Annotated in this window: 41 protein-coding genes, 1 rRNA gene and 1 riboswitch (1 of these 43 running past the window's edge); of the genes, 19 read left to right on the top strand and 23 right to left on the bottom strand. The window is 71.7% G+C overall.

What is annotated here, in order from left to right:
- Positions 1-1338, bottom strand: partial view of a DUF5682 family protein gene (locus ACIRF8_RS21415; protein ID WP_404217004.1) — the 5' portion only. 891 nt of this gene lie to the left of the window's left edge; 1338 of the gene's 2229 nt are visible here — the first part of the coding sequence; it begins with the start codon at positions 1336-1338; its stop codon lies off the left edge, out of view.
- Positions 1335-2456 carry an AAA family ATPase gene (locus ACIRF8_RS21410; protein ID WP_404217003.1) on the bottom strand — a complete coding sequence of 374 codons (1122 nt, stop codon included), beginning with the start codon at positions 2454-2456 and terminating at the stop codon, positions 1335-1337. The genes ACIRF8_RS21415 and ACIRF8_RS21410 overlap by 4 nt, the downstream gene beginning before the upstream one ends.
- Before the next feature lie 178 nt (positions 2457-2634).
- Here ACIRF8_RS21410 and ACIRF8_RS21405 point away from each other — a divergent pair, with 178 nt between their 5' ends.
- Positions 2635-4011 (top strand): SWIM zinc finger family protein, encoded by a 1377-nt coding sequence (locus ACIRF8_RS21405; RefSeq protein ID WP_404217002.1) that lies wholly within the window; start codon positions 2635-2637, stop codon positions 4009-4011.
- 487 nt (positions 4012-4498) lie between these two features.
- Positions 4499-6118: a DUF5691 domain-containing protein gene (locus tag ACIRF8_RS21400; protein WP_404217001.1), complete on the top strand. Its 1620-nt coding sequence runs from the start codon at positions 4499-4501 to the stop codon at positions 6116-6118.
- A 19-nt stretch (positions 6119-6137) separates the two neighbouring features.
- Here ACIRF8_RS21400 and ACIRF8_RS21395 read toward each other — a convergent pair whose 3' ends face one another.
- Positions 6138-6554 (bottom strand): cobalamin B12-binding domain-containing protein, encoded by a 417-nt coding sequence (locus tag ACIRF8_RS21395; RefSeq protein ID WP_404217000.1) that lies wholly within the window; start codon positions 6552-6554, stop codon positions 6138-6140.
- A 468-nt stretch (positions 6555-7022) separates the two neighbouring features.
- On the opposite strand from ACIRF8_RS21395, the gene ACIRF8_RS21390 reads away from it, so the two are divergent.
- Positions 7023-8075 (top strand): lipase family alpha/beta hydrolase, encoded by a 1053-nt coding sequence (locus tag ACIRF8_RS21390; protein WP_404216999.1) that lies wholly within the window; start codon positions 7023-7025, stop codon positions 8073-8075.
- Between the two features lie 231 nt (positions 8076-8306).
- Entirely contained in the window at positions 8307-9836 is a 1530-nt protein-coding gene (locus tag ACIRF8_RS21385) for a M23 family metallopeptidase (RefSeq protein ID WP_404216998.1), read from the top strand.
- 59 nt (positions 9837-9895) lie between these two features.
- Here the strand turns inward: ACIRF8_RS21385 and pcrA are convergent, their stop codons facing one another.
- Positions 9896-12385, bottom strand: coding sequence for a DNA helicase PcrA (gene pcrA / locus ACIRF8_RS21380; protein WP_404216997.1), 2490 nt, complete (start codon positions 12383-12385; stop codon positions 9896-9898).
- 185 nt (positions 12386-12570) lie between these two features.
- A riboswitch (cyclic di-AMP (ydaO/yuaA leader) is annotated at positions 12571-12725 on the top strand.
- 8 nt (positions 12726-12733) lie between these two features.
- Between pcrA and ACIRF8_RS21375 the strand changes: the two genes are divergently transcribed.
- Positions 12734-13963, top strand: coding sequence for an NlpC/P60 family protein (locus ACIRF8_RS21375; RefSeq protein ID WP_404216996.1), 1230 nt, complete (start codon positions 12734-12736; stop codon positions 13961-13963).
- A 42-nt stretch (positions 13964-14005) separates the two neighbouring features.
- Here ACIRF8_RS21375 and ACIRF8_RS21370 read toward each other — a convergent pair whose 3' ends face one another.
- A complete protein-coding gene (locus ACIRF8_RS21370) occupies positions 14006-14359 on the bottom strand; it encodes a hypothetical protein (RefSeq protein WP_404216995.1) in 354 nt (117 codons plus the stop codon).
- A gap of 323 nt (positions 14360-14682) precedes the next feature.
- Between ACIRF8_RS21370 and ACIRF8_RS21365 the strand changes: the two genes are divergently transcribed.
- On the top strand, positions 14683-15780 hold the full coding sequence (locus ACIRF8_RS21365; protein ID WP_404216994.1) for an NlpC/P60 family protein: 1098 nt from the start codon (positions 14683-14685) through the stop codon (positions 15778-15780).
- Positions 15781-15805: 25 nt separating this feature from the next.
- Here the strand turns inward: ACIRF8_RS21365 and ACIRF8_RS21360 are convergent, their stop codons facing one another.
- Complete coding sequence (locus ACIRF8_RS21360; RefSeq protein ID WP_404216993.1) at positions 15806-16696, bottom strand: RNA polymerase sigma-70 factor; 891 nt, start codon at positions 16694-16696, stop codon at positions 15806-15808.
- A gap of 246 nt (positions 16697-16942) precedes the next feature.
- Between ACIRF8_RS21360 and ACIRF8_RS21355 the strand changes: the two genes are divergently transcribed.
- Positions 16943-17437: a carboxymuconolactone decarboxylase family protein gene (locus tag ACIRF8_RS21355; protein WP_404216992.1), complete on the top strand. Its 495-nt coding sequence runs from the start codon at positions 16943-16945 to the stop codon at positions 17435-17437.
- A gap of 694 nt (positions 17438-18131) precedes the next feature.
- On the opposite strand, the gene ACIRF8_RS21350 is transcribed toward ACIRF8_RS21355, so the two are convergent.
- On the bottom strand, positions 18132-18755 hold the full coding sequence (locus ACIRF8_RS21350) for a TetR/AcrR family transcriptional regulator (RefSeq protein WP_404216991.1): 624 nt from the start codon (positions 18753-18755) through the stop codon (positions 18132-18134).
- Between the two features lie 152 nt (positions 18756-18907).
- Here ACIRF8_RS21350 and ACIRF8_RS21345 point away from each other — a divergent pair, with 152 nt between their 5' ends.
- The 4 genes from ACIRF8_RS21345 to ACIRF8_RS21330 all read left to right on the top strand — a co-directional run bounded on the left by ACIRF8_RS21345 (position 18908) and on the right by ACIRF8_RS21330 (position 24659).
- A complete protein-coding gene (locus tag ACIRF8_RS21345; RefSeq protein ID WP_404216990.1) occupies positions 18908-19831 on the top strand; it encodes an ABC transporter permease in 924 nt (307 codons plus the stop codon).
- Complete coding sequence (locus ACIRF8_RS21340; RefSeq protein ID WP_404216989.1) at positions 19824-20639, top strand: ABC transporter ATP-binding protein; 816 nt, start codon at positions 19824-19826, stop codon at positions 20637-20639. Before ACIRF8_RS21345 ends, ACIRF8_RS21340 begins: the two co-directional genes overlap by 8 nt.
- Before the next feature lie 100 nt (positions 20640-20739).
- Complete coding sequence (locus ACIRF8_RS21335; protein WP_404216988.1) at positions 20740-23001, top strand: CDP-glycerol glycerophosphotransferase family protein; 2262 nt, start codon at positions 20740-20742, stop codon at positions 22999-23001.
- Positions 22998-24659, top strand: a complete 1662-nt coding sequence (locus ACIRF8_RS21330) for a glycosyltransferase family 2 protein (protein ID WP_404216987.1) — start codon at positions 22998-23000, stop codon at positions 24657-24659. Before ACIRF8_RS21335 ends, ACIRF8_RS21330 begins: the two co-directional genes overlap by 4 nt.
- Before the next feature lie 4 nt (positions 24660-24663).
- Here the strand turns inward: ACIRF8_RS21330 and ACIRF8_RS21325 are convergent, their stop codons facing one another.
- The 7 genes from ACIRF8_RS21325 to ACIRF8_RS21295 form a co-directional block, all read right to left on the bottom strand.
- Positions 24664-26139, bottom strand: a complete 1476-nt coding sequence (locus ACIRF8_RS21325; protein WP_404216986.1) for a hypothetical protein — start codon at positions 26137-26139, stop codon at positions 24664-24666.
- Positions 26123-26578: a GtrA family protein gene (locus ACIRF8_RS21320; RefSeq protein WP_404216985.1), complete on the bottom strand. Its 456-nt coding sequence runs from the start codon at positions 26576-26578 to the stop codon at positions 26123-26125. Before ACIRF8_RS21320 ends, ACIRF8_RS21325 begins: the two co-directional genes overlap by 17 nt.
- Entirely contained in the window at positions 26575-27390 is an 816-nt protein-coding gene (locus ACIRF8_RS21315) for a polyprenol monophosphomannose synthase (protein WP_404216984.1), read from the bottom strand. Before ACIRF8_RS21315 ends, ACIRF8_RS21320 begins: the two co-directional genes overlap by 4 nt.
- A 163-nt stretch (positions 27391-27553) precedes the next feature.
- Positions 27554-32524 (bottom strand): NAD-glutamate dehydrogenase, encoded by a 4971-nt coding sequence (locus tag ACIRF8_RS21310; protein WP_404216983.1) that lies wholly within the window; start codon positions 32522-32524, stop codon positions 27554-27556.
- A gap of 927 nt (positions 32525-33451) precedes the next feature.
- On the bottom strand, positions 33452-35758 hold the full coding sequence (locus ACIRF8_RS21305; RefSeq protein ID WP_404216982.1) for an ATP-binding protein: 2307 nt from the start codon (positions 35756-35758) through the stop codon (positions 33452-33454).
- Between the two features lie 148 nt (positions 35759-35906).
- Positions 35907-36581 (bottom strand): HAD family hydrolase, encoded by a 675-nt coding sequence (locus tag ACIRF8_RS21300; protein ID WP_404216981.1) that lies wholly within the window; start codon positions 36579-36581, stop codon positions 35907-35909.
- 121 nt (positions 36582-36702) lie between these two features.
- On the bottom strand, positions 36703-37218 hold the full coding sequence (locus ACIRF8_RS21295; RefSeq protein WP_404216980.1) for a DUF6912 family protein: 516 nt from the start codon (positions 37216-37218) through the stop codon (positions 36703-36705).
- 320 nt (positions 37219-37538) lie between these two features.
- On the opposite strand from ACIRF8_RS21295, the gene ACIRF8_RS21290 reads away from it, so the two are divergent.
- Positions 37539-37964, top strand: coding sequence for an Rv3235 family protein (locus tag ACIRF8_RS21290; protein ID WP_404216979.1), 426 nt, complete (start codon positions 37539-37541; stop codon positions 37962-37964).
- Positions 37965-38022: 58 nt separating this feature from the next.
- On the opposite strand, the gene secA is transcribed toward ACIRF8_RS21290, so the two are convergent.
- Positions 38023-40833, bottom strand: a complete 2811-nt coding sequence (gene secA, locus ACIRF8_RS21285) for a preprotein translocase subunit SecA (RefSeq protein ID WP_404216978.1) — start codon at positions 40831-40833, stop codon at positions 38023-38025.
- Between the two features lie 197 nt (positions 40834-41030).
- Between secA and ACIRF8_RS21280 the strand changes: the two genes are divergently transcribed.
- Together ACIRF8_RS21280 and ACIRF8_RS21275 are read left to right on the top strand one after the other, a co-directional pair.
- On the top strand, positions 41031-41603 hold the full coding sequence (locus ACIRF8_RS21280) for a GNAT family N-acetyltransferase (RefSeq protein ID WP_404216977.1): 573 nt from the start codon (positions 41031-41033) through the stop codon (positions 41601-41603).
- A 129-nt stretch (positions 41604-41732) separates the two neighbouring features.
- Positions 41733-42920: a winged helix-turn-helix domain-containing protein gene (locus ACIRF8_RS21275; RefSeq protein WP_404216976.1), complete on the top strand. Its 1188-nt coding sequence runs from the start codon at positions 41733-41735 to the stop codon at positions 42918-42920.
- Here ACIRF8_RS21275 and ACIRF8_RS21270 read toward each other — a convergent pair.
- The 7 genes from ACIRF8_RS21270 to mtnA all read right to left on the bottom strand — a co-directional run bounded on the left by ACIRF8_RS21270 (position 42917) and on the right by mtnA (position 51733).
- Entirely contained in the window at positions 42917-43669 is a 753-nt protein-coding gene (locus ACIRF8_RS21270; protein ID WP_404216975.1) for a response regulator, read from the bottom strand. The genes ACIRF8_RS21275 and ACIRF8_RS21270 overlap by 4 nt on opposite strands.
- Before the next feature lie 230 nt (positions 43670-43899).
- Positions 43900-44601, bottom strand: coding sequence for a ribosome hibernation-promoting factor, HPF/YfiA family (gene hpf, locus ACIRF8_RS21265; protein ID WP_404216974.1), 702 nt, complete (start codon positions 44599-44601; stop codon positions 43900-43902).
- A gap of 346 nt (positions 44602-44947) precedes the next feature.
- Positions 44948-45757, bottom strand: coding sequence for a ComF family protein (locus tag ACIRF8_RS21260; protein ID WP_404216973.1), 810 nt, complete (start codon positions 45755-45757; stop codon positions 44948-44950).
- A gap of 123 nt (positions 45758-45880) precedes the next feature.
- Complete coding sequence (locus tag ACIRF8_RS21255) at positions 45881-47641, bottom strand: LpqB family beta-propeller domain-containing protein (RefSeq protein ID WP_404217506.1); 1761 nt, start codon at positions 47639-47641, stop codon at positions 45881-45883.
- 85 nt (positions 47642-47726) lie between these two features.
- Positions 47727-49850 carry an MtrAB system histidine kinase MtrB gene (gene mtrB / locus ACIRF8_RS21250; protein ID WP_404216972.1) on the bottom strand — a complete coding sequence of 708 codons (2124 nt, stop codon included), beginning with the start codon at positions 49848-49850 and terminating at the stop codon, positions 47727-47729.
- A 1-nt stretch (position 49851) separates the two neighbouring features.
- Complete coding sequence (gene mtrA / locus ACIRF8_RS21245) at positions 49852-50541, bottom strand: two-component system response regulator MtrA (RefSeq protein ID WP_199836122.1); 690 nt, start codon at positions 50539-50541, stop codon at positions 49852-49854.
- 4 nt (positions 50542-50545) lie between these two features.
- Positions 50546-51733 carry an S-methyl-5-thioribose-1-phosphate isomerase gene (gene mtnA, locus ACIRF8_RS21240; RefSeq protein ID WP_404216971.1) on the bottom strand — a complete coding sequence of 396 codons (1188 nt, stop codon included), beginning with the start codon at positions 51731-51733 and terminating at the stop codon, positions 50546-50548.
- A 140-nt stretch (positions 51734-51873) separates the two neighbouring features.
- Between mtnA and ACIRF8_RS21235 the strand changes: the two genes are divergently transcribed.
- From ACIRF8_RS21235 to ACIRF8_RS21215, 5 genes are read left to right on the top strand one after another with little or no spacing between them, the layout of a single operon-like run.
- Positions 51874-53181 (top strand): glycerophosphoryl diester phosphodiesterase membrane domain-containing protein, encoded by a 1308-nt coding sequence (locus ACIRF8_RS21235; RefSeq protein ID WP_404216970.1) that lies wholly within the window; start codon positions 51874-51876, stop codon positions 53179-53181.
- Positions 53182-53185: 4 nt separating this feature from the next.
- Positions 53186-53878, top strand: a complete 693-nt coding sequence (locus ACIRF8_RS21230; protein ID WP_404216969.1) for a DUF4129 domain-containing protein — start codon at positions 53186-53188, stop codon at positions 53876-53878.
- Positions 53875-55158: a DUF4350 domain-containing protein gene (locus ACIRF8_RS21225; protein WP_404216968.1), complete on the top strand. Its 1284-nt coding sequence runs from the start codon at positions 53875-53877 to the stop codon at positions 55156-55158. Before ACIRF8_RS21230 ends, ACIRF8_RS21225 begins: the two co-directional genes overlap by 4 nt.
- Positions 55158-56147 carry an AAA family ATPase gene (locus ACIRF8_RS21220; RefSeq protein WP_404216967.1) on the top strand — a complete coding sequence of 330 codons (990 nt, stop codon included), beginning with the start codon at positions 55158-55160 and terminating at the stop codon, positions 56145-56147. The genes ACIRF8_RS21225 and ACIRF8_RS21220 overlap by 1 nt, the downstream gene beginning before the upstream one ends.
- Before the next feature lie 22 nt (positions 56148-56169).
- On the top strand, positions 56170-57480 hold the full coding sequence (locus ACIRF8_RS21215) for a DUF58 domain-containing protein (protein WP_404216966.1): 1311 nt from the start codon (positions 56170-56172) through the stop codon (positions 57478-57480).
- Between the two features lie 97 nt (positions 57481-57577).
- On the opposite strand, the gene rrf is transcribed toward ACIRF8_RS21215, so the two are convergent.
- Positions 57578-57671: ribosomal RNA gene (rrf, locus tag ACIRF8_RS21210) — 5S ribosomal RNA — on the bottom strand; the annotation flags it as partial.

Raw genomic sequence — 57671 nt, 5'->3', positions numbered from 1 at the left:
GAGCACGGTCGTCCCCCAGACACCGGCCTCGGCGACCCGCACCGAGAGCTCCGGCTCCCAGCGCAGGCGCCAGGTCTCGCGGAAGGTGCCGGTGGAGCCGCGGGCCGACCGGGCGGGCTCGCCCCAGGCGACGCCGAGCAGTCGCAGCCGGTGCAGGAGGCGGCTGCGCGCGACGTCGGTGTCGCCGCGCAGGTCGAGGTCCAACTCGCGCTCGGCGGCGACCGGTTTGAGGCGCAGGGTGCGCTGGAGCCGGGTGAGGTCGCGCTGCAACGGGACGGCGGGCGCCGCCTCGGGGACCTCCCCCAGGACATCGCCGACCACGAGTTTGTCGTGGATGAGCGAGAGGGGGACGTCCGATCCCTCGCACAGGACGGCTCGTACGGCGTCGGTGGTCTCGGTCAACCCTGCCAGGGGCCGTCCGCGCAGCACGGCGAGGCTCCGCGCGAGCCGCACCGCTTCGATGACGTGGGCGGAGGACACGATCCTGTCCTCGTCGCGGAGCAGTCCGGCGACCTTGGTCAGCCAGCGCTCCACGGGCCGGTCGGAAACGCTGAACAGGTGCCGGTACCAGCCGGGCGACTCGATCCCCGCCCCGTAGCCGCCGGCGCGGGCGAGCCGGCGGTGGGTCCACGGCACCCAGGTCATGTCGACCTTCGCCTTCGGCAGCCCCTTGAGCAGGGCGCGGTCGGCGGCGACCGTGGCCTTCTGCCGCAGCGCGGGCACATGCCAGGCCCCGCAGACCACGGCGACATCATCGCCGAACTCCTTCTGCGCGGCGCGCACCTGAAGCCGCATGTACGCCTCGCGCACCAGGTCGCGGCCGTGTCCGCCGTCCCCGTACGACTCCCGCAGCGCGCCCATGGCCTCGCCGAGCGCGGCGAAGGCGTCGCCCTCGCGGTGCTCGACGACGTCTTCCCACCACCGCTCGGCGTCGTCGTACCCGGCGGTCTCGGCGAGCGCGCGCAGAGGGTCGACGCGTACGTCCTCCGCGCTCTCCGGTGCTTCCTCGGCGTCCCGCATCGCCAGGCTGTGCGCGGCGGGCAGATCGATGAAGCGGACCCGCGCGCCGTGCTCCAGGGCCCAGCGGAGGGCGACCCACTCGGGCGAGAACTCGGCGAACGGCCAGAACGCGGACCTCCCCGGCTCGTCCACGACGTGCGCGAGCAGCGCGACCGGGGGCCGCATGTCCTCCTCTGCGGCGAGCGGCACCAGCGCGTCGGCCTCCGGGGGCCCCTCGATGAGTACGACCGGAGGCCGGGCGGCGTCCAATGCGCGGCGCACGGCCCGCGCGGAGCCGGGCCCGTGGTGACGGACGCCGAGCAGCAGGGGCCCTGTCATGCGCTCACCTCGCGGCAGGCCCGGTAGAAGTCCTTCCACCCGTCCCGCTCGCGGACCACGGCCTCCAGGTACTCCTGCCAGATGACCCGGTCGGCCGCCGGATCGCGCACCACGGCCCCCTGGATCCCGGCGGCGATGTCGGAGGGCCGCAGCACCCCGTCCCCGAAGTGGGCCGACAGCGCGAGCCCGTTGGTGACGACGGAGATCGCCTCGGCCGTGGACAGGGTCCCGCTGGGTGACTTCACCTTCGTCCGGCCGTCGCTGGTCACGCCGTCGCGCAGCTCGCGGAAGACGGTGACGACCCGCCGGATCTCGTCGATGCCGTCAGGAGTGCTCGGCAACTCCAGGGAGCGGCCCATCTGTTCGACCCGGCGCGAGACGATGTCGACCTCCGCCTCCACACTCGCGGGCAGCGGCAGCACCACGGTGTTGAACCGGCGCCGCAGCGCGCTCGACAGCTCGTTGACCCCGCGGTCCCGGTCGTTGGCCGTGGAGATCAGGTTGAACCCGCGGACGGCCTGCACCTCCTGGCCCAACTCCGGTATGGGCAGCGTCTTCTCGGACAGGATCGTGATGAGCGTGTCCTGTACGTCGGCCGGGATACGCGTCAGCTCCTCGACCCGCGCCGTCATGCCCTCCGCCATCGCCCGCATGACTGGGCTGGGGACGAGGGCGTCCCGGCTGGGCCCGTGGGCCAGGAGCTGCGCGTAGTTCCACCCGTACCGGATGGCTTCCTCCGGTGTACCGGCGGTGCCCTGCACGAGGAGGGTGGAGTCTCCGCTGACGGCGGCCGCGAGATGCTCGGACACCCAGGTCTTGGCGGTCCCCGGCACGCCGAGCAGCAGCAGCGCACGGTCGGTGGCCAGCGTCGTCACGGCCACCTCGACGATGCGGCGCGGCCCCACGTACTTCGGCGTGATCACCGTCCCGTCGGGCAGGGTGCCGCCGAGCAGATAGGTGGCGACGGCCCAGGGCGAAAGGCGCCAGCGGGCCGGCCGCGGCCGGTCGTCCTGGGCGGCCAGCGCCACGAGTTCCTCCGCGAACGCGTCTTCGGCGTGCGCCCTCAGCACCTCGCCGCCGGCCTGCTCCCCGGCCCGGTCCTCGACGGAAACGGTCATGGTTGCCCCCTCGGTCTCGCCCAGCACGAACCATCCCGACGAAGCCGTGACAGCCTCGTCGCGCTGATGGGTTCCACCGTGCACCACGCCACTGACAATCGACCCCCTCCCCCACCATCACCGCAGGTCAGGCGGGTCTCGACCCGGATTGTCAGTGCCGGGACCTACCGTCGGGGACATGACTCAGCAGGGGGTGCGCTGGACGACGGACCAGGTGCTGGCACTGGCGCCTGACGCCTCGTCACGCAAGGCGGGAAGCAAGCTGGGGGCGGCGGGCCCCTGGTCGGAGGCCGGGAGTTCGGACGAGGGGGCGGTGTGGGGACTGTGCAAGGGCAGCGGCAGCAAGCCGTACCAGACGATCGTGGACACCGGCGGCGGGCCAGGTGGGACGGGCCCGGCCTACAAGTGCAGTTGCCCGAGCCGCAAGTTCCCGTGCAAGCACGCACTGGGCCTGCTTCTGCTCTGGGCGGGCGAGGACACGGCGGTACCGGCCGGTCAGGAGCCACCCGACTGGGCCGGGCCATGGCTGGAGACCCGCAGGAAACGGGCCGAACCGAAGCAGGCGGCGGCAGCCGGTCCGGACGCCACCGGCAGCACCCAGGCAGACCCGGAGGCGGCCCGGCGCAGAGCCGAGCGGCGCGCGCAGCGGATCACGGCGGGCGCCACCGAGTTGGAGCAGCGCCTGTCCGATCTGCTCCGGGGCGGGCTGGCCCAGGCGGAGCAGGCGGGCTACGGCATGTGGGAGGAGACGGCGGCCCGCATGGTGGACGCGCAGGCGCCCGGGCTCGCGTCCCGGGTCCGCGAGTTGGGGTCGATCCCGGCCTCCGGACCCGGCTGGCCGGCGCGGCTGCTTGAGGAGTGCGCGCTCCTGCACCTCCTCGTCAAGGGGTGGCTGCACCGCGCGACACTCCCCGAGGACCTGGCGACCACGGTCCGCGCCCGCACGGGCCTGCCCACTCCCCCGACGGCACCACCGCTGAGGGACAACTGGCTGGTCCTGTCCCAGTACGACACGGCGGACGGGCACCTCACCACGCGCCGCATATGGCTCCACGGCACGGAGTCGGACCGCACGGCCCTGCTCCTCTCCTTCGGCGCGGCGGGCCGGGCCCCGTCCCTGACGTTCCCACCCGGTCTCATCCTGGACGCGGAGATCACCCCTCACCCCGGAGCGGCGACCCTCCGGGCGGACCTGGGCACCCCATACGCACCCCCCGTCCCACCCCTTCGTCACCCCACCGGAGTCGACGTGACCACAGCCCTCACCACCTATGGACACGCACTGACCGCAGACCCCTGGCTGGAGGCGTGGCCGGTGACGCTGTCCGACGTCATACCGACCCGGACCACCGACGACACGGCCTGGCAACTGGCGGACGCCGACGGCAAATCGGCCCTCCCCCTCACCCCGCAGGCGACGACGTCCCCCGGCCTGTGGCGCCTGGCCGCCCTCTCGGGCGGCGCCCCGGTGACGGTGTTCGGCGAATGCGGCCACACAGGCTTCCACCCCCTGTCGGCATGGACCCCGACATCGAACCTCATCCCCCTACGCTGACCGCACGGCGCAGAAGGGAACGCGGGGCGCCCCGCCTCACCCCACCGAACCGGCACCCGCGAGCCGACGCGAGGGGACGTGCCGGGGTGCCCCCGCAGGACACCACAGGCACCCAGCACCGGCCGACCCGCCTCCGGCGTTCAGCGGACCAAGCACCCGATCCGGCCGAGGAGGCACCCCGGCACGGCCCCGCCCCACGACGAGACAGGCGGCGCCGACAGCCCGGACAACCGCCGCACGGCACAACCGGCGGCGCCCCCAACCCGGACAACCGCCGACACGACACAACCGGCAGCGCGCCCAACCCCGACAACCGCCCCACCGCACAACCGGCAGCGCGCCCGTCACCGACAACCGCCGACACGACACAACCGGCAGCACACCCAGCCCGGACAACCGCCCCACCGCACAACCGGCAGCGCCCCCAGCCCCGACAACCGCCCCACCGCACGCCGGACACCACCGACACGACACGGAGGACGCCCGCATGCCCAGCACCCGTAACAACCCCGGCACCCGTACCAACCCCGGCACCCCGGCCACCCCGACCCCACCCTGGGACGACCTGGTGACGACCGCCCTCCTCGGCACGGAGCGCCGCACCTCCATCACCCCGGACGCCCTCCTGGACGAGGCAGCCGTACAGACCGTACGACGCCGCGCGGGCCTACGCCCCGCCCCGGCCGCCACCCCACCCACCCCCGCGCCGACAGACCCGCGCCCACCCCTCCCACCCCCGGCCCGCAACCGCCTGTCCATGCTCCTCACCGACCGCCCCGGCACCGCTACGGGCACACGCAGGGGCACCGCCCCCGACCTTCTGGAACTGCTCCCCCAGTGGCTGGCCACAGCCAACGACCACGGATACGCGCCCCCGCCCGAGCTCCTGCCGGCCCTGCTCGACGCGGCCCGCGGCCGTACGGACCTGCGGCCCGGTGCCCTCACGTTCGCGGGGCCCAGGGCGTTGTGGCTGGCGCGTCTCAACCCGGACTGGAAGTTCGCCCTGCGGGCGACCCCCGGCGCGGGCACGGCCCTGCCCGCGCCGGAGGACACGGAACAGGTGCGGCTCCTGTGGCAGGAGGGCCTGTTCGCGGAGCGGGTCGCGCTGCTCGCCGCGGTCAGGGCGCACGACCCGGAGGAGGCCAGAACGCTTCTGGAGGAGACGTGGACCACGGAGCGAGCCGAGGATCGGCTCATGTTTCTGGACTCGCTGCGGAGGGGGCTGACAGACGCGGACGAGCCGTTTCTGGAGAGGGCGCTGACGGACCGCAGCCGCAATGTGCGGGCGACGGCGGCGGAGTTGCTGTCCGCGCTGCCGCACTCGGCGCTCGCCGGACGCATGGCGGACCGCGCGTTGTCCTGCGTGGCGTTCGACCGGACGACGGGAAGCGTGGTGGTGGAGGCCCCGCACGAGTGTGACGCGGCGATGGAGCGGGACGGGGTGGTGGCCAAGCCCCCCGCGGGCCGCGGCGAACGGTCCTGGTGGCTTGGTCAGTTGGTCGAGGCGGCGCCCTTGGACCGCTGGCGGGGGAGGTTCGGTGACCGGACGCCGGAGGAGATCGTGGCGTTGGCGGTGGCGGACGACTGGCGGGGCGAGTTGCACGCGGCGTGGTGCAGAGCCGCGGTGCGTCAGCGCGACATCGCCTGGTCGCGGGCGCTGCTCGGGACGCCGACGGCACCGGACGCGGCGGGCCCGGGGGCGGTCTCGCTGGCGGAGCGGTCGAAACTGCTCGCGGCGCTGCCCGCGGGGGATCGGGCGGAGTGGGTGGCGGGGTTCATCACGGCGCACGGGTTGTCCGAGGCGTTCCAGTTGCTCGGGGTGTGCGCCACGCCCTGGGCCCCGCCCCTGGGCCGGGCTGTCGTGGACGCGCTGAACATCGCGCGGGACGCGGGAAGTTACCCGTGGAGTTTCAGCGGGGTGATGGGACTTGCGGAGCGCTGCCTGGACCCTGAGGAAGCCGTACGCCTGGAAGGTCTCACGGCCGCTGTGGAGGAGACGGAGGACACGGCGCCCGGGGCCGGGGGCTACTGGGCGGAGGCGTTCCAACGGCTGGTGGGCACGCTGCGCCTCCGCCGGGCGATGCGCGAGGAACTCAGAGGCTCATGACCAGCACGCCCCGGGCCACTCACGCCTCGGCAGGCTGCCTGACGTTCGCGCGGACCCAGTCCACGATGGAGGCGGTGGTCGCGCCCGGCGTGAAGATCTCTGCGACGCCCTGCTCCTTGAGCGGCGGGATGTCGGCCTCGGGGATGATGCCGCCTCCAAAGACCTGGATGTCCGCGGCGTCACGTTCCCGCAGGAGTTCGATGACGCGCGCGAAGAGCGTGTTGTGCGCGCCGGACAGGATGGAGAGACCGATCGCGTCGGCGTCCTCCTGGATGGCGGTGTCCACGATCTGCTCGGGCGTCTGATGCAGGCCCGTGTAGATGACCTCCATACCGGCGTCGCGCAGCGCCCGCGCGATCACCTTGGCCCCGCGATCGTGGCCGTCAAGTCCCGGCTTCGCGACGACCACGCGGATCGGACCGGCTGCCACACCCATCAGTGCCTCCATGAAGTGACTCTGACCCCCGGGGCCTTGGTACCCGCGTCCCGGGTTCCGGATCCCCACCCCGGGGATCCGAAGTGAACGAACGTTATCCACAGCATCCCGCAACCCGCCGTTTCACGGTGCGCGGCGAGGGGGAAATCACACAGTGGGACATGTTCGCTGCGCGCCGCAACCGCTTCAGCCGGCCTTTCGGCCGCACTTGAGGCAGGCGCGAGGAGAGCCGCTACGGGGATGCCGGGCCACCGGTGCACCGCGCCGTCGGCCACCGGCATGGTGGCACGGCACGGACAGCGCGGCACGGCAGGGCACACAGGGCGTATCCCGGCACGGTGGACGCGGCCGTCGCATGGGCGGCCGGGACGACGCGCCGGGCCTGCCATGGGCCTCCTTCGCCCGGCTCCCCATGAGTGCACACGGGGGACAGAGGGTCTTCTCGGTGTGCCGACGGGAGGTTGACCGATGAAGGTCACGAGGACCCTGCCCTTTCGCCCGCTCCGCCACCTGCTGCCCGCCAGACTGGCCGGCCTGTCGGTCGCGCTCCTGAAGGCGACCGCGCTCGAACTGGCGATCCTGGCGGGGCACCTGCTCCTGTATCCCTCGGGCGTCCTCCCGGAGCGACGGCATCCGGCGGCGCTCCCGGCGCTGGGGACGCGGGACGCGACCCTCACTCCGGCAGAACTCGAAAACCCGGAAACCCCGCCGAACAGCACCACCGAAAGCACCACCGAAAGCATGACCGACAGCACCACCGACAGCACGACCGACGGCACCACCCCACCAGGCATGGCCGCCATGTCCGCAGACCAGGCGGGTCTGAAGGGCATGTCCGCCCTGGCGGACGCCCCGCGGCTGCCCACCCCCGCCAAGCCGCCGGTGCTGCTGCTGCACGGCTTCATCGACAACCGCTCGATCTTCGTGCTGCTGCGCCGCTCCCTGCTCCAGCACGGCAGGCAGCAGATCGAGTCGCTCAACTACTCGCCGCTGACCTGCGACATACGGACCGCGGCGGCTCTGCTGGCTCGGCACGTCGAGGAGTTGTGCGAGCGCACGGGCCAGGAGCGTACGGACATCGTGGGCCACAGCCTGGGAGGGCTGATCGCGCGCTATTACGTGCAGTGCCTGGGCGGCGACCAGCGGGTGCGCACGCTCGTCACGCTCGGTACACCGCACGCCGGTACCCGGGTCGCCCCGCTCGCGGACGCGCATCCGATCGTGCGGCAGATGCGCCCGGGCTCCTCGGTCATCGAGGAGTTGAAGAGGCCCGCGCCCGGCTGTCGTACGCGTTTCGTGAGCTTCTGGAGCGATCTCGACCAGTTGATGGTGCCGTTGGAGACGGCGTCCGTCGATCACCCGGATCTTCTCGTCCACAACGTGCGGGTGACGGGCGTCGGACACCTCGCCCTGCCGGTGCACCCGGCCGTCGCGACCGGTATCCGTCAGGCTCTCGACGCCGACCCGGCGAGGGAGGGAGCACGCGCCGCCGCCTCCGCCGGTGGTCTGACGGTGGCGTGATCACAGCACGTCACCGTCGGGCAGGACGGTCGGGAAGGCTGGAAAGACCGGGAAGGGTCGAACACGTCTCGAACTCAGAGCCAAGGCTCCGTTCGCGGTTCACCGAAAGGCGGCTGATTGCCCGGTTACGCGGGGCATGAAACCTGCGGAAGATTGTCGCGCCCTCGTACTGCCGGGTACAGTCGCCGCACTGCTCTGGCAGCCCCTGTTGTCGAGGCGAAAGAGAAGTTGGTGAACGACCGACATCCGTCGGGGACCGCGCACTACGCGGCCTACGACGGTCACTCCACGACCAGCTTCACCGCCGACCCCCTCTTCGGCGACCTCCCGGGCGACGAGGCCCCGTACACCCAGGGTTCCCCCGAAACGGGTTCTTACAACACCGGTTCCTACGACACGGGCTCCTTCGACACCGGTTCCTACGACACCGGTTCCTACGACACCGGCCAGTGGCCCGCCTCCGGGTACCTCCCGCAGCAGTACCCCACCCCGACCCCGTACGACCCGGCGGGCAGCTACGACACGGGCACGTACGACACGACCGCCATGTGGGCGGCGGGCGGCACGGACCACGAGCAGCACACGGGACAGTGGCCCACACACGCCAACGCCAACGCCAACGCCAACGCCACCCAAAGCTTCGAGACCCAGGCCTTCGAGCCCCAGGCCTTCGAGGCGCCGGTCTTCGGGACGACGGCGTACGACACGGGCGCGTACGACGCCACGGCATGGAACTCCGTCGGGACCGACGGGCACGGCGAGTCTCACGAGTTCGATGAGTCCCACGAGCCTCACGAGCCCCACAGGTCCGACGACACCGCCGTGCACGCCTACGTGTCCGACGACACAGCCGTGCACGCCTATGTGCCGGACCAGTACACCCCCGCCGCGTACCCCCAGGCGCACGAAGAGCCCGAGCCGCACCCGGACCCGGAAGCCGGGCCGGACGAGACGGACGGGCCGGGAACGGCGTCCGCGCAGCCGGAGTTCAGCCCGCGCGGCGCGTCCCGCGGCGGCCGTTCCCGGCGTCGTACCCCTGTCAGGCGCTCCGCGTTGCTGACCGTGGCCGTGCCGTCGGTATGTGTCGTGGGGGTCGCCGGGATCGCGGCGGCGTCTGTGGGCGGTGTCGGCGGCGGTGAGGACGACGGCAAGGACACGCAGGCCATGTCGGCGCCGGACGTGACCGCGGTGAAACCGTCCGTGGCCAACAACAAGCTGGACACGCAGCTCAAAGATCTTTCCGCGGACGCGGGCGACTTCGCCGACCGGGCGAGCCGTACGCAGGAGCGGATCGACCTGAAGGCGAAGCAGGAGGCCGACCGCAAGAGGGCCGCCCAGGAGGCCGCGCGCAAGGAGGCGCTGCGGCCCAAGTTCGCGCTGCCGGTGAAGCAGCACGGGCTGAGCGCCTACTTCGGGCAGGCCGGTATCAACTGGATGTCCGTGCACAGCGGCATCGACTTCCCCGTCTCGTACGGGACGCCGGTGATGGCGGCGACGGACGGGACCGTGCGCACGCAGTGGAACAGCGCGTACGGCAACATGGCGATAGTCACCGCGAAGGACGGTACGGAGACGTGGTACTGCCACCTCTCCTCGCACACCGTGATGAGCGGGCCCGTGAAGGCCGGTGACGTGATCGCGCACTCGGGCAACTCGGGGAACTCGACCGGGCCGCACCTGCACTTCGAGGTACGACCCGGTGGCGGCTCGGCGATCGACCCGTTGCCGTGGCTGCGCAGCCACGGCCTCAGCCCGACGTAGCCCCGCCCCTACGTAGGCCCCGCCCCGACAGCGGCGGGCCCGGACGGGCTCGGTCGTCCTTAAAGCTTCTCCACCGGCGCGTACCGCAGCAGGAGCCGCTTCGGCTTGGGGTCGCCGAAGTCGATCGTCGCCTCCGCGTTCCCGCCCGAGCCGCCCACGCCGACGACGGTGCCGAGCCCGAACTGGTCGTGCGTGACGCGGTCGCCGACGGCCAGGGACACCACCGGCTTCTCGTTGGCACGGCGCGTGGCGAACGCCGGGGTCGTGCGGGAGCGGGACGACGACAGCGACGCGGCGATACCGCCGCCGATGCCCTTCGCCGAGGGCGCGGGCGCGGAGCCGCCCTTGCGCTTCCACTCCAGATGCGCGTCCGGGATCTCCTCCAGGAAGCGGGACGGCGGGTTGTACGAGGGCTGGCCCCAGGCACTGCGCATGGACGAGCGCGTCAGGTACAGCCGTTCCCGCGCGCGCGTGATGCCGACGTAGGCGAGGCGGCGCTCCTCCTCCAGTTCCTTGGTCTGTCCCAGGGACCGCATGTGCGGGAAGACGCCGTCCTCCATGCCGGTCAGGAAGACCACGGGGAATTCGAGGCCCTTGGCGGTGTGCAGGGTCATCAGGGTGATGACGCCGCTGCCGTCGTCCTCCTCGTCGGGGATCTGGTCGGAGTCGGCGACGAGCGCGACCCGCTCCAGGAAGGCCGACAGGTCGGCGCCGCCCGCTTCGGCCTCGCCCTGGTTCTCGTCGGCGCCCTGGGCCGACTCCTGCTCGAACTCCAGGGCGACGGCGGCGAGTTCCTGGAGGTTCTCGATGCGGGTCTCGTCCTGCGGGTCGGTGGAGGACTGAAGTTCGGCGAGGTACCCGGTGCGTTCGAGGACGGCCTCCAGGACGGTGGCCGGTCCGGCGCCCGACTCGACGATGGTCCGCAGGTCCTCCATGAGGGTGTTGAACCGCTTCACCGCGTTCGTGGAGCGGGCCGCCATGCCGTACGCCTCGTCGACGCGGCGCAGCGCCTGCGGGAAGGAGATCTTCTCGCGCTGGGCGAGGGCGTCGATCATGGCTTCGGCGCGGTCGCCGATGCCGCGCTTGGGCACGTTCAGGATGCGGCGCAGGGGGACGGAGTCCTCCGGGTTCGACAGGACCCGGAGGTAGGCGAGGACGTCCCTGACCTCCTTGCGCTCGTAGAAGCGGACGCCGCCGACGACCTTGTAGGGCAGACCGACGCGGATGAAGATCTCTTCGAAGACACGGGACTGCGCGTTCGTCCGGTAGAAGACGGCGACGTCACCCGCCTTCGCCTCGCCGGCGTCGGTGAGGCGGTCGATCTCCTCGGCGACGAACTGGGCCTCGTCGTGCTCGGTGTCCGCGACGTAGCCGGTGATCTGGGAGCCCGCGCCCGCGTTCGTCCACAGGTTCTTGGGGCGGCGCGACTCGTTGCGCTCGATGACCGCGTTGGCCGCGCTGAGGATCGTCTGCGTGGAGCGGTAGTTCTGCTCCAGGAGGATCGTCGTCGCGTCCGTGTAGTCCTCCTCGAACTGGAGGATGTTACGGATGGTGGCGCCGCGGAACGCGTAGATGGACTGGTCGGCGTCGCCGACGACGCACAGCTCGGCCGGGTCGGCGTCGTGGCCCTCCGCGTCCTTGGCCGGTCCGACGAGCTCGCGCACCAGCGCGTACTGCGCGTGGTTGGTGTCCTGGTACTCGTCGACGAGGACGTGCCGGAAGCGGCGGCGGTAGTGCTCGGCGACGTCGGGGAAGGCGCGCAGCAGGTTGACCGTCGTCATGATCAGGTCGTCGAAGTCGAGGGCGTTGGCCTCGCGCAGCCGCGACTGGTACATCGCGTAGGCCTGCGCGACGGACTTCTCGAAGCCGTCGGCGGCCGTCTTGGCGAAGTCCTCCTCGTCGATCAGTTCGTTCTTCAGATTCGAGATCTTGGCGCTGAAGGACTTCGGCGGGAACTTCTTCGGGTCGAGCTCCAGGTCGCGGCAGACCAGGGCCATGAGCCGCTTGCTGTCGGCGGCGTCGTAGATCGAGAACGACGACGTGAAGCCGAGCTTCTTGGACTCCCGGCGCAGGATGCGCACGCACGCGCTGTGGAAGGTGGAGACCCACATCGCGTTCGCCCGCGGGCCGACGAGGGCCTCGACGCGCTCCTTCATCTCGCCCGCGGCCTTGTTCGTGAAGGTGATCGCGAGGATCTGGCCGGGGTGCACGCCGCGCTCGGCGAGGAGATAGGCGATGCGGTGGGTGAGGACGCGGGTCTTGCCGGAACCGGCGCCCGCGACGATGAGCAGGGGGGAGCCTCCGTGCACGACGGCCGCCCGCTGGTTCTCGTTCAGCCCGTCGAGGAGGGCCGCCGGGTCCAGGGCAGGGCGCGGCGCCCCGTCGCGGTAGTACGCGTCCCTGGCCGGGGGCACGTCGAACTTCCCGCCGAACAGGTCGTCCGGGATCGGCTCCGGAGCCGGTTCCTCGTGCTCGCCGTCGGGCGGCGGGGGCTCCTCCGTCCGGTTCTGGAGGTCCGCCAGGAAGCTGTCGTCAAAGAGGCTGCTCATCGCCTTACGAGTCTAGGGCGCCCCACTGACACCCCGCCCCCACCTTCGCGACACCGCACGGCACTGTCGCCAAGGTCACGAAAATGTATCGGGCATATCGAACATCAACCTTCACAGCGGCAACACGAGTGGCTACGGTGCTGCGCGGGCGGTCCGTCCCCCCGACCGCGAGCACCGCGGCGAACGGACAGCCCCCGCCGAGTCCCGTACGCCGTGAGGCAGGGAACCGGGGACCCAACCGATCTTGGGGTGAATCGGCCCGACGACCCGTCGGCCGTAGGGCAGCCTTCCGTATGCCCGAACCCGTCAGCTAACCCGGTAGGCGGAGCACGGAAGGAGTCGCCTCCCTTGGCGTCGCACCGCAAGCCGCGCAGCCGCTCCCGTATGACGGGCGGCCTTCGCACCACTCCCGCGGTCGGGATCACGACCGCCGCCCTCACGTCGGTCGCCCTCCTGTCGCAGACGGCCCAGGCCGCGCCCGCGCAGCCGACCAGGCCGAGCCTGGAGGAGGTGCAGAAGAAGGTCGACAGTCTGTACCGGCAGGCCGAGGTCGCCACGCAGAAGTACAACTCCGCCAAGGAGCAGACCGACAGCAAGAAGAAGCAGGTCGACCGGCTTCTCGACGACATCGCGCGGCGCACCGAGAAGATGAACACGGCCCGCCAGGAGCTGGGCCGGTTCGCCGCCGAGCAGTACCGCACGGGCGGGATGAGCGACACGGCGACGATGTTCCTCGCGGACGACCCAGAGGACTACTTCGCGCAGGACCGGCTGCTGAGCCGGATGACGGCGAGCCAGAAGAAGGCGGTCGACGACTACCAGGAGCAGCAGCGCGCGACCGCGAAGAAGCGCAGCCTGGCCCAGGAGAACCTTCAGCAGCTCACCTCCTCCCAGACCGAGCTGAAGACCTCCAAGCACGACGTGCAGACGAAGCTGTCCGACGCGCGTGAGCTGCTGTCCGAGCTGACCGCCGAGGAGAAGCAGCGGCTCGCGGCGATCGAGAAGAAGAAGGAGCAGGCGGCCCGCAAGAAGGCCGCCGACCTCGCCGAGCGGCAGAAGGCCGAGGAGGACCGGAAGCGGAAGGCGGCCGAGGAGGCGGCCCGGCAGGGGGACGGCTCCGGTTCGGGGGCAGGGTCCGGCTCGGGTGCCGGTGCGGGATCCGGCTCGGGGACGGGTTCAGGGACGGGTTCCGGTTCGTCCGGTACCTCCTCCGGCTACGCCGCCAAGGCCGCGAAGGCGCTCGCGTTCGCCAAGGCACAGGAGGGCAAGCCGTACGTGTGGGGCGCCACGGGCCCCGGCTCCTACGACTGCTCGGGGCTCACCCAGGCGGCGTGGAAGGCGGCCGGCATCACGCTGCCGCGCACCACGTGGGACCAGGTCGAGTTCGGCACGACCGTCCCGCTCTCCGCCATCCAACCCGGTGACCTGGTCTTCTTCTACGACGACATCAGCCATGTCGGCCTCTACCTCGGCGACGGCATGATGATCCACGCGCCGAAGCCGGGGGCGTACGTCCGCGAGGAGTCCATCTACTACGACGGCACGGGCTCGATCCACAGCGTGGTGCGGCCCGCCTGAGAACCCGCCCGAGAGCCCGCCTCAGGTCGTCTCAGGTCGTCTCTAGGTCCAGAGGACGGCGATGAAGATGTTGGCCATGGTCAGGGCGCCGACGGCCGCGAACAGGCCCTTCTCCGCCTTCTCCTCGTCGCGCTTCACGTAGACGATCCCGAGGATGACGATCAGGATCGCGAGCTTCACGCCGATCTTGATGTTGTTCACGGTGCCGCCGTCGGCCTGGTTGAGGCCGACCAGGGCGACGCCGGTCACCAGCATGGTCAGGGCACCGTGCAGCATCGCCTTGTTGAAGCGGGCGGTGCCCTGCCCCATCGCCGACATCTGGGTGAGGAAACCGCCCAGCAGCGAGGCGATGCCGATGATGTGGAGGCCCACGAAGAGATGGATGAGTACGTCCATGGTTCCGGAGCCTAATGGGGTGTCTCTCGCCGTTCGACGGCGGGCATCCCCGATCAGCGGATCGCCACTCTCCGTCATGACTGGCAACAAACGGACCAGTTGCGAACAATCCGTCACTAACCCGTTACGCCGAGGTTTAGCGTCCTTGCTCAGGTGACCGGCTCCCCACCGCCGTCCGGACCAGGGACGGCAGTCGGCCACCACCGCCGAGAAAGGTCCGGCGGCGACCCGCTCCCCCTGTGCGGGCCGCCGCCGGACGCGCGACCGGCGGGCGTACGCGGCAGGACGCGTACGGCAGGACGACCGGAAGGAGTTGGCACTTCGTGCCGGCAGCGCATCGCAAGCCCAAGCGGCGTTCGCTCAGTGGCAGTACGGTCCGCACCGCGGCCACCCTCGCCCTCGCCTCCGCGGCGACGGCCACCGCCTTCGACGGCGGCACCGCGCAGGCGGAGCCCGACCTCACCCCCGCCCAGGTGAAGGCGAAGGTCGACCGGCTCTACCAGGAGGCGGAGGTCGCCACCGAGAAGTACAACGGCGCGAAGGAGAAGGCAGGCGAGGCCCGCGCGAAGGTGAACACGCTCCGGGACGAGGCGACCCGCAGGACCGAGTCCCTCAACGAGCGGCGGCAGCAGCTCGGTTCGGTCGCCGCCGCGCAGTACCGCACGGGCGGCATCGACCCGTCCGTCCGGCTCCTCCTCTCCTCCGCACCCGACCGCTACCTCGCCGAGGCGGCCCTCGCCGACCGCGTCGGCACCCGGCAGGCCGTCACGATCGCGGGCGTCCGCAAGGAGCTGCGCGAGATCGACCAGCTCCGCACGCGGGCCGATCACTCCCTCACGGAACTGCGCTCCAAGCAGCGGGAGTTGGACCGGCAGAAGAAGACGGTGACGAGGAAGCTGGCGGACGCCCGACACCTCCTCGACCGACTCACCCCGGCCGACCGCGCGCTCGCCACCGGCCAGACATCCGGCCAGGCATCCGGCAGGCCCGCCGCGTCCGGCACATCCGCCGCATCCGCCCCCGGTCACGCCTCCCGCTCCACGCCTCGCGGCGATCTCGCCGACGCCCCCGACTCCCGCGCGGCCTCCGCCATCGCGTACGCGCGAGGCGCCCTCGGCAGCCCCTACGTCTGGGGCGCCACCGGCCCCGACGCCTTCGACTGCTCGGGCCTGACGCAGGCCGCGTACCGCGCCGCGGGCATCTCCCTGCCCCGCACCACCTACGCGCAGATCGACGCGGGCCGACGCGTCACGCGCTCCCAGCTCCGCCCGGGGGACCTGGTGTTCTTCTACTCCGGCATCAGCCACGTCGGCCTCTACATCGGGGGCGGCCAGATGATCCACGCCCCGAACCCGAGCGCGCCCGTGCGGATCGCGCCCATCGACCAGATGCCGTTCGCGGGGGCCACCCGGGTCGCCTGAGGCGTGTCACCCCGGGCGCCGTGATTCAGCGGCTCACCGGCGTCTCCCGCTCCACCCGTGCCAGCTTCTCCGGGTTGCGCACCGCGTAGAGGCCGGTGACCAGGCCGTCGTCGATGCGGACCGCGAGGACGGCGATGAGTTCGCCCTCGGCGCGGAGCATCAATGCCGGAGCGCCATTGATCTGCGTCGGCTCCGCGGACACCATTGCCGTGACCCTGCGGAGCACACCGGCCACGTTGTCGATGCCCACGACTGGTTCGAGGGCGGCCCGGACGACTCCGCCGCCGTCACTGAGGAAGACGACGTCCGGCGCGAGGACGTCGAGGAGGCCCTGCAAGTCCCCCGTCCGCACCGCCCGTTGGAACGCCTGGAGCGCGCCCCGCGTCTCGGTGGGCGACACGCTGCCGCGCGGGCGGCGGGCCGCGACGTGCGCCCGCGCCCGGTGCGCGATCTGCCGGACGGCCGCCGGGCTCTTCTCGACGGCCTCCGCGATCTCCTCGTACCCGACGTCGAACACCTCGCGCAGTACGAACACCGCACGCTCTGTCGGCGCCAACGTCTCCAGGACCAGCAGCATCGCCATCGAGACACTGTCGGCCAGTTCGACGTCCTCGGCCACGTCGGGCGTGGTCAGCAGCGGCTCCGGCAGCCACGGGCCGACGTACGTCTCCTTGCGGCGGTCCAGCGTGCGTAACCGGGTCAGCGCCTGGCGCGTCGCGATCCGGACGAGATACGCCCGCCGGTTCTGCACCGTCGCGAGGTCGACGCCGACCCAGCGCAGCCACGTCTCCTGAAGGACGTCCTCCGCGTCTGCGGCTGAGCCGAGCATCTCGTAGGCCACGGTGAACAGCAGGTTGCGGTGGGCCACGAACGCCTCCGTGGCGGGGTCGGGCGCGGGCTGCGGCGGGCCTGCCATGGTCGCTCCTCCTCGCTGGGTCCGGGTCGCCGGTCGGGGCGGCCCTGCCTCACGAGACGCCGGGCGCGGCGGTTCTGTGACAGATCCCTTCGTGTGGTTCACGTCACATCCGCAGCGCGTCACAGGGGGGCGGTCGGCGGCATCCCGTGTTCGTCAGGGCGCCGCGGTGACGGCGTCATCGGCAGCACGCCGCACGCAGCGCACAGCACAGCGTCTGCTCCTCCAACACCTCAGGACGGAACCATCATGGAATTCTCCGCACCCCACGCTCCCCGTCTGAACCTCTTCGGCGACCCCGTCGTCGCCAAGGCCCTCAAGCACTTCGCCTCCGCGAGTCGTGCCCTCATCGACGGTTCGCGCCTGCCGAAGGCGACCCAGGATCTCGTGACGCTCCGGGCGAGCCAGATCAACGGCTGCGGCTACTGCACCGACGCGCACAGCAAGGACCTCGCCCACGCCGGGGAGAGCGCGGTCCGGATCCATCTCGTCGCGGCCTGGCGCGAGTCCACCGTCTTCAGCGAGGCCGAGCGCGCCGCGCTGGAGCTGACGGAGCAGGGTACGCGCATCGCCGACGCCGCCGGTGGGGTTCCGGACGAGGTCTGGGCGCGGGCCGCCAAGCACTACGACGAGGGGCAGCTCTCCGCGCTCGTCCTCTTCATCTCCCTCATCAACGCCTCCAACCGGATGGGCGTCATTAACCGCACGGCCGGCGGCGACTACCAGCCGGGGCAGTTCGGCTGACCTTGCCCGGGGCGGGGCCCCGGGCCTTGCGCGCCGCCTGTCTCGTCGTGGGGCGGGGCCGTGCCGGTGCGGCCCGCGTTTTACGCCCCGTCCCTTCGTGGGGCGGGGCCGCGCCGGGGTACCTCCTCGGCCGGATCGGCTGCCTGGCCCTCCGAACGCCGAGCGGCACCGCCCCGCGCACCGTCCCTTCGTGGGGCGGGGCCGCGCCGGGGTACCTCCTCGGCCGGATCGGGTGCCTGGCCCTCTGAACGCCATAGGCGCGTCATCCGGCGCTCGGTTCCTGCGGTGTCCTGCGGGGGCACCCCGACACGTCCCCTCACGCCGTCGTGCGAGTGCCGACCGGTGGGGAATCCCGTGCCTTGCGCCGACCGTCCCTTCGTGGGGCGGGGCCGCGCCGGGGTACCTCCTCGGCCGGATCGGGTGCCTGGCCCTCCGAACGCCATAGGCGCGTCATCCGGCGCTCGGTTCCTGCGGTGTCCTGCGGGGGCACCCCGGCACGTCCCCTCACGTCGCGACGCGAGTGCGGGCCGGTGGGGAGTCCCGCGCCTTGCCCCGCCGGTCGTGCCTGGGCGCGGCGGTGTCCTGCGGGGGCACCCCGACACGTCCCCTCACGCCGCGACACGAGTGCGGGCCGGTGGGAGTCCCGCGCCTTGCCCCGCCGGTTGCGCCTGGGCGCGTTTCGTCCAGGCGGGACCTATAGCGCCTTCAGCGCTGCCGTCGTCGCCGTTGCCAGGCGGTTCAGGTGGGTCTTCGGGAGTTCCGGGGTGCGTACGACGACCGAGCGCCAGTAGAGGGGGCCCGAGATCAGGTCGAGGGCCAGGTCCTCGTCCAGGCCGTCGCGTAGTTCGCCGCGGGTGATCGCCGACCTGACGATGCCGCTCGCCACCCCGTGCTGGCCTTCCCGCAGGGCCTTCTGCATGGCCTCGGCGATCTCCGGGTTGCGGGCCGCCTCCGCCTGGAGGTCGGGGATGATCTGGCCGGCCACCGGGTGTCGCAGGGCGCGGGATGTCACCCGGTACAGGAGCAGCAGGTCCTCCTGGAGGGAGCCCGTGTCGGGGGCGGGGAGGCCCTGTACCGCTATCGCGGAGACCACGTCGAGGACGAGGTGGAGCTTGGAGCGCCAGCGGCGGTAGACCGCTGTCTTGCCCACGCCCGCGCGGCGCGCGATGCCCTCGATGGACATGCGGGCGTAGCCGACGGCGGCGAGTTCCTCGAAGACGGCGGCGCGGATGGCGTCGGTGACGTCCGCGCGGAGGACGGCGGCCCCGGCGGGGGCCCGGCGACGCGTCGGCTTGCCGGAGTCGGCGTTGGTCGTCATGGGGGCAGCATAGTTCCGTAACGACGAAACGGTTGCGTTCCGACGTCTGTGCGGCCTACTCTCACGTCACGACGATACGGGCCCGTCCCGACGTGAACGACAGGCGGGCAGCAGGCGAACAGCCGGCGTCCCCCCGAGCGAAAGCAGTGGATGTGAGTCAGGTCCTGGAGACGCCTCCCGCACCGGCGGCCCCCACCCCCGATATGGCGGCCGACCCCGCGGCGCTCGCGGCCCGGTACGGGCTGAGTGTCAGCGGCGCCCGTCCCACGCTGGCGGAGTACGTGCGCCGGCTCTGGCAGCGGCGCCACTTCATCACGGCCTTCTCGACCGCCAAGCTGACCGCGCAGTACAGCCAGGCGAAACTCGGCCAGGTCTGGCAGGTGGCGACGCCGCTGCTGAACGCGGCGGTCTACTACTTCATCTTCGGCGTGCTGATGGGCACCAGCAAGGGCGTGCCGGACTTCGTCCCGTTCCTGGTCACGGGCGTCTTCGTGTGGACGTTCACGCAGTCGTCGGTGATGGCGGGCACGCGGGCGATCTCCGGCAGCCTCGGCCTCGTACGGGCGCTGCACTTCCCGCGTGCCGCGCTGCCCATCTCGTACTGCCTCCAGCAGCTCCAGCAGTTGCTGTTCTCGATGTGCGCGCTCGTCGTGATCCTGTTGTGCTTCGGCATCCCGCCGGCCATGTCGTGGGTGCTGATCGTCCCGGCGCTGTTCCTCCAGTTCGCGTTCAACACCGGGCTCGCGATGATCATGGCGCGGATCGGGGCGCACACCCCGGACATCGCCCAGCTCATGCCGTTCCTGCTGCGTACGTGGATGTACCTGTCCGGCGTGATGTGGAGCCTGAACCACCTGATCGGCGACAGGAACCTGCCGCATCTCCTGCTGGTGCTGCTGCGGGCCAACCCGGCCGCCGTCTACATCGACCTGATGCGCTTCGCGCTGATCGACAGCTACACCGCGGGACAACTGCCGCCCCACGTCTGGGCGCTGGCCGTGGGCTGGGCGCTGGTCGTCGGTGTCGGCGGGTTCGTGTACTTCTGGAAGGCAGAGGAGACCTACGGCCGTGGCTGAGACCGCACACACCGAGCGCGTACCCACCGTCGTCGTCGACCAGGTGGACATCGTCTACCGCGTCCACGGCACCGGCGCGGGGCGCGGCTCCGCCACCGCCGCCCTCCACCGGATGCTGGGCGGCAAGAAGAAGGCCGAGAAGCGGTCCGGGGTGCGGACCGTTCACGCGGTCCGCGACGTGTCCTTCACCGCGTACCGGGGCGAGGCCATCGGGCTCATCGGTACGAACGGGTCCGGCAAGTCGACCCTGCTGAAGGCCGTCGCCGGGCTGCTGCCCGTGGAGCGCGGGCGGATCTTCACGGACGGGCAACCCTCGCTGCTCGGCGTGAACGCGGCGCTGATGAACGACCTCACCGGCGAGCGCAACGTCCTGCTCGGCGGTCTCGCGATGGGCATGAGCCGTGAGCAGGTCCGGGACCGTTACGAGGGGATCGTCGACTTCTCCGGGATCAACGAGAAGGGGGATTTCATCACGCTGCCGATGCGTACGTACTCGTCCGGGATGGCGGCCCGGCTGCGGTTCTCCATCGCCGCGGCCAAGGACCACGACGTGCTGCTGATCGACGAGGCCCTGGCGACGGGCGACCGCTCCTTCCAGAAGCGTTCCGAGCAGCGCATCCGCGAGCTGCGCAAACAGGCGGGCACCGTCTTCCTGGTCAGCCACAGCAACAAGTCGATCCGTGACACCTGCGACCGGGTCCTGTGGCTGGAGCGCGGCGAGCTGCGGATGGACGGGCCGACGGACGAGGTACTGAAGGAGTACGAGGCGTTCACCAATGCCCCCGGGAAGTCCGGGGCGAGCGTCTGAGTCCTCGAAAGGCGCACCGAACTTACCCTTTTGTCTGTTTAGTGCAAATATGGGGCGCTGAGCGGTGATCCAAAAAGGACAAGGAGCGCCTGTGGAGGCCATGGCCAAGCCCCGGCTTAGCGTCATCGTGCACGGTCGCGACGTGCAGGGGCTGCTGGGTCCCTGCCTGGACAGCGTGGCCGGGCAACTGCCCCCGGATGTCGAGTTGTTGACGGCCGCCGTGGGCGAGGCCGCGCGGGAGGTCGCGGAGGGGCGCGGCGGCACCGTCGTACCGCTGCCGCAGGGCACCTCCGACGCCGCCGCGCGCTGCGCGGGTGCCGAGCGGGCGAGCGGTGCCTGGCTCTGGTTCGTGCATGCCAAGGACCGCCTTCCCGCGGGCGCGCTCCACGCCCTCCTCGAACGTCTCGCCGAGATCGAGGGCGAGGATGTGCGTGCGGGTGCGGGTGCGGCGGGGGTGGATGTCGTCGTCGCGGACCATGTCAGGTCGACCTGGCGGGCGACCGGCCGGTCCGGTGCCGACGCGGGGCGCCTGGCCCGCGTGGGCCGCCGCGAGCCGCCGCTCGCCGAGGTGCCCGACCTGCTGCGGCTGCGCCCCCTGCTCGGCAATCGTGTCGTGCGCGCTGCGTTCTGGCGGGAGCACCACGCCGAACTGGCCGACGTGGACGAGGGGTTCACCGAAACCACCGCCGAGATGTTCTCCGCCCGCGCCGCACTCGTCCTGGCCGACCGGATCGCCTGCCTGGAGCAAGTGATCCTAGACGTACGGGAGTTGCGGCCCGAGAGCCTGCCGGTGCCCACGGCCGAGCAGCGGTACGGGCTCATCGCGGCGTACGAGGAACTTCAGCGGCTCATGGAGCGCCTGGGCACGCCGGTCCGGCCGCGCGCCGTCCTGTACGACCTGATGGCGACCGAGTCGACGCGGGTGGTGGCGCGCGAGTCGCTGCCGGACGCGGTGGCCCGCGAGTTCTTCCACCGGGCCTCCGCCGCGGCCGTGCGGTGGCGGCCGGAGGGCTACCGGCACCCGGCCGGCCTTGAGGGCGTCAGGCGCCGGCTCCTGGAGGAGGACGCGTACCCGAGGTACCGCGCCTTCCAGACCGCGAACCGCAAGCGGCGCCTGGTGCGCGCGACGGTCCGCACCCGCAGGAAGCAGATCGGCACCAAGGTCCGCGACCTGCACTACCGGCGGACGCTGCGGGAACCGGTCGACCCCGGGCTGGCCGTCTTCTCCGCGTACTGGGACCGCGGAGTCGCCTGCAATCCGGCGGCGATCGCGGCGAAGCTCGCCGAACTCGCCCCGCACATCCGCCAGGTGTGGGTCGTCTCGAAGGCGGCGGAGCCGCTGCTGCCGCCCGGCACCGACCACGTCGTGCCCGGCACCCGCCGCTACTGGGAGGTGCTGGCCCGCGCCAAGTACCTCGTCAACAACGTCAACTACCCCAACGCGGTGGTCAAACGCCCGGACGCCGTCCACCTCCAGACCCACCACGGCACGCCGCTGAAGAAGATGGGCCTCGACCAGTTCGACTACCCGACGGCGTCCAAGGGGCTCGACTTCGACGCGCTGCTCGCCCGCGTCGACAAGTGGGACTTCAGCGTCAGCTCCAACTCCCACTCCACCCGCATGTGGGAGCACGCCTACCCCTCGCGCTACATATCGCTCGACCACGGTTACCCGCGCAACGACGTCTACTACCGCGCGGGCGCCGACGACATCCGCGCGATCCGCGACCGCCTGGGCATCGCCCCCGGCCGACGCGCCCTCCTCTACGCGCCGACCCACCGCGACTACGAGGCGAGCTGGACCCCGCGCCTGGACCTCGCCGCGCTCGCCGAACGCCTCGGCGACGACACGGTCCTCCTCGTGCGCGGCCACTACTTCTACGGCGGCACGGCCTCCCCCCTCGCGACCCTGCGCCGCACCGGCCGCGTCATCGACGTATCGGCGTACGACCCGGTGGAGGAGCTGGCCCTGGCCTCGGACGCGCTGATCACCGACTACTCGTCGATCATGTTCGACTACGCCAACCTGGACCGGCCGATCATCAGCTACGCCGACGACTGGGACACGTACGCGACGACCCGCGGCGTCTACTTCGACCTGACGGCCGAACCGCCGGGCCATGTCGCGCGCAGCCAGGAGGAGTTGACCGAGATCCTCGCGGGCGAAGCGTGGTGCGACGAGGCGTCCGCCAAACTCCGCGCGCACTTCCGGCGCCGCTTCTGCGAGTTCGACGACGGGAACGCCGCCGAGCGGGTCGTGCGCCGTGTCTTCCTCGATGCACCCGAGGAGGCCCTGCCGCCCGTCGTGCCCGTCGACTCGCGCACCCCCGCGCCCACCCCCGAGGAGGCGACCCGCCGATGACCTCCACCCCCGACGTGACGATCACCGTCATCGTCTTCGACGACGCGGAGCGCCTTCCGCGCGCCGTCGCCTCGCTGCGGGCCCAGACGCACCGGAACATCGAAATCATCATCAGCGACGACCACTCCACGGACGCCACCCCGCGCGTGGCGAGAGAGCTGGCGGCGGCCGACGAGCGCATCACCTACCTGCGGCTCCCGGAGAACTCCGGCGGATGCAGCGCGCCCCGCAACCGGGCGCTCGACATCGCCCGCGCCCCCTACCTGATGTTCCTCGACAGCGACGACGAACTGCCGCCGCACGCCGTCGCCTCCCTGCTCGCCGCCCACCGCGAGCGCCCCGACATCGACTTCGCGATGGGCGCGGTCGAACGCGTCCGCGTCGACACGGGCCGCACCTCCCTCTGGATGCCGCACCTGGTCGCCGAGCGCCGCACGGTCGACGGCATCGAGAGCGAACCCGGCCTGTTCTTCGAGCACCTGTCGACCAGCAAGATGTACGCCCGCGCCTTCCTCGACCGCCACGGCCTGCGCTTCCCCGAGGGCATCCACTACGAGGACCAGCTCTTCTCCGCGCAGGCCTACTGCCTGGCGAAGGCCTTCACCGTCATCCCCGAGCCGGTCTACCGCTGGTACATCGCCCCCTACGCCGAGGAGACCGCGGCCTCCATCTCCAACCAGCGGCACAAGCTGAGCAACGTCCGCGACCGCGTCCACGTCCAGGAACTCATCGACGACTTCCTGGCCCGGGGCGGCTACAGCCCCGCGCTGCGCGAGGCCAAGGACTACAAGTTCCTCAAGCACGACTTCCGGATGTACGCGGGTGACCTGCCCTACCGGGACGACGCGTGGCTGTCGGGGTTCGCGGAGATCGTCAACCCCTACCTGGAACGGCTCTCGCCGGACGCCTGCACCCGGCTGCCGCGGGCCGAGCGCGTCGTGCTGCGGCTCGTGCGCGACGGCCGCCTCGACGACGCCCGGCTCGCCGCGCGCGGGCTCGGCCACGGAGTCGCCCCGCGGGCCACCGTGACGGATGCGGACGGAGTCGTCTACTGGGGCTCCGAGATCCCCTCCACGGAGGCCGCGCGCCGCGAGCTGTGCCTCACCGACCTGGCGCTGGACGCGCGCGCCTTCCCCCGCGCCCAGTTCCGGCACGAGATCGTCCGCCTCGACCGGGGACCGGGTCCCGCGTCCGTGCGGCTGCGCGTGCGGACCTACGACCCCGGGCTGCGGCTCCCCGTCGGCCCGCAGGTCGCCGCGCTGCTCCTCTCCCCCGGCCACAAACGCACGACCCTCCGGTTCCGGCTCGACCCGGTGCGGCCCGGCGTCTTCGAGGGGGAGGTCCTGCTCGACCTGGCCGCGACACCGCTGCCGCTCCAGGGCTTCGACGGGGTCCGCCATCCGCTGCTCCAGCTCCGCACACCGGAGGGCCTGCACAACACGGGGCTGCTCCTCGCCCCGCTCGACTTCCCCGCGTTCACGGCGAGCGTCCCGCACCACCGGGTCACCGTGGAGCCCGAGGGCCGCGGGGCCGGACGGTTGCAGGTCAGGTGGGAGCCGACCGGGCTGACCGCGCGGGTGGCCGGACCGGTGGCACACCGGCTGGGCCGCACTCCCCTGGCCCGCGGAGCGAGGAAGGCGGTACGGCTGATCTGGTGAAGGCTCACTCGCCGACCCGGTACAGCACCTGACCGCGCGGGCCCACCGCGACCCGCTCCAGCGGCAGCCCGCCGTCCCCCGGGTACGCCACGACCCACCGCACGCCGTAGCGCCGCAGGACGTCGAGGCGCCGCTGCCGTGTCGAGTCCGCGGCGAAGAAGGTCCGCGCCGCCGAGATCCGCGCCGCCTCGTCGTCCAGGAAGAAGTCCGGGTACCCGGGGGCCACCGTGTACGCGCCGTAGGCGGGGATCTGCCGGGCGGGCCATTTCTTGGCCAGCACCACGTCCCCGTACCGCACCCACGGTGTGAGCCAGTGGTACCCCGGCCACGGCTCGCGGTACTTGGCGGCCACGCCCCCGGGCAGGGCCGAGCGCGGCAGGACGTATCCGAGGGTCCCGGACTGGGTCCACGCCCCGACCGCCAGCGCCGCGGCGACCACCGCGCCGAGCACCGCCCGCACGGCGCGGCGCGGTGCGCGGAACACCTCCAGGGCCGCCGCGACCTGCGCGGGAATCAGCACCGCGGGCAGCACCCGGCCCCACGACCAGTGCCCGCTCAGGCCGCCCGCCGCGAAGACCACGGCCCCCAGCAGGCAGAACAGAACCAGCGGATCGCGCCGGTCGCGCCACCACCGCAGGGCCAGCGCCGCGCCGCCGACCAGCGCCGTCAGCCAGAACCGGCCCGGCAGGTCCCGGTACAGCGAGCGGTGGATCTCCTCCAGACCCTCGGTGCCGAACAGACCGAAGAAGGGGTAGTACGGCCACACCGCCAACAGCACCAGGCCCAGCGCGAGCCCGGCACCGAGGCGCAGCCACACCGCCCGGCCGGGCCACGGCCGCGCCCCGAGCAGCATCGCGAGCGCCCCCAGCGAGGCGACCACACCGGTGAACTGGTGGCTGAGCAGGATCACCGCCCACAGGACACCCGCCCCCAGGAAGTGCGGCAAGGCGGTCGCCCGGCGCAGCAGCGCCCACAGCCAGAAGGAGGCGCCGAGCGCGAACGTACTGGGGTAGGAGACCGTCAGGGCGAGGGAGTTGAGGCCGAGGAAGCCGCTCCAGTTGAACAGCGTCGTCCCCCACAGCAGGGCCAGGCAGAGCAGCGTCAGCGCGGTCACGGCCGCTCGCCGCCCCCGCCCTGCCGGAGGCGTCCGCTCCAGGAACGTACCGGTGAACGACCACACCCCTGTGACCAGCACGGCGAGCGACATCAGCGCCGCGATGCGCAGCACCACGAAGACCCCGAGCCCCGTCGCCTTCGCGACGCAGCCGAGCAGCAGCGTCCAGGGCGTGTAGTACGGGCTCGGGGCGTCCGACGCGACCAGCGGGTCGCCCGGGTCGAACAGGTCGTGGCGCAGCCGCTGGAGTGTGGCCGCGTGGATGCCGAGGTCACCGGCCCACGGCAGGCGTACGACGACCGCCACCAGGAGGGCGAGGAGGAGCAGCGCGGCGGCTGGCGCGAGCCGGTTACCCGCGGCGCGCATGGTGCTGGAAGACCCACGTCCGGTAGACGAGGAAACGGAAGGCGGAGGCGAGCAGGATCGACAGGGTCTTCACGGCGTTGGAGGCGAGCGGCCCGGTCGGGTCGGCGCCGTGGTGGGCGGCGTAGAACAGGAGGCTCTCCATCGCCACGCCGAGTCCGCTGAAGACGAAGAACAGCGCGATCTGGCGGTGGGTGCGGGCGGCGCGGTCGCTGTAGGCGAAGAAGCGGAAGCCGAGGTAGTTCGTGGCCATCGCCACGCAGCTCGCCGCGACGGTGGCGGGCATGGGGTCCGCGCCGATCCCCTGGAGCAGCAGGTTGAAGGCGAGGAGGTTCACGAGGACGCCGCTCCCGCCGACCACGCCGAACCTGGCGATCTCGCGGGAGAGGCGGCGCAGGCGCCCGAGGGCGGGGCGCGGCGGAGCGCAGGTCGCCGTGGTCACCGGCGCGACCTCGCGCGGAGCTTCCAGGGCATGGCGACGGACTCCAGTTGCACCGTCAGGTTCATCTTGGACTCGCCGACGGCGCGGTCCTCGAAGTGGATCGGTACCTCCATGACGCCGTAGCCGCGGCGCAGCGCCCGGTACTTCATCTCGACCTGGAAGCTGTATCCGGCGCTGTCCACGGAGGCCAGGTCGATGGCGCGCAGCGCGTCCTCGCGCCAGAGGTTGAAGCCGCCGGTGATGTCGCGGACCCGGGTGCCGAGGATGGTGCCGGCGTAGGCGTTGGCCCAGCGGGAGAGCAGGCGGCGGTGGGTGCCCCAGGCGTCGGAGAGGCTGCCGCCCTGGACGTAGCGGCTGCCCATGGTGACCGCGGCGCCCGTGGAGAGGGCCACGCCGAGGAGTTCGGGGACCTTCGCGACGGGGTGGCTGCCGTCGGCGTCCATCTGGAGGACGTAGCGCGCGCCGTCGGCGACGGCCCGGCCCATGCCCGCGGCGTACGCGCGCCCGAGCCCTTCCTTGCCCGCCCGGTGCAGGACGGCCATCCGTTCGGGGCCGAAGCGGCGGACGTAGCTCTCGGCGATGTCGCCCGTGCCGTCGGGGCTGGAGTCGTCGACGACGAGGAGGCGCAGCCCGGGCAGGTCGAGCGCCATCAGCGCCTCGGCCATGCCGGGCAGGTTCCCCGCCTCGTTGTAGGTCGGCATGACGACGGTGAGCGGGGTCGCGGCCCAGTCGGCGGGCAGGGGGAGCGCACGGCTGTCCGGCTCCGCTCCCGGTCGGGACGGCTTCGGCGGCTTCGATGGCAGCGACGGCATCGGCTCTCCCTGTCTCTGTCGGACAACCCGTCGGGCAATTCATCGGACAATTCATCGGACAATCAGGATCACTTTAGACGTATTGCCCGATTTATTGGGGTATGCCGAAACGGGGCGCCCCGAGCCGGTTCGTCCGGCCCGGGGCGCCCCGGTCACGCGACCGCTACGAGTGCGCGCGCAGCAGCGTCCGCATCGTCCGCATCGCCACCGACAGGTTCGCCAGGTCGAAGGCGTCCGAACCCTGGATCTCCTCCAGGGTCGAGCGGGCCCGGCCGAGGATCGGCGCGTTCTTCTCCTCCCACGCCTTGAACCGCTGCTCGGGCGTGGACGCCCCGTTGCCGACCGCCAGCACGTCGGCGGTCAGCGCGGCGTGCGCCGCGTACAGGTCCTCGCGGATGGAGGCGCGGGCCATCGACTGCCAGCGATCGGCCCGCGGCAGTTCGATGATGCGGTCCATGAGCTGGGTGATGGCCAGCCGGTCCGCGAGGTCGTAGTAGACCTCGGCGACCGCCAGGGCCTCCTTGCCGACGCGGTCGGCGATCTGCACGATGTCGAGCGTCGGGAACGCGGACGAGAACCCGGCGACCCGCGCGGCCAGCGCCTCGGGCACCCCGGCGCCGGTCAGCTCGTCACGGATCGACTGGTACCACTCGGCGTCCGCGCCCCTCAGCATCTTCGGCATGGCGGCCCACACCTCGGCGACGCCGTCCTTGAAGAAGGAGATCGTCTCCGCGAGCTGGAGCGGCTGGGGGCGGTTGTTGAGCAGCCACCGCGTGCCGCGCTCGACGAGCCGGCGCGAGTGCAGCCGGATCCGGGTCTGCACATCGGCGGCGACGACATTGTCGAGCGCCTCCACCGCGTCCCACACCTCGCTGAGCCCGAAGATCTCCCGTGCGGCGAGCTGCGCCCGCACGATCTCCTCCAGGGACGCCCCGGTCTCCTCGCGCAGCCGGTGCAGGAACGTGGATCCGCCCGTGTTCACCGTGTCGTTGACGAGCACCGTCGTGATGATCTCGCGGCGCAGCGCATGCCCGTCGATCGCCTCGGCGTACTTGTCGCGCAGCGCCCGCGGGAAGTAGGAGTGCAGCAGACGGCGCAGGTAGGCGTCGTCGGGCAGGCTCGTGTGGATGAGCTCCTCGGCCGCCGTGATCTTCGTGTACGCGAGCAGGACGGCCAGCTCGGGCTGGCTCAGCCCGCGCCCGGAGTTGAGGAGTTCCTTGATCTGCCGGTCGTTGGGCAGGAACTCCAGGGAGCGGTCGAGGTGGCCCTGCTTGCTGAGCCGGCGCATGAACCGCTGGTGGGCGTGGAGCAGGGACGGCGACTGGGCGACGGCGTTGGAGAGCGCCACGTTCTGCGCGTAGTTGTTGCGCAGCACGAGCTGCCCGACCTCGTCGGTCATCGCGGCGAGCAGCTTGTTGCGCTGCTTGACCGTCAGGTCGCCGTCCGACACCAGGCCGTTGAGCAAAACCTTGATGTTGACCTCGACGTCGGAGGTGTTGACGCCCGCGCTGTTGTCGATGGCGTCGGTGTTGACCCTGCCGCCGTTCCTGGCGAACTCGATGCGGCCGAGCTGGGTCGCGCCGAGGTTGCCGCCCTCGCCGATGACGCGGGCGCGTACGTCCTGGCCGTCGACGCGGATGGCGTCGTTGGCCTTGTCGCCGACGTCCGCGTTCGACTCCGCCGACGACTTGACGTACGTACCGATGCCGCCGTTCCACAGCAGGTCGACCGGGGCCTGGAGGATGGCCTTCATCAGCTCGGCCGGCGTCATCTTCGCCTGGCGCGACTCGATGCCCAGGGCCTCGCGGATGTGGTTGTTGAGCTGGATCGCCTTGGCGGAGCGCGGGAAGACGCCGCCGCCCGTGGAGATCAGGCTCTTGTCGTAGTCGGCCCAGGACGAACGGGGCAGCTCGAACATGCGGCGCCGCTCCGCGTAGGAGGTGGCGGCGTCGGGCTTCGGGTCGATGAAGATGTGCCGGTGGTCGAAGGCGGCGACCAGGCGGATGTGCTCGCTGAGCAGCATTCCGTTGCCGAACACGTCGCCGCTCATGTCGCCGACGCCGACGACCGTGAAGTCCTCGGACTGGGTGTCGACGCCCAGCTCGCGGAAGTGCCGCTCGACGGACTCCCAGGCGCCGCGCGCGGTGATGCCCATGGCCTTGTGGTCGTATCCGGCGGAACCGCCGGAGGCGAAGGCGTCGCCGAGCCAGAAGTCGTAGCTGCCCGCGACCTCGTTGGCGATGTCGGAGAAGGTCGCCGTGCCCTTGTCGGCCGCGACCACGAGGTACGTGTCGTCCTCGTCGTGCCGCACGACGTCGTTGGGCGGGACGACCTCGCCGGCCACCAGGTTGTCGGTGATGTCGAGCAGCGCCGAGATGAACGTCTTGTAGCTGCGGATGCCCTCGGCCATCCATGCGTCGCGGTCCACGCTCGGGTCGGGGAGCTGCTTGGCGACGAAGCCGCCCTTGGCGCCGACCGGCACGATGACGGTGTTCTTCACCATCTGCGCCTTGACCAGGCCGAGGATCTCGGTGCGGAAGTCCTCACGCCGGTCGGACCAGCGCAGACCACCGCGGGCGACCTTGCCGAAGCGCAGGTGCACGCCCTCGACGCGCGGCGAGTACACCCAGATCTCGTACGCGGGCCGCGGCGCGGGCAGGTCGGGGATGGCCTGCGGGTCGAACTTCATGGAGACGTAGGCGTGCGGCTGCCCGCCCCCCGCCTCCTGACCCCTCTTGTCGCTTCCCTCGCTCGCGCTCTGGAAGAAGTTCGTACGCAGCGTCGCCTTGATGACGGTGAGGAAGGACCGCAGAATGCGGTCCTCGTCGAGCGAGGCCACCTGGTCGAGGGCGCCGTCGAGCTCCTCCAGCAGCCCGTCGATCAGCTCGGTGCCGGCCCGCTGCCGCTCGGGCGACATCCGCGCCTCGAAGAGGGAGACGAGCAGCCGGGTCGTGTGGACGTTGTTGCGGAGGGTGTCCTCCATGTAGTCCTGGCTGAACGTGGAGCCCGCCTGGCGCAGGTACTTGGCGTACGCGCGCAGCACCATCGCCTGCCGCCAGTTCAGCCCGGCGCGCAGCACGAGGGAGTTGAAGCCGTCGTTCTCGGCGAGCCCGGTCCAGGTCGCGGCGAACGCCTCCTGGAAGCGCTCGCGGCCGTCGGCGCCGAGGTCGTCGGCGCCGCCGCCCGCAGGCTGGGGCATGCGCAGGCCGAAGTCGTAGATCCACGCGGTCGTACGGTCGCTGCACCGCAGCTCGTAGGGGCGCTCGTCGGTGACCTCGACGCCCAGGCGCTGGAGCACCGGCAGGACGGCGGAGAGGGAGACGGGCGCGCCGGTGCGGTAGATCTTGAAGCGGCGCTCGCCGGGGGCGGCGCCCACCGGCTCGTACAGGGAGAGCGCGAAGTCCTTGCCGCCGTGCTTGAGCTGCTCCAGGTGGACCAGGTCGGCGACGGCCGCGCGCGGCGAGTGGTCGGCCTTGTAGCCCTCGGGGAACGAGGAGCCGTAGCGGCGCAGCAGTTCGGCGGCGCGCTCCTCGCCGCACTCGGCGTTCAGCGCCTCGCCGAAGCCGTCGGCCCAGGAGCGGGCGGCCTCCACGAGCCGGGCCTCGATGCGCTCCTTGTCGGCGTCGGAGAGCAGCGGCAGCTCGGTGCCGGGCGGGACGCGGACGACGAAGTGCAGCCGGGAGAGGATCGACTCGGTGTTCCAGGCGGTGAAGTCGACGTTGGTGCCGCCGAGTTCCTCCTTGAGGATGTCGATGATCCGCAGGCGCACGCCCGTGGTGTAGCGGTCGCGCGGGAGGTAGACGAGCGCGGAGTAGTAGCGCCCGTACTCGTCCTTGCGCAGGTAGAGGCGGAGGCGGCGGCGCTCCTGGAGGTACAGGACCGAGGTGACGATGGAACGCAGCTCGTCGGCGGGCGTCTGGAACAGCTCGTCGCGCGGGTACGTCTCCATGATCTGCATGAGGTCGCGGCCGTCGTGGCTGGCGGGCGAGAAGCCCGCGCCCTTGAGGACCTCGGCGACCTTGCGGCGGATGACGGGGACGCGGCGCACGGACTCGGTGTACGCGGCGGAGGAGAAGAGGCCGAGGAAGCGCCGCTCACCGACGACGTTGCCCTCGGCGTCGAACTTCTTCACGCCCACGTAGTCGAGGTAGCTGGGCCGGTGCACGGTGGCGCGGCTGTTGGCCTTGGTCAGCACCAGGAGGCGGTGCTCGCGGGCCTTGGCGCGGGCGTCGGCGGGGAGCCGGTTGAAGGACGGCGAGACCGGGTGGTGGTCCTCGCCCTCGTGGGGCGGGTCGGCGCGCAGGATGCCGAGGCCGGTGCCGGGCACGGCGGCCAGCGAGTCGTCGTCGGTCAGGTCGTACTCGCGGAAACCGAGGAACGTGAAGTGGTCGGCGGACAGCCAGCGCAGCAGCTCGCGGGCCTCCTCGACCTCCTGGTCGTCCAGGTCGCCCGCCTTGGGCTCGCCCGGCAGCTCGTCGGCGATGCGCAGCGCCGCGTCGCGCATCTTCTCCCAGTCCTCGACGCACTCGCGTACGTCGGACAGGACGCGCAGCAGGTCGGCGGTGATCTGCTTGAGGTCGGCGCGGTCGGTCTCGCGGTCCATCTCGACGTGGATCCACGACTCGGTGAGGACGTCGTGGCCCGTGGCGGTGGTACCGGCCGGCAGCACTTCCTGGAGCTTGCCGGTAACGTCGCGGCGGACGACGACCTGCGGGTGGATGACGACGTGGATCCCGCGTCCCTGCCGGGACAGCTCATTGGTCACGGAGTCCACGAGGAACGGCATGTCGTCGGTGACGACCTCGACGACGGAGTGGCTGCATGTCCAGCCGTTCTCCTCGACGGTCGGCGTGTGGACCTTGACGTTCGCGGTGCCCTGCGGCCGGTTCTCGGCCAGCCGGTAGTGCGAATAGGCGGCGCCCAAGACGTCGACCGGGTCGCGGTCCGTCAGGTCCTCGGGTGCCGTGTGCAGGTAGTAGCGCTGGAGGAACGCGAGCACGGTTTCCTGGTCCCAGGCGGCAGTGCCCTCGCCCGTCGCCCCAGTCGGTAGGTGCCCCCCTACCGGGCTGTTCTCAGCTACCCGGGCCGCCCGTGCGAGCAGCTCGGCCTTGGCTTCGTCCAGCTTGGTCTGCATGGTCCTCTGGCTCCTGTCGCGCGCCATTGCGTGACGTAGACGTGACGTGGGTGGAACGGTCGACGTAACGCCGCGACGCGGGGTGTCCGGTCTGGCTCGACGTTATGCCGGATTGGGAGAAGAGCGGACGGTATTGCGCCATTTTCAACGAACTGGCCATCCGCCGGAAATGATCAGTAACTGAGCGCCGGGCACGGTCGGCGTGGCGGACCGTGGTCTCCCGGCGCGGACAGGGGGCGACGATGCCCCCGCGAGCTATCGCGCTGATCACGGGACAAGGCTATCGCTCCGCGCGGGGGGCCCGTCATGAGCTGTATGTGTACAAAAGCAGGGGGGGAACTTTGACACTCTGCACAGAACCGCGCCCTCCTGCCGGGAATGCGGGGCGGCGGCACGTCGGACACGACGGCGGATATCGGCCCGTCGAGGGCACCGTGTGACCAATGGCACCCGGAAATCATCCAGGTGCCAGGGCGCGGGGGCGGTCGGCGGCGCGGCGCGGAAAGGCCCCGGCGGGTCGACAGCCCGCGGGGTCCGGGCGAGCTGTACGGGGCGGGCGGCTGCCCCGCCGACGAGGGCAGCCACCCGGGTGTGCCATGGTCCGGGCCGGCACGGCGAGGGGCCGTTGCCACGACAGCCGTGGGGAGTTGACCATTACTGCCCGACCGCCCGCCGCGCGTCCGCGCCGGACCATCCCGGCACTCCCCCACCTTCCCGCCCTCCGGACGACCGGGGCACCGATATCGCGGGGATCCGGGTATACGCATATCGGCGTAGCGGCGGGATGTCCGTATACCTAGATACCTGGATACCTGGATACCGGGAGTCCGGGAGTCCGGGATACCGGGAGGAGTCCGGGAGTCCGGGATACCGGGAGTCCGGGAGTCCGGGAGCCCGGCGGTCCGGGGAGGGGGCGGCGGGGCCGGGTCAGTGCGCGGCCTCGTCGCGGGGCTGCGGCCGGTCGTCCTCGATCCGCACCTCCGTGCGGGACCCCACTCCGAGCTTCGCCAGGATGTGCTCCACGTGCGCGTCGGCGGTCCGCTTGGAGATCACCAGCCGCTCCGCGATCTCGCGGTTGGACAGGCCCCGCGCCACCAGCGCGGCGACCTCCCGCTCCCGCCGCGTCAACGCGTCGATCCCGCCCCCGGCGCCCCGCCCGGCCGCCGCCCGGGGCCCGGGCGTATCGGCCCCGGCCCGCACCGCCTGGAGGACCTGCGCCCCGGAGAGCCGCGCACCCGTCTCGCTCCACCGCCGGAACGCCTCGTCGCCCAGCACCCGCCGCACGGCGTCGAGCACGGCCTCCTGCTCCTCGAACAGTGAGGGCAGCATGCCGATGGGGTCCCCCGCCCCGAGCCGCCGCGCGTGCTGCGCGTAGCCGAGCAGCCAGGCGGCCCGCACGTACCGCTTGTCGTGGGCCGCCGCCCAGGCGAGCCCGCGGCAGCACATCGCGGCGACCAGGATGTCCTCCACCTCGGCGGCGGCCTCCAGCGCCCGGCACAGCGACGCGAGGGCGTCCTCGCGCTGCCCGGCGAGCCAGCGGATCACCCCCTGCACCAGCAGCGTGGAGGCGAGCATCTGCCGTTCGCCGGTCCCCTCCAGGTACGCGAGCCCGGTCCGGCACAGTTCCAGGGCACCGTCGGTGTCGCCGAGCACGCCCAGGAGCAGCGCCGCCTCGTAGTGGACGACGGCGATGCCGAGTCCGTCGCCGCGCGCCACGATCCGCTGCCGGGCGTCCTCCAGCGCCGCGAGCCCGTCGGGCTCCCCGGACAGCGCGCCGAGGCCGCCGAGGTAGGCCTCGCAGAACAGCTCCACCCGGTCGTGCCCCGCCGCCCGCGCCACCGCGACCGCCCGGTGGAACAGCTCCAGGGCGCCGGGCAGATCCCCGGACCACACCGCGAACAGGGCGACCATGAACCGCCCCCACGCCTGCTCCTCCCCCACCTCGTCGAGGAGCGCGAGCCCCTTCTCGATCCAGTAGCGGCCCTCGGAGAGCGCCCCGAGCGCCCGCCAGTAGGGCCCGAGCTGCGTGGCGAGCCACAGCCCCTGGGCCACCGACCCCGCACTGCCGTACGCGTATTCGAGTGCGGCCCGCAGATCGGACTGCTCGGTGCGCAGCACCCGGTAGTGCGCGGGCTGCGCGGCGGTCAGGAACTCGTCCCAGTAGCGTCGGCCGAGTTCCCGGTAGTACGTGAAGTGCCGCTCCCGCGCGGCGTCGCCCTGCCCGGACTCCGCCAGCCACTCGGCGCCGTACTCCCGGATCGTGTCGAGCAGCCGGTACCGGCCGCCGTTCTCCCCGATGCGCTGGACGACGGACTTGTCGACGAGCCCGATCAGGCACTCCAGGACGTCACCGGCCGTCAGCTCGCCGCCCGCGCACACCTCTTCGGCGGCCGACAGCTCGAAGGAGCCCGCGAAGACCGAGAGCCGGGCCCACAACAGCCGCTCCCGCGGCGTGCACAGTTCGTGCGACCAGCCGATGGCCGTGCGCAGGGTCTGATGGCGCGACAGCGCGGTGCGCCGCCCGCCCGTCAGCACCTCGAACCGCTGCCCGAGCCGCTCGGTCAACTGCTCAAGGGGCACGGCCCGCAAGCGCACCGCGGCCAGTTCGAGAGCGAGCGGGATCCCGTCCAGCCTGGCCGCCAGCGCACCGAGTCGTCCGCGGTTCGCGTCGGTCACGGCGAACCCGGGCACGACCGCCGCGGCGCGCTGCACGAACAGCTCCAGGGCGTCGTCGGGACCGAGTGGGGCGATGGCGCAGCAGTGTTCGCCGGGCACGTCGAGCGGCTGCCTGCTGGTGGCGAGGACGCTCACCCCGGCCGCCTCCCGCAACAGCACGTCGGCGAGCATGGCGCACGCGTCGACAAGGTGCTCGCACGTGTCGAGGACGATGAGGAGCTGTCGCCCGCGCAAGTGCTCGACGATCGCGTCGAGCGGCTCCATGCCGACCTGCTCGGGCAGTTGGAGCACGGCGGCGAGCGTCACCGGGACCAGCTCGGGGTCGCGCAGCGCGCTCAGCTCGACCAGCCAGACGCCGTCGGGGAACCGCTCGCCGAGACCGGCCGCCGCCCGCAGCGCCGTACGGCTCTTGCCGACGCCCCCGGGCCCCACCAGCGTCACCAGCCTGGCCCGCTCGAACGCGCCCCGCACCCGCGCCAGCTCGTCCGACCTGCCGACGAACGAGGTCACCTCGACCGGCAGTTGACCGCCGCGCCGCTGCCCGAAGCCGAACCCCATGCTCCCCGCCCCCCGTCACATCATTCCGCCCCGGCGCACCACCACACCCATCACAGAGTACGCAGCAGGCTGCGGAGCGTGAACGAAGTCGCGGCAGAAGCCTCCGCTCAGCAGCGCCAGCCGCGACCGGCCGGCGCCGAGGGATCGCTCAGGCCGCCGCCACGAGCCGTTCCGCCTCGCGGACCGCCTCCGCGAGTGTGTCCACGACGGGCGCCCCCACCCCTTCGAGGCTGGCCCTGCTGTGCGAGCCACCGGTGTAGAGCACGGCCCGCGCGCCCGCGCCCAGCGCGGCGACGGCGTCGTCCGCCGCGTCCCCGATGACGACAGTGCGCTCCGGCGCCACGCCCCGCAGCGCCCCCAGGTGCCGCACCATGTGCTCGGCCTTGCTGCCACCGGAAGGACCGGTCCGCCCGTCGATCCGCACGAACCGCTCGGTGATGCCCAACTGGCTGACGAGCGGCACCAGTTGCTCATGCTGGTACATGCTGAGGATGGACTGGCTGCGCCCCGCGTCCTGCCATCCGGCGAGCAGCGGCTCCACACCGTCGGCGAGGCCGCACGCCACGGAGTGCGTGGCGTAGTGCCGGTGGAACGCCTCGTCCATCATGAGCCACTCGGCCGCGGTGGGCAGCCGACCCATCAACCGCTCGTAGAACTTGGGCACCGGCACGCAGTACAGCGCGCGGTACTTCTCCAACGTGATCGGCGGGAGCCCGATCTCCTGGAACGCGGCGTTGGTGGCGCGGATGATGGCGTCGTTGTCGTGGAACAGCGTCCCGTTCCAGTCCCAGACGATGTGCGCCGCGGCTGTGTGCTTCCCCATGCGTAAGAACGTACCCTTCCAGGCCCGGTGACTCCCCTGGTCAGCCAGGCGTCAGTCACCAGGCGTCGGTTGCCCGGCGTCGGTCACCGGGCGTCGGTCGCCCGGCGTCAGTTGCCCGGCGTCAGTCGCCGCGGCCCACCAGGTTGGCGATCTCCTGGGTGGCGAACCACAGCAGCTCGTGGTCCTCGGCCCCGTCCACGACGAACTGGGCGTCGTCGTCCCCGTGGTCGGCGGCGCCGAGCGCGTCGGCCGCGGCGGTGACGTCGGCCTCGGCGTCGTCGGCGTCCACGTGCACGGAGGCGGCCTTGGCCAGCGGCACGGCCTCGCGCACGGTCACCTCGCCGAGCGCGGTCGGGTCGAGCCCGCTGTCGGGATCGACGACGGCGGCCCTGTCCGCCACGTCCACGGCGACGACGACCCGCCGCCGCGCCGCGTCGGGCTCCCCGGCGAGCAGCCGCAGCGAGGCGAGCGCGGCGCGGTTGAGGGCCGCGTACTCCAGCTCCTCGATGTCGTCGGAGAGGTACCACTCGCGCAGCGCGGGCGTCACGGCGTAGGCGGTGAACGGCGCCGGGCCCAGCTCGCCCGCCTTGTACGCCTCTGCGAGTCGGGGCAGGGACAGAGGTACGTACACGCGCATGGCCGGCCGCTTTCGTCGTCTTGTCGTGGTCAGTCTTCGGGGTCGGCCTTCGTGGACCGAGGGCCTCCAGGATACGGGTGGGAGTCCCCCTTCGGGCTGCCGGCCGAACCTCGCCCGCACGTCAAGCCGGGAGCGCCGGACGACCCGGCCCACCCGCCCGGCCACGGGCCCCGCCCGCCCTCCCGTCACCCGGATAAGTGAACCGTCCGGCCCCCGCGCACCCCGTCCCGCGCCTCTTGCCGGGGCTTCGCGGGACGCCGTAGAAGGTCCTCACACCCAAAAGTTACTGACTGGTATCCGGAGGCGATGTGCAGAAGGTGATGACGAGGCAGGGTCCCCGAGGAACCACCCGGCCCCCGTCCCGCCGGGACTCCCGCCGCCCGGCCGACCGCCGGGTGCCGCCGCAGGCCCCGCCGCACCCGACCGAACTCTTCACCCAGCGCCTGCTCCTGGTCCTGTCCGGCCACCGGCCCCCGCACTGGTTCGCCCGGCACGCCGCGGACCGGGCCTACGACGATCTGCTGTGGCTGGTGGCCCGCCGCTCGCTCGGCACCGGCGGACGCCGCCCGACGATCCACCGCATCGGCCACTTCGAACCGGCCACCGGCACCTACGAGGTGTTCGCCCGCATCACGGCCGGTCCGCGCCTGCACGCCCTCGCCTTCCGCCTCCACCTCTCCTCCGACCACCGCTGGCGCGTCACGGCGGTGGAGCTCGACGGGCGCCCGCCCAGGGAGACCCACTGAACGCAAGAGGGCCGGGCACACCGTGCCCGGCCCTTCTACGTCATCACTGTCGCCGCGGTCACTTCTTGCGGCGGCGGCCCTTCGACTGCTTCCTGCGCTCGGCGCGGGTCAGACCGTCGGCCTCGGACCGGCGCGGCCCGTCCTCGGTCACGAAGTCACCCTCGTCGACACCGCCCTCGGCATTCGGCGCCTGGAAGTGCAGCCGGTCCGGCCGCTGCGGAGCGTCCAGGCCCTTGGCCCGGATCTCCGGACGCGAACCGGCCTGCGCGGGCACCGCGTCCTCCTTGTCGAGCGACGTGACGGGCGCCGCGTCCTCGACCGGGACCTCCTCGACCTGCTGCTCGACCTGGACCTCCAGGTTGAACAGGTAGCCGACGGACTCCTCCTTGATGCCCTCCATCATGGCGTTGAACATGTCGAAGCCCTCGCGCTGGTACTCGACCAGCGGGTCCTTCTGCGCCATGGCCCGCAGACCGATGCCCTCCTGGAGGTAGTCCATCTCGTAGAGGTGCTCACGCCACTTGCGGTCGAGCACGGAGAGGACCACGCGGCGCTCCAGCTCACGCATGATCTCGGAGCCGAGCTGCTCCTCGCGCTCCGCGTACTGGGCGTGGATGTCGTCCTTGACGGCCTCGGCGATGAACTCGGCGGTCAGCCCGGCCCGGTCACCGGCCTCCTCCTCCAGCTCCTCCACCGTCACCTTGACCGGGTAGAGCTGCCGGAAGGCGCCCCACAGCCGGTCGAGGTCCCACTCCTCGGCGAAGCCCTCGGCGGTCTCGGCACCGATGTAGGCGTCGATCGTGTCGTCCATGAAGTGCTGCACCTGCTCGTGCAGGTCCTCGCCCTTCAGGACGCGGCGGCGCTCGCCGTAGATCACCTCGCGCTGCCGGTTCAGCACCTCGTCGTACTTCAGGACGTTCTTACGCGTCTCGAAGTTCTGCTGCTCGACCTGCGACTGGGCGGAGGCGATGGCCCGCGTCACCATCTTGTTCTCGATCGGCACGTCGTCCGGCACGTTCGCCATCGACATGACGCGCTCGACCATCTGCGCCTTGAAGAGCCGCATCAGGTCGTCGCCGAGCGACAGGTAGAAGCGGGACTCGCCGGGGTCGCCCTGACGGCCGCTACGACCGCGCAACTGGTTGTCGATACGCCGCGACTCGTGCCGCTCCGTGCCGAGGACGTAGAGCCCACCGAGCTCCTTGACCTCCTCGAACTCCGCCTTGACGGCCTGCTCGGCCCGCTCCAGGGCGGCGGGGAGGGCCGCGGCCCACTCCTCCACGTGCTCGACGGGGTCGAGGCCCGCCTGGCGCAGCTCGGCCTCGGCGAGGTCGTCGGGGTTGCCGCCGAGCTTGATGTCGGTACCACGGCCCGCCATGTTCGTGGCGACGGTGACGGCGCCCTTGCGGCCGGCCTGCGCGACGATCGTCGCCTCACGGTCGTGCTGCTTGGCGTTCAGCACCTCGTGCTGGATGCCGCGCTTGCTGAGCTGCTGCGAGAGGTACTCGGACTTCTCGACCGACGTCGTGCCGACGAGGATCGGCTGGCCCTTCTCGTGCTTCTCCGCGATGTCGTCGACGACCGCGTCGAACTTGGCGACCTCGGTGCGGTAGATCAGGTCGGGCTGGTCCTTGCGGACCATCGGCTTGTTCGTCGGGATCGGGACGACACCGAGCTTGTAGATCTGGTGGAACTCGGCGGCCTCGGTCATCGCCGTACCGGTCATGCCGGAGAGCTTGTCGTAGAGGCGGAAGAAGTTCTGCAGGGTGATCGTCGCGAGCGTCTGGTTCTCGTCCTTGATGTCCACCCCTTCCTTCGCCTCGATCGCCTGGTGCATGCCCTCGTTGTAACGGCGGCCGGCGAGGATACGGCCGGTGTGCTCGTCGACGATCATGACTTCGCCGTCGATGACGACGTAGTCCTTGTCCTTCTTGAAGAGTTCCTTGGCCTTGATGGCGTTGTTCAGGTACCCCACGAGCGGGGTGTTCACCGACTCGTAGAGGTTGTCGATGCCCAGCCAGTCCTCGACCTTGGCGACACCGGGCTCGTGGATGGCGACGGTGCGCTTCTTCTCGTCGACCTCGTAGTCGCCCGTCTCCTCGATGCCCTTGAGCGGGTTGCCCGGCTCGCCCTTCTTCAGGCGGGTGACGAGCTTGGCGAAGTCGCCGTACCACTTGGTCGCCTGGTCGGCGGGGCCGGAGATGATCAGCGGTGTACGGGCCTCGTCGACGAGGATGGAGTCGACCTCGTCGACCACCGCGAAGTTGTGGCCGCGCTGGACGAGCTCGTCCTGGGACCACGCCATGTTGTCGCGCAGGTAGTCGAAGCCGAACTCGTTGTTCGTGCCGTAGGTGATGTCGCAGTTGTACTGCTCGCGGCGCTGCGCCGGCGTCATGTTCGCCAGGATGCAGCCGACGCTCAGACCCAGGAACTTGTGGACGCGGCCCATCATCTCGGAGTCGCGCTCGGCCAGGTAGTCGTTGACCGTGATCAGGTGAACGCCCTTGCCGGACAGCGCGTTGAGATACGTCGGCAGGGTGCCGACCAGGGTCTTGCCCTCACCGGTCTTCATCTCGGCCACGTAACCGAGGTGGAGCGCGGCGCCACCCATGAGCTGCACGTCGTAGGGGCGCTGGCCGAGGACGCGCCGGGCGGCCTCGCGCACGGTGGCGAAGGCCTCGGGGAGCAGGTCGTCGAGGGACTCGCCGTCCTGGTAGCGCTGCTTGTACTCATCCGTGAGGGCGCGCAGCTCGGCGTCGGAGAGGCTCTCGAAGTCCTCTTCGATGGAGTTGACCTGGTCCGCGATGCGGTGCAGCTTGCGCAGGATCTTGCCTTCGCCTGCACGCATGATCTTCTGGAGGACGGACACGCGGTTGGTCTCCTTGCCGGTCGGGCCTGGCACGGTCGGTTACTCAAGCGACAGCCTGAGCAACGGCCATCGTATGCGAGGACCCCGCCGCGCCGGGAGGTCTGCCGTGAGGTCCAACGGACAGGGCCCTCGGAAGGTGCCGGTAAGGGGCATGAAAAGTCATGGCATCCTGCCCCGGCCCCGAGCAGAATCGGGCGATGGACCCCGTGACACTGACCACCGGCCGCCTGAGACTGCGCACCTTCGAGCCCGCCGACATCGACGAGGTGTGCGCGGCGGTCCAGGACCCCGAGATCCAGCGCTGGGTACCGGTTCCCTCGCCGTACGCGCGCGTGGACGCCGAACACTTCGTCCTGCGCGTCGTCACGGAGGGCTGGCGCACCGACACCGAGTACACGTTCGCCGTGCGCACCGAGGAGCACGGCCCCGTCCTGGGCGCGGTCTCGCTGCACCACCCGCGCGCGGGCGCCTGGGAGGTCGGCTACTGGACGGCCAAGGAGCACCGGGGCCGCGGCTACATGACGGAGGCCGTCCTGTGCCTGGCCCGCTGGGCCTTCACCGACCTGGCCTGTACGCGTCTGGAGTGGCGGGCCGAGAAGGGCAACGCGGCCTCGCGCAAGGTCGCCGAGAAGGCCGGCTTCACCATCGAGGGCGTGCTGCGCTCGGGCCTGCTCAACAAGGCGGTGCTGCGCGACTGCTGGATCGGCGCCCTGCTCCCCTCCGACCTGGGCCTGCCGGGCCCCCTGCCCTATCTGCCCGCCCCGGCCTGACGCTCGACGGCCGCACCTTGTGCCCCGGCCTGATGCTCGACGGCCGCACCTGGCGCCCCGGCCTGACGCTCGACGGCCGCACCTGGCGCCCCGGCCTGACTGTCAGTGGCCGCCTCTATCGTTTCCGGTATGACGACCTTGCCGCGTCCCGCCGCCGAGCTGTCCGCCGACGAAGCCCGCCGCATCGCGCTGCGCGCCCAGGGATTCCTCGGCGCCCCGAACCGCAAGGGCGGCGTCCGCGGCGTGTTGCGCCACCTCGGCGCGGTGCAGCTCGACACCATCTCGGTGCTGGCCCGCTCCCACGAGCTGATCCCGTACGCACGCCTCGGCGCGGTCGGCCGCAGGAGCGTCGAGACGGCGTACTGGAGCGACCGGCACGCCTTCGAGTACTGGTCGCACGCGGCCTGCGTCCTGCCCATCGAGGAGTGGCCGCACTTCGCGTTCCGCCGCCGCGCCTACCGCACCCGCCCGCACTGGCACCACGACCTGCCCGACGGTGCCTACGAGCAGGTGATCAAGCAGTTGCGTACCGAAGGCCCGCTCACCGCCACGGAGTTGGGCGGCGCGAAGAACAAGGGCGAGTGGTGGGACTGGTCGGAGTCGAAGGTCGCCGTCGAGCGCGCCCTGATGTACGGCGAGGTGGTCTGCGTGGAGCGGCGCGGCTGGAAGCGGGTCTACGACCTGGCGGAGCGCGCGATCCCCGCCGAGCTGCTGCACGACGACCTCGACGACCAGGAGTGCCTGCGCCGCCTGGTCCGTCAGGCGGGCGAGGCGCTGGGGGTCGGCACGCGCGCGGACATCGCGGACTACCACCGTCTGAGGAGCGAGCAGTTCGACGCGGTGATCGAGTCCACCGGTCTGGTCCCGGTGACGGTGCGGGGCTGGTCCAAACCGGCCTGGGCCGATCCGGCGGCTCTGGCGACGGTCCCGCGCGGCCGTCACCGCACCACGCTCCTGTCGCCCTTCGACTCCCTGGTCTGGGAGCGGGCGCGCACCGAGCGGATCTTCGGTTTCACCCACCGCCTGGAGGCGTACGTGCCCAAGCCGAAGCGGATCCACGGCTACTTCGCGATGCCGGTCCTGGCCGGCGGCCGTCTGGTGGGCCGGGTCGACCCGGCCCGCGAGGGCACGACGCTGGTCGCCAGACAGGTCTCCGCGGACGGCCCGAAGGCGGTCCCGGCGGTCGCTCAGGCGCTGTGGGAGGCGGCGAGCTGGGTCGGCTGCGACAGCGTCCGGGTGGAGCGCATGGCGGACGCGCCCCTCAGGCAGTCCCTGGTCGCGGCGGTGGGCCAGGCGCCGGGACAGGCACCGCGCTAGCGGATCTCCAGGATCTTCTCGCGCATCGCGTAGACCACGGCTTCCATCCGGGAGTGCAACTGGAGCTTCTCCAGGATGTTGCGCACGTGGTTCTTCACGGTGTTCTCCGAGATGAACAACTCCTTGGCGATGTCCCGGTTGTTCATCCCGGTGGCGACGAGCTTGAGCACCTCCAGCTCCCGGTCGGTCAGCCGGGGCGCGGGCACGAGCCGACGCTCGTCGGTGCGCTGGATCATCGACTTGAACTCGGTGAGCAGTTTCGACGCCATCGAGGGACTGATCTGCGACTGCCCGTCGGCCACCGCGCGAATGGCCGTGGCCACCTCGTCGGTGGAGATCTCCTTGAGGAGATAACCGGTCGCGCCCGCTTTGATCGCGTCGTAGAGGTCGGCCTCCTCGTCGCTGATCGTCAGCATGATGATCTTGGCGCTGGGCGCCACCTCCTTGATGGAGGTGCACGCCTCGATGCCGCCTCTCTTGGGCATCCGTACGTCCATGAGGATGATGTCGGGCAGCAGATCGGCCGCCTTGTCCACCGCCTCCGCCCCGTCGCCCGCCTCACCGACGACCTGGATGTCCTCCTCGGCCGCGAGGACGATCTCAAGACCGCGCCGGAACAGCGCGTGGTCGTCGACCACAAGGACCCGGATGGGTTCCTTGCGCGGGGAGCCCGCGTCCGGTCCCATGCCGGAGCCGTCGTCGGCAGCGCCGGCGCTCTCGCTCCGCATCGGTCCGAAGCTGTCCGCCATCGTTCCTCCCCCTGAAGGCCGTGGCCCGTCTTCCTCTGCCGCACCAACCCGAGGCGCCGACAGGCCGGTTGAACCGGCTCGGCCATGATTTCATGCCGAGGCGTCCGCGCGGCGACCGTGCGGTGCACCGGGGGGTCGCACAGCGGTGCCCCCGGGGGCGCACGCGCACTCCAGGGGCACCGGATGAGTGGTTTTTCGGCCGGTTTTCGGACAGCCGTGCCCGGGCGGGCTCAGCCGCCGATGGCGTCACCCGCGTCGGCGCTGCGGGTCTCGGTGTCGGTCACCATCGGGTCGGTGCTGAGGTGGATGACGCCGTAGTCGTAAGCGTGGCGCCGGTAGACGACGCTCGGTTCCTTGGTCTCGGAGTCGACGAACAGATAAAAGTCGTGCCCGACCAATTCCATCTCGTAGAGCGCTTGGTCGAGCGTCATGGGCGCGGCCACGTGCGTCTTTTCGCGCACGACGAGCGGGCCTTCGCCCTGGACCTCCAGCGGGCCGATCCTGGTGGTCGGTACGCCGTCGGTCTCGGTCTCGGTCCTGGCGATCGAACCGTCCCCGTTGAGCGTCGCCGCGTCCGGGACCACCTCGGCCACCTCGGCCGCCGAGATCCGCTTGGTACCGCGCCTGGTCGACCGCTTGCCGTGCTCCTTGCGCAACCGTGCGTCCAGCTTGTCCGTGGCGAGGTCGAGCGCCGCGTACGGGTCGCTGGCGGCGGCCTCCGCCCGGATGACCGGACCGCGCGTGCGCAGCGTGATCTCCACGCGGTCGCACCGGTCGGCCTGTCGGGGGTTGGGCTCCTTGGACACCTCGACGTCGAGGCTGATCACCTTGCCGTCGAGCTTCTGGATCTTCTCCAGCTTCAGCTTCTCGGCCACGTGCTTGCGGAACCGCTCCGGCACCTCGGTCTTGCGGCCCTTGACGACGATGTCCACGCAGAACTCCGTTCCCGGATCGCTCCGCCGCTGCGGCGGAGCATTTCCCTTTTGCACCAGGCTCCGGCCACTTCCGGAGCCTCGGACTCGGTGACTTCCACCTCCTCCTCCCCCGCGGGCAAGGTCTCCACCCCACCGGCCAGGGTGATTGCTGAATCTCCACGCGAACCCATGGCACGGCATTCCGATATGCGAGGTAAGGCGGCTGCCTTTCCCGGCCTTTCTCGGCCAAGTTCCTCACATCCGAACATATCTCGCCCGGACGGATGTCGTCACCCTCTACGGGCACGTACCTCCATTCAGATGAAATAACCCTCTCACTACCTGCAACGACGCAGATTGGCGTTCAGTTCCGGTTTATTTCGAAAGAATCCGGAGAAGCGGCGATCACCGCCGCTTCGATCATGGTCGGACCGCTCGGTATTCCGGGCTCCGTCCGGGCCCGTTCCCGGCCCGCACCGCCCTCGCTGTCTTCTCCGCTACCCGATACGGAACGCCTCAAAGCACCGAGTACGCGCGCCGCCTCCGCCAGCGAAGCCCCGGTCGTCATGAGGTCGTCGACCAGCACGATCCGGCCAATTTCCGCGAACAGCCCGCCGCTCCCGCCCGCCACCTCCAGCGCACCGGTCACATTCGCGAGCCGTTGCGCGGCGTCGAGCCCCGCCTGGTCGGCCACCGGGCGCCGCTGCCGCAGCACGGGCAGCACCCTGGCGGGCACCCCGGACCGCCGCAGCTCGGCCGCCGCCGCGTACGCGATCCGCCGCATCGGATCGTGCCCGCGCGCCCGCACGGCGCCGGGAGCGGACGGCACCGGCACGAGCGCCACGACCCCGGCCTCGGTGCCACCCCGGCCGGGTCCCTGTCCGGGCAGCCCGGCCCGCACCGCCCCGGCGAGCGCCGTGCCCAGCGGGCGGGCGAGGCCCAGGGCGCCGCGCTCCTTGTGGGCGAGCAGCACGGCCCGCACGGCGTCCCGGTAGGGCGCCGCCGCGTGCACGACGGGCAGCCGGGGCGGTGCCGGTCGCGGTCGCACCCGGCTGGGCGCAGCGCCGCGCAACGCCGCCGTGCACCGCGCGCACAGCGACGTACGAGACCTGCCGCAGCCTGCGCACTGAGCCGGCAGCACCAAGTCGGAGAGGTCCTGCCACCACCCCCGCATCCCCCCACTGTGCCAACCCGCCCGCCGGGCCACCACCCCTGTGGACAACGGCCTGTGGACAACTGGCCCGCGCTGACAGGCAGGGGTGCTCCGCCCGCTCTCCGGCGGGCACGGGGCGGGGGACTATCCCGGGTAGACCGGCGCCGTCCCGTCCTTCAGCACCGACTGCCACGCCGCCCCGGAGGGCAACCGCACGATGCCGTCGTCCGAGTGCGCGAGGAGCGGCAACCGGTCGTCCTCGGACGCCGCGATCTCGCTCACCCGGGTCAGTCCGGGCAGGGCCTGCCCGGTCGGGGTGGATCCGTCGGACTGCACGTACCGCATCTGCTGGAGCTCACCGGCCTCCCGGCCGACCACCACGAGCCGGCTGCCGCCCGCCCACGACACGGCCGTCACGTCCTCCATCTCCGGCGCGGCGACACGCAGGTCGGCCACCGAGTAGTCGATGCCGCCGTCCCCGTCGGACTGCCGCTCGACGCGGCCGATGCGCAGTGACGTCGTGCCCTTCTCCCGCACCAGGAGCGCGGCCCGCGCCCCGTCGGCGGACATCTTGACCGCCTCGATCCGCACGCTGTCGGCCAGCCCTTCGACGGACACCTGCCGCATCTTGTCGCCGAGGCCCTGCCCGAACACGAGCAGCCGCGGATTCCTGGGGTCCCGGTCGGCCACCCACAGATCGCCGCGCCCGTCCCAACTGGGCGTGGACAGACCGTCCTTCGCACCCACGGCATGGCTGCGCACCAGCGCGTCACCCAGGGAGGCGCTGCTGACGAACGACGCCACGTACAACGACCGCCCGTCGCTCGACACGACCGCCGCACGCTCCTGGTCCCGGGAGACCGCCACGGAACGCAAGGGCTGCTCGCCCTCGCCCAGCGGCCCCTGCACCCGCTCCGGGTCCCGGTCGGAACTGCTGTTGCCCGGCATCCGCACCAGGCGGCCCTTGCCGTCCAGGAAGTACTGGTCGTCCAGGGCGGCGGACCTGCGCGGCGCCACCAGGGCGTCGGCCTCGGACTCGCTCAGCGCGCACATGTAGCGGCCGTCGGCCCGCTTGAGTTCGACCTCGTTCACGCTCGACGACGACAGGTCCCGCAGGGAGAACAGCAGTTGGGCCGCCATCTCCTTGCACTTGGTCGGGGTGACCGCTTCCGCGTGCTTGTTCAGCGGCACGGTCAGCTTGTTCGCGTCGTCCGGGGCCAGCGACTGCACGCCGTCCTTCAGCCCCGCGCCGGTCGGGAACGCCGTCCGCACCCCGCGGTCCAGCCAGCGCGTCGGCCCGGCGAGGACCTCCTTGACCGTCTCGGTCAGCGGGTCCGTCCACTGCCGCACGAAGACGGGGTCGGCGACGAGCTGCTTCTGCGGGGCCTGCTCCTCGGAGACCGAATCCACCGCGTAGTAGTACTTGTTGACGGACTGATAGATGCGCTGGAAGTCGGACTCACCGAGCACGACACCCGTCGGCAGGCTGTCGATCCGCCACTGGTTTCCCTTGGCGGTCTTGACCAGGGACAGATGCAGGTTCGCGTCGTACTGGCCCGACTCCGGCTGGTACGCCTGCTGCTGATCGACCGTGGCGACCTGCTGGCCCGACAGTTCGAAGAGCTGTCCCTCGTCCCCGTCGTTCTGCCGCCCGACGGGCCGCGCGCTCGGCGCGTCGGCGAGCACGACGGTCTTCCGCCCCGGCTTCCAGCCCTTCGCGGCCTGCGGCGTCAGATACTTGCGTGCCATCGCGTACGAGGGATCGTCACTGGTCAGGGCCTCCAGGAAGCCGTCGACGACGCTCGTGGGGGTGGCTCCGTCGCGCGGCGGCAGCGCGAAGACGCGCACCTGCGAGTCCGGCCGCTGCGACGCCTCGACCGATTCGAGCCCACCGCTGTCCGGCATCGACGCGCACCCGGCCAGCACGACCGCACCGCAGGCGGCGAAGGCCCCCGCCCGTGTCCGGCGCCCCCGACGCGACACCCGCTGCTCAGCCACGACCGCCACCACCGCTTCCCTCGCCGCGCTCGTCCTGGTCCGGGTCGCGGCGTCCGCCCACCGCCACGTCGTCCCGCCACGCACCGCCACCGGCGCGCGTCTCCTCCGGGCCGCCCTCGTCCGCTCCCGGCTGACGCGGCACGCCCGCCGCGCCCTCGCCCTGGCTGATGCCGCCGCGGGAGACCACGCGCGCGCCGCTGCCCGGCAGCGCCGTCGGGTCGGCGGAGACCGCGGTCTGCGCCGGTCGCGGCGCTATCGGCGCCTGTGCCGCCCCGTGCGTCGTCTGCGCCGGCACCGTCGCCAGCTTCCTGCCCTCGCCGGACGACGATCCCGCGTCACCGGGCTCACGGCCCCGCCGCGAGTCCTCCGGCTCCAGCGGTATCGGCGAACCGCGCAGCGCCTCGTCCGCCGTCCGCGGCAAGGTGAGCCGGAACTGCGAACCGCCGCCCGGCTCCCCCCACGCCTGGAGCCAGCCGCCGTGCAGCCGCGCGTCCTCCAGGGCGATCGACAGGCCGAGCCCGGTGCCACCGGTGGTACGCGCGCGTGCCGGGTCGGCCCGCCAGAACCGGCTGAAGACCCGCGTCGCCTCGCCCGGCTTCAGCCCGACCCCGTAGTCGCGCACGGCGACGGCGACCGCGCCGCCCGCGGCCGCGAGCCGCACCACGACGTCCTTGCCCTCACCGTGCTCCACGGCGTTCACGACCAGGTTGCGCAGGACGCGCTCCACGCGGCGCGCGTCCGCCTCGGCCACCACCGGCTGCTCGTCGCCTACGACCCGTATGTGCGTGCCCTTGCGCTCGGCCAGCGGCTCGGCGCCGCCGACGACCCGGCGGACCACCTCACGCAGATCTATCGGCTCGGCCTCCAGCGCGGCCGCACCGGCGTCGAACCGGCTGATCTCCAGAAGGTCGGCCAGCAGCGACTCGAACCGGTCCAACTGATCGGCCAGCAGCTCCGCGGAGCGCGCGGTCACCGGGTCGAAGTCGGCCCGCGCCTCGTGGATGACATCGGCGGCCATCCGTACGGTCGTCAGCGGCGTCCGCAGCTCATGGCTCACGTCGGACACGAACCGCCGCTGCATCCGGGACAGATCCTCCAGTTGCTGGATCTTCAGATGCAGGTTCTGCGCCATCTTGTTGAAGGCTTCACCGAGGCGCGCGATGTCGTCCTCACCGGTCACCTTCATACGTTCCTGGAGGCGTCCCGCGGAGAGCCGCTCGGCCACGCCCGCCGCCATCCGCACAGGTGTGACGACCTGCCGCACGACGAGCCAGGCGATGGCGCCGAGCAGCACGACCACGAAGAGTCCCGCCGTCGCGAGCGTGCCCTTCACCAGTCCGAGCGACTTCTCCTCCTGCGTCAGCGGGAAGAGGTAGTAGAGCTGGTAGGCGTGGCCCTGCGGGTCGGTGAGCCGCTTGCCGATGACCAGGCCTGGCTGGGGTTCCGCGCCGCCGTCGTAGACGATCCGGGTGTACTTCTGGGACGCGCCGGTCATCCGGTCGACCCGCGCGCGCAGGTCGTCGGGCACGCTGCGGTCCGGCACCACGCCCCCGGAGCCGCGCGGCCCGCGTCCGTCGCCGCTGCCGGCGTCGCCCGGGCTGAGCGTCACCACGTCGAAGGCGCCCTTGCCGCCGCTGGAGAGCTGGGTGACGAGGTCGTTCAGCCAGCTCTTGGAGATCTGGTTGGTGCGGCTGTCGTCGGACGTGCCGCCGCGCACCCCGGCCACCGCCGCGTCCGCCCTGTCCTTGGCCGCGCGGAACCCGCCCTCGGCCTGGCTCTGCGACGCCTTCACCTTCGCGTCGAGCAGGCCGTTGCGCACCGAGCCGATGACGACGATGCCGAGCAGCAGCACCACGCCGAGCGACATCAGCAGCGTGGTGACGACCACCTTCAACTGGATGTTGCGCCGCCACAGCCGCATCGCGGGCAGCAGCGGGCGCCGCACCCAGCGGGTGAACAGGCGCAGCACCGGGCTGCCGTTCATCCCGCCCTGGAGCAGCAGCCCGCCGTCCATGACCCGGCGCGGCCAGGAGCCACGCCCGGCCGCCGTCCCCACAGGCCGCTCCGGACGAGACCCCGGCTTCCCGGGCGCCGAAGCGGCACTGTCCCGGGTCACGTCAGCTCGGTCCGGCCTTGTAACCGACGCCACGGACGGTCACCACGATCTCCGGACGCTCGGGGTCCTTCTCGACCTTCGAGCGCAGCCGCTGCACATGCACGTTCACCAGACGGGTGTCCGCCGCGTGCCGGTAGCCCCAGACCTGCTCCAGGAGCACCTCACGCGTGAACACCTGCCACGGCTTGCGCGCGAGAGCGACCAGCAGGTCGAACTCCAGCGGCGTCAGCGCGATCGACTGCCCGTCCCGCTTCACCGAGTGCCCGGCCACATCGATGACCAGGTCACCTATGGCCAACTGCTCGGGGGCGGGCTCCTCCGACCTCCGCAGCCGCGCCCGGATACGGGCCACGAGCTCCTTCGGCTTGAACGGCTTCACGATGTAGTCGTCCGCGCCCGACTCCAGGCCCACGACCACATCGACGGTGTCGCTCTTGGCCGTGAGCATCACGATTGGCACCCCGGACTCCGCCCTGATCAGGCGGCACACCTCGATGCCGTCCCGGCCGGGCAGCATCAGGTCGAGGAGAACCAGATCGGGCTTGGTCTCACGGAAAGCGGCCAGCGCCTTGTCGCCGTCAGCCACGAACGACGGCTCAAAACCTTCACCACGCAGCACAATGCCGAGCATCTCGGCCAGTGCGGTGTCGTCGTCGACGACAAGGACTCGTCCCTTCATGGACCACATCATCCCATTAGCTCATCGTTACCTGGCGTGACCTGGAACACAGCTCCCCCAGACTCGCACCTGTCACGGGCGAAACAACGCCCCACTCGGTGACGATCGCCGTCACCAGGTCCGGCGGCGTCACGTCGAACGCGGGGTTGTACGCCTGCGTCCCCAGTGGTGCCACCGGAATTCCGCCTCCTGCCTCCATCCCGGCCAACGGCGCCTGCGGCGCAGTGACCTCTGTCACTTCATGCCCTGCCCGCTGCTCCACCTCGATGGACGCCCCGTCGGGAGTCGCCGGATCCACGGTCGTGACCGGCGCCACCACGATGAACGGCACGTGGTGGTAGCGGGCCAGTACGGCGAGCGGATAGCTCCCCACCTTGTTGGCCACCGAACCGTCCGCGGCGATCCGGTCCGCCCCGATGAGCACGGCGTCCACCTCACCGGCGGCGAACAACGACCCCGCGGCGCTGTCCGTGAGCAGCGTGTACGCCATCCCGTTGCGTGCCGCCTCGTACGCGGTCAGCCGCGCGCCTTGCAGCAGCGGGCGCGTCTCGTCCACCCACAGCCGGCGCAGCCGCCCCGCCCGGTGCGCGGCGAGCGCCACGGCGAAGGCGGTGCCCTCCCCGCCGGACACCAGCGCCCCGGTGTTGCAGTGCGTCAGGATGCGGTGGTTGCCGCCGGGCAGCAGCTCGTCGAGCAGCCGCAGCCCGTGCTCGGCCATCCTGGTGCTGGCCGCCGCGTCCTCCTGGTGCAGCGCCCGTGCGGCGGCGAGCGCCGCCGCGGCGGCCCGCTCCCGCACGGCCGTCTCATCGCCCGACCCGTCCCCGAGCGCTGCGCGGTACGCCTCCTGCGCCCGCCGCACGCCGTACCCGAGGTTGACCGCGGTGGGGCGCGCCCCGGCCAGCGCGTCCGCCGCGTCCTGCACGTCGAACCCCCGGGCGGCCGCCAGCGCCACCCCGTACGCCCCGGCGATACCGAGCAGCGGTGCTCCGCGCACGGCCAGGGACCGGATCGCCTGCACGAGCCCCTGGGCGTCCGTGCACACCAGCTCGACTTCTTCGGCCGGCAATCGTGTCTGGTCGAGCAGCACCAGAACCGGGCCCTCGGCCGGTTCCTCCCACCGGATCGCCGGTATGTCGATGGTCGTGGGCTGTATGTCTTCGCTGGGCCGTATGTCCTCGCCGTTTTGCGCGTACTGATCAGCCATCCACTCAGTCTGCCCCGTACCGGCCCGACAATTGAAGGTGTCCAGCCTCTACGGGCCCAGGCCACCCGGCCCCCACCCCATGGCACGATGGCAGCCAACCTGCCGCCGCGACCGCGGACGGGCACCTTGAAGGAGCGACGATGAACGACACTCCGGGCTGGGCATCGCCCGGATCCGCCCCCTCCGACGGCCCCGACGACAGCCGCCAGGACAGCCCGGACGGCGATGCCCAGAAGGCCGCGGGTCAGGGCCCGCAGTGGTCCAAGGAGCAGCCGCCGCCCGCCCAGTGGTCCGCTCCCTCCGGCCCGCCCGCCCCCGACTCCGGCCAGACCCCGCCACCCCCACCGCCCCCACCGGCCCCGAGCCAGGGCGGCCAGGGCTGGGGCGGTCAGGGCTGGGGCCAGGCCCCCGGCGGATACGGCGGCGGCCAGTGGGGTTCCGGCGGCTGGGGCGGCCCGCCGCCCGCCGCCAAGCCCGGCGTCATCCCGCTGCGCCCCCTCGGCGTCGGCGAGATCCTCGACGGCGCGGTGTCCACGATGCGCACCTACTGGCGCACCGTGCTCGGCATCTCGCTGACCGTCGCCGTGCTCACCGAACTCCTCGTCGTCCTCCTCCAGGGCTTCCTGCTCAACGACGCGACCACCGACGCCCTCGACGACCCCGACGCCAGTGCCGGCGAGATCGCCCGCGCCATGGGCGGCATCCTGATCGGCTCCGGCGTGGTGCAGGTCGTCACGCTCCTCGGCACGATCGTCGCCACGGCCCTGCTCACCACCGTCACGAGCCGCGCCGTCATCGGCACGTCCGTCACCATCAAGGAGGCCTGGCGCGATGCCCGCCCGCAGGTCCTGCGACTGCTCGGTCTGACACTGCTGCTGCCGCTGATCGCCGTCGCCGTCGTCCTGGTCGGTGCCCTCCCCGGCATCCTCCTCGCCGCGCTCGGCTCGCCCGACGGAGGACTCGCCCTCGCGGCCCTCGGCGGACTCGCCGGACTCGTGGTCGCGATCTGGCTGATGATCCGCTTCTCGCTCGCCTCCCCCGCACTGATGCTGGAGAAGCAGACCGTCCGCAAGGCGATGAGCCGCTCCACCAAGCTCGTACGCGGCTCGTGGTGGCGGGTCTTCGGCATCCAGATCCTCGCGTCGATCATCGCCGGCGTCGTGGCGTCGATCATCCTGGTCCCCTTCAGCGTCCTCGCCGGAGTGGTCAGCGGCGACGGCATGAGCAGCTTCCTCGACACGGGCACCGACGTCGGCTGGACGTTCCTGATCATCAGCGGGATCGGCGCGGTGGTCGGCTCCACGATCACCTTCCCGATCACCGCGGGCGTCACCGTGCTGCTCTACATAGACCAGCGCATCCGCCGCGAGGCCCTCGACATCGACCTCGCCCGCGCCGCCGGACTCCAGGGCTACGGGGACACCCCCGGCGCCACCCCGGGGAGCTGATGCGGTGAGCACGCCAGGGGGAGTGCTCACAGCCGCGTCCCGGCTGACGAGCGCCGGCGGCGACGAACCACCGCTGACGATCCCGCGCGGCCCCGCGCGGGAGGCGGCCGAGCGGGAGCTGTCCAAGCCCGCGTACCACGAGAACGACCCGAGCTGGTTCGTGCGCGCCCTCAACAAGTTCTGGGAGTGGGTCGACAAGCTGTTCTCCGCCGCCTCCGGTGCCGCCCCCGGCGGCACGCTCGGCCTCGTCGTGATCCTGCTCGCCGTCGTGGCGGTGGCGATCGCCCTGTGGTGGCGCCTCGGCACCCCCCGCCGCTCGCCCGGCTCCACCGCGCCCCTGTTCGACGCCCGCCCGCGCAGCGCCGCCGAACACCGCGCGGCCGCCGACGCGCACGCCGCCCAGGGCCACTTCGACCAGGCCGTCCAGGAACGGATGCGCGCCCTCGTCCGCTCCCTGGAGGAACGCGCCCTCCTCGACCCGCGCCCCGGCCGCACCGCCGACGAGGCCGCGACCGAAGCCGCCCGGCCGCTTCCCGGATACGCGGACCGCCTGCACACGGCAGCCCGCGACTTCGACGACGTGGCATACGGGGGCCGGACCGCGACCCTCGACACGTACCAGCGCCTCACCGCCCTGGACACCGAGGTCGCGCGCACGCCCCCGACCCTGACCGCCGCCCCGGGAGCGCCCCGGTGACCGAGCCCCGCACCCCGCGTCCAGGCCACGAAGGCCAGGACCACGACGCCCCAGAGACCCAGCAGGCGAACACGACCACGCTTACAGCGGCTCCGGACCCCGACACCACGTCCGTCACCCCGACGGCCCGTCAGATCTGGACCCGCACGCGCGGCGTCGCCCTCGCCCTGGCCCTCCTCCTGGTCGCCGGTGTCGCCATCGCCGCCGTCCGCTCCGGGGAGAAACACGGCACGCTCGACCCCCGCTCCGCCGACCAGTACGGCAGCCGGGCCGTCGCCGAACTCCTGGCCGACCGGGGCGTCGTCGTGCGCCTGGTCACCACGACCGCCGCGGCCCGCGCGGCAGCCGACCGCGACACCACCCTCGTGGTCGCCGTCCCCGACCTGCTCACCCCGCACCAGCAGGAGCAATTGCGGGCCGCGACCGACGACTCCGGTGGCCGCACCCTCCTCGTCGCCCCCGGCGCCGCATCCGTCGCCCGACTCGCGCCCGGCGTCTCGGCCGAGACCGCGCCCAGCACCGACACGACCCTCACCCCGGACTGCACCCTGCCGGAGGCCCGCCGCGCCGGCCGCGCCGACACCGGCGGCCACCGCTACGACACGACGTCCCGCCGCGCCGACTCCTGCTATCCGAGCGACGGCGCCCCCACACTTCTGCGCCTCCCCTCGACCACCGGCAACGGCGACACGGTCGTCCTCGGCTCCCCCGACATCCTTCTCAACGACAGCCTCGACGAGCAGGGCAACGCCTCGCTCGCACTCCAACTCCTCGGTACCCGGCCCCATGTGGTCTGGTACCTCCCCTCCCTCTCCGACGACGCCGCGGCCGGTGACGCACAGAACGACCGCAGCTTCTTCGACCTGCTCCCCTCGGGCTGGCTCTGGGGCACCCTGCAACTCTTCGTCGCGGCAGCCCTCGCCGCCCTGTGGCGGGCCCGCCGTCTGGGCCCCCTGGTCGCCGAGCGCCTGCCCGTCGCGATCCGCGCCTCCGAGACCGTCGAAGGCCGCGCCCGCCTCTACCGCAAGGCGAACGCCCGCGACCGCGCCGCCACGGCCCTGCGTATCTCCACCCGCACCACGCTGGCCCCCCTCATCGGCGTCCCCCCGTCCCAGGCCCACACGCCCGAGACCTTCCTCCCGGCCCTGGCGCGCCAACTCCCCACGCCCGCCCAGGACCCGCACACCCTCCTCTTCGGCCCGCCGCCCGCGACCGACGCGGCGCTCATCGCGCTCGCCGACCACCTCGACGCCCTCGAAAGAGAGGTACGCCATTCATGATGGACCCGACCACTGACAACGCCGGGCCCACGACCGATCCCCGCAGCTCACGGGCCTCCTTGGAAGCCCTGCGCGCCGAGATCGCCAAGGCCGTGGTCGGCCAGGACCCCACCGTCACGGGCCTGGTCGTGGCCCTGCTCTGCCGCGGCCACGTCCTCCTCGAAGGTGTTCCCGGCGTAGCGAAGACGCTGCTCGTGCGCGCCCTCGCGGCCTCCCTCGAACTCGACACGAAGCGCGTGCAGTTCACCCCGGACCTGATGCCCAGCGACGTCACGGGCTCCCTCGTCTACGACACCCAGACGTCCCGCTTCTCCTTCCAGCCGGGCCCGGCCTTCACCAACCTCCTCCTCGCGGACGAGATCAACCGGACCCCGCCCAAGACCCAGTCCTCCCTCCTGGAGGCCATGGAGGAGCGCCAGATCACGGTCGACGGCACCCCGCGCCCGCTCCCCGACCCGTTCATGGTCGTAGCGACCCAGAACCCGGTCGAGTACGAGGGCACGTACCCCCTCCCCGAAGCGCAACTGGACCGTTTCCTGCTCAAGTTGAACGTCCCCCTCCCGTCCCGCCAGGACGAGATCGACGTCCTGACCCGCCACGCGTCCGGCTTCAACCCCCGTGACCTGCACGCGGCAGGCATCCGTCCGGTGGCCACGGCGGCCGACCTCGAAGCGGCCCGGTCCGCGGTCGCGAAGACCACGATCTCCCCGGAGATCACGGCGTACGTCGTCGACATCTGCCGCGCGACCCGCGAATCGCCGTCGCTCACGCTCGGCGTCTCCCCGCGTGGCGCCACGGCCCTGCTCTCGACCGCCCGCGCCTGGGCCTGGCTGACCGGCCGCGACTACGTCATCCCCGACGACGTCAAAGCCCTCGCCCTGCCCACTCTCCGCCACCGCGTCCAACTGCGCCCGGAGGCCGAGATGGAAGGCGTCACCCCGGACTCGGTGATCAACGCGCTCCTCACCCACGTCCCCGTCCCTCGCTGACCAGGCCGGAGACCTCAACGACATGGCTCTCACCGGACGTACGGCCCTGCTCGCCGCCCTGGGCTCCCTCCCCGTAGGGATCTGGGAGCCGAGCTGGACGGGCATCCTCGCCGTCAACACTCCCCTGGCTCTGGCCTGCGCCTGCGACTTTGCCCTCGCCACCCCCGTACGCCACCTGCGCCTGACCCGCTCCGGCGACACCTCGGTACGCCTCGGAGACCCGGCCGACGTCACGCTCACCGTCACCAACCCCTCGCGCCGCCTCCTGCGCGCGCACCTCCGCGACGCCTGGCCTCCGAGCGCCTGGCGCCCGGGCTCGGAGCACGACGCGTCCCGCCACCGCCTGACGGTGCCCGCGGGCGAACGCCGCCGCGTCACGACCCGCCTCCTCCCCACCCGGCGCGGCGACCGCCAGGCGGACCGTGTGACGGTCCGCTCCTACGGCCCCCTCGGTCTCTTCACCCGTCAGGGCACGCACGTCGTCCCGTGGACGGTCCGTGTCCTGCCGCCGTTCCACAGCCGCAAACACCTCCCGTCCAAGCTGGCCCGGCTACGTGAACTCGACGGCCGCACCAGCGTGTTGACCAGGGGCGAGGGCACCGAGTTCGACAGCCTCCGCGAGTACGTGCCCGGCGACGACACGCGTTCGATCGACTGGCGTGCGACAGCCCGCCAATCCGCGGTCGCCGTCCGCACGTGGCGCCCTGAGCGCGACCGGCACATCCTGCTGGTCCTCGACACGGGCCGCACCTCGGCGGGCCGTGTGGGCGACGCGCCTCGTCTCGACGCGTCGATGGACGCCGCTCTCCTCCTGGGCGCTCTGGCGTCCCGCGCCGGAGACCGTGTGGACCTGTTGGCCTACGATCGCCGCATCCGCGCCCTGGTCCAGGGCCGCACGGCCGGCGAGGTTCTCCCAGCGCTGGTGAACGCCATGGCCCCGCTCGAGCCGGAACTGATCGAAACGGACGCCCGCGGCCTCACCGCCACAGCCTTGCACGCGGCCCCCCGCCGCTCCCTTATCGTTCTTCTTACGTCCCTGGAGGCGGCGCCCGTGGAAGAGGGACTCCTCCCTGTCCTGGCCCGCCTGACAAAGCGCCACACAGTGATCGTGGCTTCCGTGGCGGACCCGGCGATAGAGACGATGGCGGCGTCCCGCGGCACCACGGAAGCTCTGTACGACGCAGCATCAGCAGCACAGGCGAAGGCGGAACGGCTCCGCACGGCGGACAAGCTCACACGCCACGGCGTGACGGTCGTGGACGCGACACCTTCCGAACTTGCCCCCGCCCTCGCGGACGCCTATTTGTCCCTGAAGGCAGCCGGCCGCCTGTGAAATGTCCACACGGGCGGCCGGGACACAGGACCGACCCTAAACGCAGAAAACCCCCGCCCGGTATCCCCGGACGGGGGTTCTCTGTTTATCAAAATTAGTTCGGCGGCGTCCTACTCTCCCACAGGGTCCCCCCTGCAGTACCATCGGCGCTGTGAGGCTTAGCTTCCGGGTTCGGAATGTAACCGGGCGTT

The organism is Streptomyces sp. NPDC102406 (genome assembly GCF_044765725.1).
Taxonomy (GTDB): Bacteria; Actinomycetota; Actinomycetes; order Streptomycetales; family Streptomycetaceae; genus Streptomyces.
Note: the sequence above shows the minus strand (reverse complement) of the source record. Positions and strands in the feature narration are given on the sequence as shown.

What these genes read in the sequence shown, in the direction of transcription:
- ACIRF8_RS21410 (WP_404217003.1), bottom strand. Translation starts at nt 2,456, where the DNA reads ATGACCGTTTCCGTCGAGGACCGGGCCGGGGAGCAGGCCGGCGGCGAG.
- ACIRF8_RS21405 (WP_404217002.1), top strand. Translation starts at nt 2,635, where the DNA reads ATGACTCAGCAGGGGGTGCGCTGGACGACGGACCAGGTGCTGGCACTG.
- ACIRF8_RS21400 (WP_404217001.1), top strand. Translation starts at nt 4,499, where the DNA reads ATGCCCAGCACCCGTAACAACCCCGGCACCCGTACCAACCCCGGCACC.
- ACIRF8_RS21395 (WP_404217000.1), bottom strand. Translation starts at nt 6,554, where the DNA reads ATGGGTGTGGCAGCCGGTCCGATCCGCGTGGTCGTCGCGAAGCCGGGA.
- ACIRF8_RS21390 (WP_404216999.1), top strand. Translation starts at nt 7,023, where the DNA reads ATGAAGGTCACGAGGACCCTGCCCTTTCGCCCGCTCCGCCACCTGCTG.
- pcrA (WP_404216997.1), bottom strand. Translation starts at nt 12,385, where the DNA reads ATGAGCAGCCTCTTTGACGACAGCTTCCTGGCGGACCTCCAGAACCGG.
- ACIRF8_RS21370 (WP_404216995.1), bottom strand. Translation starts at nt 14,359, where the DNA reads ATGGACGTACTCATCCATCTCTTCGTGGGCCTCCACATCATCGGCATC.
- ACIRF8_RS21360 (WP_404216993.1), bottom strand. Translation starts at nt 16,696, where the DNA reads ATGGCAGGCCCGCCGCAGCCCGCGCCCGACCCCGCCACGGAGGCGTTC.
- ACIRF8_RS21355 (WP_404216992.1), top strand. Translation starts at nt 16,943, where the DNA reads ATGGAATTCTCCGCACCCCACGCTCCCCGTCTGAACCTCTTCGGCGAC.
- ACIRF8_RS21350 (WP_404216991.1), bottom strand. Translation starts at nt 18,755, where the DNA reads ATGACGACCAACGCCGACTCCGGCAAGCCGACGCGTCGCCGGGCCCCC.
- ACIRF8_RS21335 (WP_404216988.1), top strand. Translation starts at nt 20,740, where the DNA reads ATGGCCAAGCCCCGGCTTAGCGTCATCGTGCACGGTCGCGACGTGCAG.
- ACIRF8_RS21330 (WP_404216987.1), top strand. Translation starts at nt 22,998, where the DNA reads ATGACCTCCACCCCCGACGTGACGATCACCGTCATCGTCTTCGACGAC.
- ACIRF8_RS21325 (WP_404216986.1), bottom strand. Translation starts at nt 26,139, where the DNA reads ATGCGCGCCGCGGGTAACCGGCTCGCGCCAGCCGCCGCGCTGCTCCTC.
- ACIRF8_RS21315 (WP_404216984.1), bottom strand. Translation starts at nt 27,390, where the DNA reads ATGCCGTCGCTGCCATCGAAGCCGCCGAAGCCGTCCCGACCGGGAGCG.
- ACIRF8_RS21310 (WP_404216983.1), bottom strand. Translation starts at nt 32,524, where the DNA reads ATGCAGACCAAGCTGGACGAAGCCAAGGCCGAGCTGCTCGCACGGGCG.
- ACIRF8_RS21305 (WP_404216982.1), bottom strand. Translation starts at nt 35,758, where the DNA reads ATGGGGTTCGGCTTCGGGCAGCGGCGCGGCGGTCAACTGCCGGTCGAG.
- ACIRF8_RS21300 (WP_404216981.1), bottom strand. Translation starts at nt 36,581, where the DNA reads ATGGGGAAGCACACAGCCGCGGCGCACATCGTCTGGGACTGGAACGGG.
- ACIRF8_RS21295 (WP_404216980.1), bottom strand. Translation starts at nt 37,218, where the DNA reads ATGCGCGTGTACGTACCTCTGTCCCTGCCCCGACTCGCAGAGGCGTAC.
- ACIRF8_RS21290 (WP_404216979.1), top strand. Translation starts at nt 37,539, where the DNA reads ATGACGAGGCAGGGTCCCCGAGGAACCACCCGGCCCCCGTCCCGCCGG.
- ACIRF8_RS21280 (WP_404216977.1), top strand. Translation starts at nt 41,031, where the DNA reads ATGGACCCCGTGACACTGACCACCGGCCGCCTGAGACTGCGCACCTTC.
- ACIRF8_RS21275 (WP_404216976.1), top strand. Translation starts at nt 41,733, where the DNA reads ATGACGACCTTGCCGCGTCCCGCCGCCGAGCTGTCCGCCGACGAAGCC.
- ACIRF8_RS21270 (WP_404216975.1), bottom strand. Translation starts at nt 43,669, where the DNA reads ATGGCGGACAGCTTCGGACCGATGCGGAGCGAGAGCGCCGGCGCTGCC.
- ACIRF8_RS21260 (WP_404216973.1), bottom strand. Translation starts at nt 45,757, where the DNA reads ATGCGGGGGTGGTGGCAGGACCTCTCCGACTTGGTGCTGCCGGCTCAG.
- ACIRF8_RS21255 (WP_404217506.1), bottom strand. Translation starts at nt 47,641, where the DNA reads ATGCCGGACAGCGGTGGGCTCGAATCGGTCGAGGCGTCGCAGCGGCCG.
- mtrA (WP_199836122.1), bottom strand. Translation starts at nt 50,541, where the DNA reads ATGATGTGGTCCATGAAGGGACGAGTCCTTGTCGTCGACGACGACACC.
- mtnA (WP_404216971.1), bottom strand. Translation starts at nt 51,733, where the DNA reads ATGGCTGATCAGTACGCGCAAAACGGCGAGGACATACGGCCCAGCGAA.
- ACIRF8_RS21235 (WP_404216970.1), top strand. Translation starts at nt 51,874, where the DNA reads ATGAACGACACTCCGGGCTGGGCATCGCCCGGATCCGCCCCCTCCGAC.
- ACIRF8_RS21220 (WP_404216967.1), top strand. Translation starts at nt 55,158, where the DNA reads ATGGACCCGACCACTGACAACGCCGGGCCCACGACCGATCCCCGCAGC.
- ACIRF8_RS21215 (WP_404216966.1), top strand. Translation starts at nt 56,170, where the DNA reads ATGGCTCTCACCGGACGTACGGCCCTGCTCGCCGCCCTGGGCTCCCTC.